The 56,377-nt window shown below is 71.1% G+C and carries 52 protein-coding genes and 1 tRNA gene (1 of these 53 cut by a window edge); 23 read left to right on the top strand and 30 right to left on the bottom strand.

Going from position 1 to position 56,377, the window contains the following annotated elements; genetic code table 11:
- The 4 genes from VF092_14875 to VF092_14860 form a co-directional block, all read right to left on the bottom strand.
- Window positions 1-154, bottom strand: partial view of an ATP-dependent Clp protease proteolytic subunit gene (locus VF092_14875; GenBank protein ID HEX6748578.1) — the 5' portion only. The gene continues 479 nt to the left of window position 1, outside the view; the window shows 154 of its 633 coding nt (coding positions 1-154); it begins with the start codon at window positions 152-154; its stop codon lies off the left edge, out of view.
- 96 nt (window positions 155-250) lie between these two features.
- Window positions 251-1,558: a trigger factor gene (gene tig, locus VF092_14870; GenBank protein ID HEX6748577.1), complete on the bottom strand. Its 1,308-nt coding sequence runs from the start codon at window positions 1,556-1,558 to the stop codon at window positions 251-253.
- Window positions 1,559-1,598: 40 nt separating this feature from the next.
- Window positions 1,599-1,679: transfer RNA gene (locus tag VF092_14865), tRNA-Leu, on the bottom strand.
- A gap of 284 nt (window positions 1,680-1,963) precedes the next feature.
- Window positions 1,964-2,218 carry a hypothetical protein gene (locus VF092_14860; protein ID HEX6748576.1) on the bottom strand — a complete coding sequence of 85 codons (255 nt, stop codon included), beginning with the start codon at window positions 2,216-2,218 and terminating at the stop codon, window positions 1,964-1,966.
- A gap of 465 nt (window positions 2,219-2,683) precedes the next feature.
- Here VF092_14860 and VF092_14855 point away from each other — a divergent pair, with 465 nt between their 5' ends.
- The 8 genes from VF092_14855 (at window position 2,684) to VF092_14820 (ending at window position 9,767) form a co-directional block, all read left to right on the top strand.
- Complete coding sequence (locus VF092_14855) at window positions 2,684-2,896, top strand: hypothetical protein (protein ID HEX6748575.1); 213 nt, start codon at window positions 2,684-2,686, stop codon at window positions 2,894-2,896.
- 169 nt (window positions 2,897-3,065) lie between these two features.
- Window positions 3,066-3,599, top strand: coding sequence for a DinB family protein (locus tag VF092_14850; GenBank protein ID HEX6748574.1), 534 nt, complete (start codon window positions 3,066-3,068; stop codon window positions 3,597-3,599).
- A gap of 166 nt (window positions 3,600-3,765) precedes the next feature.
- Window positions 3,766-4,119: an SWIM zinc finger family protein gene (locus tag VF092_14845; protein ID HEX6748573.1), complete on the top strand. Its 354-nt coding sequence runs from the start codon at window positions 3,766-3,768 to the stop codon at window positions 4,117-4,119.
- A gap of 214 nt (window positions 4,120-4,333) precedes the next feature.
- Complete coding sequence (locus tag VF092_14840; GenBank protein ID HEX6748572.1) at window positions 4,334-8,056, top strand: carboxypeptidase regulatory-like domain-containing protein; 3,723 nt, start codon at window positions 4,334-4,336, stop codon at window positions 8,054-8,056.
- 84 nt (window positions 8,057-8,140) lie between these two features.
- Entirely contained in the window at window positions 8,141-8,701 is a 561-nt protein-coding gene (locus VF092_14835; protein HEX6748571.1) for a sigma-70 family RNA polymerase sigma factor, read from the top strand.
- Complete coding sequence (locus tag VF092_14830; GenBank protein HEX6748570.1) at window positions 8,698-9,069, top strand: hypothetical protein; 372 nt, start codon at window positions 8,698-8,700, stop codon at window positions 9,067-9,069. Before VF092_14835 ends, VF092_14830 begins: the two co-directional genes overlap by 4 nt.
- Complete coding sequence (locus VF092_14825; protein HEX6748569.1) at window positions 9,066-9,494, top strand: hypothetical protein; 429 nt, start codon at window positions 9,066-9,068, stop codon at window positions 9,492-9,494. Before VF092_14830 ends, VF092_14825 begins: the two co-directional genes overlap by 4 nt.
- Window positions 9,495-9,626: 132 nt before the next feature.
- A complete protein-coding gene (locus VF092_14820) occupies window positions 9,627-9,767 on the top strand; it encodes a hypothetical protein (GenBank protein HEX6748568.1) in 141 nt (46 codons plus the stop codon).
- Window positions 9,768-9,850: 83 nt separating this feature from the next.
- Here the strand turns inward: VF092_14820 and VF092_14815 are convergent, their stop codons facing one another.
- From VF092_14815 to VF092_14805, 3 genes are all read right to left on the bottom strand, one after another.
- Window positions 9,851-10,996, bottom strand: coding sequence for a beta-propeller fold lactonase family protein (locus tag VF092_14815; protein HEX6748567.1), 1,146 nt, complete (start codon window positions 10,994-10,996; stop codon window positions 9,851-9,853).
- Between the two features lie 226 nt (window positions 10,997-11,222).
- On the bottom strand, window positions 11,223-11,888 hold the full coding sequence (nth, locus tag VF092_14810; protein HEX6748566.1) for an endonuclease III: 666 nt from the start codon (window positions 11,886-11,888) through the stop codon (window positions 11,223-11,225).
- Window positions 11,889-12,117: 229 nt separating this feature from the next.
- A complete protein-coding gene (locus tag VF092_14805; protein HEX6748565.1) occupies window positions 12,118-12,438 on the bottom strand; it encodes a hypothetical protein in 321 nt (106 codons plus the stop codon).
- A gap of 156 nt (window positions 12,439-12,594) precedes the next feature.
- Between VF092_14805 and VF092_14800 the strand changes: the two genes are divergently transcribed.
- The 4 genes from VF092_14800 (at window position 12,595) to VF092_14785 (ending at window position 15,289) form a co-directional block, all read left to right on the top strand.
- The gene (locus VF092_14800) at window positions 12,595-12,864 is read left to right on the top strand and encodes a hypothetical protein (protein ID HEX6748564.1); all 270 of its coding nucleotides are present in this window, start codon (window positions 12,595-12,597) and stop codon (window positions 12,862-12,864) included.
- Window positions 12,865-13,111: 247 nt separating this feature from the next.
- Complete coding sequence (locus tag VF092_14795) at window positions 13,112-13,627, top strand: hypothetical protein (protein ID HEX6748563.1); 516 nt, start codon at window positions 13,112-13,114, stop codon at window positions 13,625-13,627.
- 67 nt (window positions 13,628-13,694) lie between these two features.
- Window positions 13,695-14,591, top strand: coding sequence for a glycerophosphodiester phosphodiesterase (locus VF092_14790; GenBank protein ID HEX6748562.1), 897 nt, complete (start codon window positions 13,695-13,697; stop codon window positions 14,589-14,591).
- 77 nt (window positions 14,592-14,668) lie between these two features.
- Complete coding sequence (locus VF092_14785; protein ID HEX6748561.1) at window positions 14,669-15,289, top strand: BON domain-containing protein; 621 nt, start codon at window positions 14,669-14,671, stop codon at window positions 15,287-15,289.
- A 109-nt stretch (window positions 15,290-15,398) separates the two neighbouring features.
- Here VF092_14785 and VF092_14780 read toward each other — a convergent pair whose 3' ends face one another.
- Window positions 15,399-16,778: a sigma-54 dependent transcriptional regulator gene (locus VF092_14780; protein HEX6748560.1), complete on the bottom strand. Its 1,380-nt coding sequence runs from the start codon at window positions 16,776-16,778 to the stop codon at window positions 15,399-15,401.
- 434 nt (window positions 16,779-17,212) lie between these two features.
- Window positions 17,213-19,075 (bottom strand): HAMP domain-containing sensor histidine kinase, encoded by a 1,863-nt coding sequence (locus VF092_14775; GenBank protein ID HEX6748559.1) that lies wholly within the window; start codon window positions 19,073-19,075, stop codon window positions 17,213-17,215.
- Window positions 19,076-19,347: 272 nt separating this feature from the next.
- Between VF092_14775 and VF092_14770 the strand changes: the two genes are divergently transcribed.
- The 5 genes from VF092_14770 (at window position 19,348) to VF092_14750 (ending at window position 22,701) form a co-directional block, all read left to right on the top strand.
- Complete coding sequence (locus tag VF092_14770) at window positions 19,348-19,584, top strand: hypothetical protein (protein ID HEX6748558.1); 237 nt, start codon at window positions 19,348-19,350, stop codon at window positions 19,582-19,584.
- 79 nt (window positions 19,585-19,663) lie between these two features.
- Complete coding sequence (locus VF092_14765; GenBank protein ID HEX6748557.1) at window positions 19,664-19,900, top strand: hypothetical protein; 237 nt, start codon at window positions 19,664-19,666, stop codon at window positions 19,898-19,900.
- Between the two features lie 63 nt (window positions 19,901-19,963).
- Window positions 19,964-20,221 carry a hypothetical protein gene (locus VF092_14760; GenBank protein HEX6748556.1) on the top strand — a complete coding sequence of 86 codons (258 nt, stop codon included), beginning with the start codon at window positions 19,964-19,966 and terminating at the stop codon, window positions 20,219-20,221.
- A 324-nt stretch (window positions 20,222-20,545) separates the two neighbouring features.
- Window positions 20,546-21,907, top strand: coding sequence for a putative glycoside hydrolase (locus tag VF092_14755; protein HEX6748555.1), 1,362 nt, complete (start codon window positions 20,546-20,548; stop codon window positions 21,905-21,907).
- 74 nt (window positions 21,908-21,981) lie between these two features.
- A complete protein-coding gene (locus tag VF092_14750; protein HEX6748554.1) occupies window positions 21,982-22,701 on the top strand; it encodes a hypothetical protein in 720 nt (239 codons plus the stop codon).
- A gap of 93 nt (window positions 22,702-22,794) precedes the next feature.
- Here the strand turns inward: VF092_14750 and VF092_14745 are convergent, their stop codons facing one another.
- The 3 genes from VF092_14745 to VF092_14735 form a co-directional block, all read right to left on the bottom strand.
- Entirely contained in the window at window positions 22,795-23,928 is a 1,134-nt protein-coding gene (locus VF092_14745; protein HEX6748553.1) for a pyridoxal phosphate-dependent aminotransferase, read from the bottom strand.
- Window positions 23,929-24,174: 246 nt separating this feature from the next.
- Window positions 24,175-25,284, bottom strand: coding sequence for a succinyl-diaminopimelate desuccinylase (gene dapE / locus VF092_14740; GenBank protein HEX6748552.1), 1,110 nt, complete (start codon window positions 25,282-25,284; stop codon window positions 24,175-24,177).
- Window position 25,285: 1 nt separating this feature from the next.
- Window positions 25,286-26,110 (bottom strand): 2,3,4,5-tetrahydropyridine-2,6-dicarboxylate N-succinyltransferase, encoded by an 825-nt coding sequence (locus VF092_14735; protein HEX6748551.1) that lies wholly within the window; start codon window positions 26,108-26,110, stop codon window positions 25,286-25,288.
- 212 nt (window positions 26,111-26,322) lie between these two features.
- On the opposite strand from VF092_14735, the gene VF092_14730 reads away from it, so the two are divergent.
- Window positions 26,323-26,493: a hypothetical protein gene (locus VF092_14730; GenBank protein ID HEX6748550.1), complete on the top strand. Its 171-nt coding sequence runs from the start codon at window positions 26,323-26,325 to the stop codon at window positions 26,491-26,493.
- A 357-nt stretch (window positions 26,494-26,850) separates the two neighbouring features.
- Here VF092_14730 and VF092_14725 read toward each other — a convergent pair whose 3' ends face one another.
- The 16 genes from VF092_14725 to VF092_14650 all read right to left on the bottom strand — a co-directional run bounded on the left by VF092_14725 (window position 26,851) and on the right by VF092_14650 (window position 48,933).
- Window positions 26,851-29,379 (bottom strand): TonB-dependent receptor, encoded by a 2,529-nt coding sequence (locus VF092_14725; protein ID HEX6748549.1) that lies wholly within the window; start codon window positions 29,377-29,379, stop codon window positions 26,851-26,853.
- A 548-nt stretch (window positions 29,380-29,927) separates the two neighbouring features.
- Complete coding sequence (locus VF092_14720) at window positions 29,928-30,653, bottom strand: hypothetical protein (protein ID HEX6748548.1); 726 nt, start codon at window positions 30,651-30,653, stop codon at window positions 29,928-29,930.
- A gap of 112 nt (window positions 30,654-30,765) precedes the next feature.
- Window positions 30,766-31,545: a hypothetical protein gene (locus VF092_14715; GenBank protein HEX6748547.1), complete on the bottom strand. Its 780-nt coding sequence runs from the start codon at window positions 31,543-31,545 to the stop codon at window positions 30,766-30,768.
- 132 nt (window positions 31,546-31,677) lie between these two features.
- Entirely contained in the window at window positions 31,678-34,767 is a 3,090-nt protein-coding gene (locus VF092_14710) for a CHAT domain-containing protein (protein ID HEX6748546.1), read from the bottom strand.
- Window positions 34,768-35,001: 234 nt separating this feature from the next.
- Window positions 35,002-35,604 (bottom strand): superoxide dismutase family protein, encoded by a 603-nt coding sequence (locus VF092_14705; protein ID HEX6748545.1) that lies wholly within the window; start codon window positions 35,602-35,604, stop codon window positions 35,002-35,004.
- Window positions 35,605-35,718: 114 nt separating this feature from the next.
- Window positions 35,719-36,294, bottom strand: a complete 576-nt coding sequence (locus tag VF092_14700) for a TIGR02265 family protein (GenBank protein ID HEX6748544.1) — start codon at window positions 36,292-36,294, stop codon at window positions 35,719-35,721.
- Window positions 36,295-36,401: 107 nt separating this feature from the next.
- Window positions 36,402-37,253, bottom strand: a complete 852-nt coding sequence (locus VF092_14695; protein ID HEX6748543.1) for a hypothetical protein — start codon at window positions 37,251-37,253, stop codon at window positions 36,402-36,404.
- Window positions 37,254-37,259: 6 nt separating this feature from the next.
- Complete coding sequence (locus tag VF092_14690) at window positions 37,260-38,327, bottom strand: DNA adenine methylase (GenBank protein HEX6748542.1); 1,068 nt, start codon at window positions 38,325-38,327, stop codon at window positions 37,260-37,262.
- Between the two features lie 89 nt (window positions 38,328-38,416).
- Window positions 38,417-41,461 (bottom strand): ribonucleotide reductase N-terminal alpha domain-containing protein, encoded by a 3,045-nt coding sequence (locus tag VF092_14685; protein ID HEX6748541.1) that lies wholly within the window; start codon window positions 41,459-41,461, stop codon window positions 38,417-38,419.
- Window positions 41,462-41,850: 389 nt separating this feature from the next.
- Window positions 41,851-42,111, bottom strand: a complete 261-nt coding sequence (locus VF092_14680) for a hypothetical protein (protein ID HEX6748540.1) — start codon at window positions 42,109-42,111, stop codon at window positions 41,851-41,853.
- Window positions 42,108-42,440: a hypothetical protein gene (locus tag VF092_14675; GenBank protein ID HEX6748539.1), complete on the bottom strand. Its 333-nt coding sequence runs from the start codon at window positions 42,438-42,440 to the stop codon at window positions 42,108-42,110. The genes VF092_14680 and VF092_14675 overlap by 4 nt, the downstream gene beginning before the upstream one ends.
- Before the next feature lie 148 nt (window positions 42,441-42,588).
- Complete coding sequence (locus VF092_14670) at window positions 42,589-42,807, bottom strand: hypothetical protein (protein HEX6748538.1); 219 nt, start codon at window positions 42,805-42,807, stop codon at window positions 42,589-42,591.
- Between the two features lie 259 nt (window positions 42,808-43,066).
- A complete protein-coding gene (locus VF092_14665) occupies window positions 43,067-45,019 on the bottom strand; it encodes an acyl-CoA dehydrogenase family protein (protein HEX6748537.1) in 1,953 nt (650 codons plus the stop codon).
- A 553-nt stretch (window positions 45,020-45,572) separates the two neighbouring features.
- The gene (locus VF092_14660) at window positions 45,573-46,871 is read right to left on the bottom strand and encodes a tetratricopeptide repeat protein (GenBank protein ID HEX6748536.1); all 1,299 of its coding nucleotides are present in this window, start codon (window positions 46,869-46,871) and stop codon (window positions 45,573-45,575) included.
- Between the two features lie 482 nt (window positions 46,872-47,353).
- Window positions 47,354-48,019: a hypothetical protein gene (locus VF092_14655; GenBank protein HEX6748535.1), complete on the bottom strand. Its 666-nt coding sequence runs from the start codon at window positions 48,017-48,019 to the stop codon at window positions 47,354-47,356.
- A 38-nt stretch (window positions 48,020-48,057) separates the two neighbouring features.
- Window positions 48,058-48,933 (bottom strand): alpha/beta hydrolase, encoded by an 876-nt coding sequence (locus VF092_14650; GenBank protein HEX6748534.1) that lies wholly within the window; start codon window positions 48,931-48,933, stop codon window positions 48,058-48,060.
- Between the two features lie 152 nt (window positions 48,934-49,085).
- Here VF092_14650 and VF092_14645 point away from each other — a divergent pair, with 152 nt between their 5' ends.
- Both VF092_14645 and VF092_14640 read left to right on the top strand, forming a co-directional pair.
- Complete coding sequence (locus VF092_14645) at window positions 49,086-49,700, top strand: DsbA family protein (GenBank protein ID HEX6748533.1); 615 nt, start codon at window positions 49,086-49,088, stop codon at window positions 49,698-49,700.
- A 16-nt stretch (window positions 49,701-49,716) separates the two neighbouring features.
- Window positions 49,717-50,001, top strand: a complete 285-nt coding sequence (locus VF092_14640) for a hypothetical protein (GenBank protein ID HEX6748532.1) — start codon at window positions 49,717-49,719, stop codon at window positions 49,999-50,001.
- Between the two features lie 337 nt (window positions 50,002-50,338).
- On the opposite strand, the gene VF092_14635 is transcribed toward VF092_14640, so the two are convergent.
- Window positions 50,339-51,754 (bottom strand): amidase, encoded by a 1,416-nt coding sequence (locus VF092_14635; GenBank protein HEX6748531.1) that lies wholly within the window; start codon window positions 51,752-51,754, stop codon window positions 50,339-50,341.
- Complete coding sequence (locus VF092_14630) at window positions 51,751-52,167, bottom strand: hypothetical protein (protein HEX6748530.1); 417 nt, start codon at window positions 52,165-52,167, stop codon at window positions 51,751-51,753. Before VF092_14630 ends, VF092_14635 begins: the two co-directional genes overlap by 4 nt.
- Before the next feature lie 524 nt (window positions 52,168-52,691).
- Here VF092_14630 and VF092_14625 point away from each other — a divergent pair.
- From VF092_14625 to VF092_14615, 3 genes are all read left to right on the top strand, one after another.
- Complete coding sequence (locus VF092_14625; GenBank protein ID HEX6748529.1) at window positions 52,692-53,093, top strand: response regulator; 402 nt, start codon at window positions 52,692-52,694, stop codon at window positions 53,091-53,093.
- Entirely contained in the window at window positions 53,090-54,748 is a 1,659-nt protein-coding gene (locus VF092_14620; GenBank protein ID HEX6748528.1) for an EAL domain-containing protein, read from the top strand. Before VF092_14625 ends, VF092_14620 begins: the two co-directional genes overlap by 4 nt.
- Before the next feature lie 206 nt (window positions 54,749-54,954).
- Window positions 54,955-56,133, top strand: a complete 1,179-nt coding sequence (locus tag VF092_14615) for a bifunctional oligoribonuclease/PAP phosphatase NrnA (protein ID HEX6748527.1) — start codon at window positions 54,955-54,957, stop codon at window positions 56,131-56,133.
- Window positions 56,134-56,377 lie beyond the last annotated feature (244 nt).

Here is a 56,377-nt window from a genome sequence, read left to right as displayed (position 1 = left end):
GAAAGAGCAGCTGGGCGATGATCACGTTGGCCACGTCGTCGTTGATCCCGCTACCCAGGAACACGATCCGGTCCATCAGCAGCCGCGAGAAGATGTCGTAGCTGCGCTCGCCCCGGGAGGAGCGCTCGATCACGTAGGGCGCGTATATCGGCATGGTTCTGTTCCGTACCGTCCGTACAGGTGGATTGCTGTCCCGCGCGGTTCGTCTCCGATGCGCCCGTACACCGGCCGGCGCCGCGGGTTCTCCGCGTCAGCCCGCGGTGTTCTGCTGCTGCAGCCACCCGAGCACCTTCTCCTCGGTGAGCTGCGCCTCGAGCTGCTGCAGCTGCCCGCTCTTCTCCAGCTCCAGCCACACGTCGCCGGGCTGCCGGCCGTGCTGCTGGGCCAGCGCCTCCACCCGCGCGTCGAGGTCGTCGGAGGTGGCGCGCAGCCCCTCGCGGTCGGCCAGCGTCTCCACCACCAGCATGCGCTTGATGGCGGCTTCGGCCTGCGGGCGCATCATCTCGCGGAACTGCGAGAAGCGTTCCTCCTGCTCGGGCGTGCGCTGCCGCGCCCGACCGGCCGGCGTGGCGCCGCCGGTCATGTACTCCAGGTAGTTGTCGACCATCGAGCGCGGGGCCTCGACGCTGTTGGCCTCGACCACCTGGTCCAGCAGCGCGTCGCGGAAGGCCGAATCGGCGCGGCCACGGGCCTCCTCGCGCAGGTCGCCGCCGATGCGCTCGCGCAGCGCCTCGAGGGTGTCGAAGCCGCCGCCCATCGACTGGGCGAACTCGTCGTCGAGTTCGGGAAACTCGCGGCGGCGCAGCTCCACCACCCCGATCTTCATGTGCTTCGTCTGCCCGGCCATCGCGGGGTCGCCGAACTCCTCGGGGAAGGCGATGTCGAACTCGCCCTCCTCGCCGGGCATCAGCGACATGATCGCCTCTTCGATGGGCTGGATGGCCTGCCCCTCGCCGAGCACGAACTTGTACTCCTCGGGCTGCGGCTCCTCCTCCGCGTCGTCGGCCGCCTGGGGGGTGATGCGCACCTGCACCTCGTCGCCCTGGTCCGGCTTGCGGTCGTCCACGGTGTGGAACGTGGCGCGCTCGGAGCGCAGCCGCTCGAGGATGGAGTCGATCTCCGCGTCGGCCACGGCGTCGCTCGGGCGGGCGATCACGAAGCCGCCGGTGCGGGCCAGCTCCACGCTGGGCTGCACCTCGAGCTCCACGTGGTAGTGCAGCTCGCCGCCGTCGCCGTGGTAGTGCACGTCGCTGACGGCGCCCTGGTTGATGGGGCGGATCCCCTCCTGCTCCAGCGCCTCGCGGTAGGTCTCCTGGATCACCCGGTCCACCGTCTCCTGCTCGATGGCCTGGCCGAACTGTTTTTGGACCAGGCTGTCGGGGAGCTTGCCCTTGCGGAAGCCGGGGAGGCGCACGTTGCGCGTGATCTGCGCGGTGACGCTCTGCCGGATGCGCCGCACGCGCTCGGGCGGCACGGTCACGGAGATGCGGCGCCCGTAGGACGACTGCTCTTCGACGCTCACCTGCAGGCCGCCGGTGGTGGTGCTCTGGTCCGCCATCTATTCCCGCTTGTCCATTTGCGATGTTCTTGAAGGAAGGTGCGAAAGGGGGGACTCGAACCCCCACGGCCGAGGCCACCGGATCCTAAGTCCGGCGCGTCTACCATTCCGCCACTTTCGCCCGGAAACAACCGCTGAATATAGACCGGGTCGCGGGGCCGGGCAACCGAGCCGGAGAGACGTCCGTTCTGGAAGGAATTGGGGCTGCACGACTTGGGTCCCGGGGTCCTCTCCAGGACCCGTCCAAAGGCCTGTTTCCCCCAGGGTGGAAACTTAGGACCTGGGACTCAGGACCCAGGACTTGGGACTTCCCAAACACGGATCGCCGCGAGGCCTTTCCCTCGCGGCGATCACGGATCGATCGGAGGCCGCGCCGTCCGGCGGCGCGGCAGGGCGGGGGCGTCCTTACGCCAGCGCCTCGGCTTCCTCGGCCGGGGCCATCACTCCCAGCACCCGCTCCATCGCCATCGTGTGGCTGCAGGTGTGGTGGCCGCGGAAGTAGTCGCAGTCGCAGTGCCAGTGTCCCTCGCGGAAGTCCACGTGGTGCTCGCCGTTCTTGCCGTCGAAATCGACTTCCAGGCTCCGGAAATGGATGCGCTCGGGCTCCGAGGCGTATTCTCTCGCCTTCTGGATCTTGTTGATCATTCCGGAATCGAGCATCTCACCCTCCCTCAGGTGTGGGAAACAAAAACGCCCGCGCAGCCAAACGCTGCGCAGGCGTTCCTCATGGAGCGTCGCCGGGGGCGGACTCGCTGCTGAAGCTGGGAATTTTCATAACCCACCTCCTCTCCCTCGCCGGCCATCGCACGGCCGTGCGCCGCGAATCCGCGGGCGGCCGGAGGCACCCTGCCTCCGTCCACGTCGTGTCCTTCACTGCTGTACTGGCCAAGCTAACGCGTCCGCAACGCGCACGCAACAGCGCGTACGTCCGTTCGAAACCACTCCGTGACGGATGCAAGATCCGTGACCTCCGCGTCGCTGCTCGGATATCACTCGACGTGGCGGATTCGTGGCGCAAGCACACGGCCCGGCTCCGTATGCTTCCCGCGCATCCCGTTGCCGGAACACGTCTTGCGGCTCCCGGGCGATCCTGATCCGGGGAGATGGACTCACGACGGAGGGAGCATGGGCGACCTGAAGAAGACGACGCAGATGCCGGGCGGCGCCACCACGGGGATGACGCCGGAGGGCGACGAGGGCGAGCACAACCGCGGCAGCGAGTTCGGCGCGCGCGAGCCGGGGACGGCGGGCACCGACCGCGACCTGGACCGCAGCGGCACCTCCATCAACCAGGGCCACGGCCACCCCCGCGAGGAGCGCGGCGCCAGCCACGACTGAGCCGCCTCGCCGCGGACACGTCGCCCCCGCGCTCGGTGCACACGACCGGCGCGGGGGTGATGCGATTTGGACCATGCGCCGCATTCCACGCGCTCCTACATTCGCATCACGCCGCGTCCGGACAATCGACCGATCGCGCGGCGCCTCGATCCCCAACTCCGGAATCAAGATGAGCACGATGGACTTCGATCTCGCCACGGGGGTGGCGGTGCTGGAGCGCACGCCGGCCACGCTGCGGGCGATGCTCGCCGGACTGCCGCCCGCGTGGACGCACGCGGACGAGGGGCCGGAGACGTGGAGCCCGTACGTGATCCTCGGCCACCTGATCCACGGCGAGCGCACCGACTGGATCGGCCGCGCCAGGATCATCCTGGCGCAGGGGCCGAACCGCCGCTTCGAGCCGTTCGACCGCTTCGCCCAGTTCCGCGAGAGCGAGGGGAAGTCGCTGGCGCAGCTGCTCGACGAGTTCGAGCGGCTGCGCGCGGAGAACCTGGAGACGCTCGCGGGGTGGCGCCTGACGGACGACGAGCTCGGGCTCGAGGGCGAGCACCCCGAGTTCGGCGCGGTGACGCTGCGCCAGCTGCTGGCCACCTGGGTGGCGCACGACCTCGGCCACATCGCGCAGGCGGCGCGGGTGATGGCCAAGCAGTACCGCGAGGCCATCGGCCCCTGGCGTGTGTACCTCCCGGTGATGGACCGCTGAGCATCGCATCGCCGGCGATTCGAGACGCGCGCTCCTCTCCCGCCGCGGGCGCGCGTCCACGCTTCGCATCTTCATCCAATCCGAAGATTTGCCGAAACCGGAATCCGCGCCGGGTGTATCATCTCCCGTGTAGCGTAGGGTTTTCACCCTTCCCATGGGGGACGTCATGGATGCGCTGATCGACATCGAAGCGGCGGGCGGACTGGAATCGGGGCGGCTGGAACGGGGCGTGGGGCTGGTGGCGAGGAAGATCGGCAGGGGCCGCTACCACGTGACCGGCGGCGCCGAGGAGCACTGGGTGGACCTGACGACGGTCAACCAGCCGCGCTGCGACTGCGGCGACCACCTGTGGCGCGAACGGGTCTGCAAGCACATCATGGCCGCGCTCCTGCGCGAGGGCGACCCGGAGATCATCGCCGCGGTGGGCGGGCTGGTGCGCGACCTCCGCGCCCAGGCCACGCCCCCGCGCCAGCCGCGCCGCCGCAAGGCGAAGGACGAGGGCGAGCCCGCCGCGAAGTAGCGCGTCCGCGGCCCGGAAGGATCTCACGCGGAGGACGCGGAGGACGCGGAGCGCGCGGGTGCGGCCGTCCGCCGCGTCCATCTTCCCGCCGTGAAGCCCCATCTCCTTTAACATCACCCCGTTTGCGCGTGTCCCTGTGCCGGCGGACCGGGTGCGGCGCTTGCTGCCGATCTCCCGCTTCCGACACCGTTGACGGACGCCTTTCGAGGGACGCATGCGGCGACTCGCTGTTCTTCTCATCGCCCTGCTGTTGCTGCCGGCCGCGCGGCTGGGGGCGCAGGTGGGGTCCACCACCGACGTGATCCGCGGCCGGGTGACCGACGAGCGCGGCGAGCCGGTGGCCGGCGCCAGCGTGCAGGTGACGTCCGTCGAGACGGGCACCAGCCGCACGGCGACGACCGCCGCGGACGGCCGCTACACCGTGGTCTTCCCCGACGGCGGCGGGCGCTACCAGGTGCGCGTGGCGCGGCTGGGGCAGGCGCCGCGGACGCTGAACGTGGCCCGCGTGGCCGACGAGGACGTGCTGACCGCGAACGTGCAGCTGGGCACGCAGGCGGTGCAGCTGCAGGGCGTGACCGCGCGCGCGCCGCGCCCCGCCCCCGGCCGCGGCGAGTCGGGGAGCACCGGCCGCGCGGTCACCTCCGAGCTCGCCCAGCGGCTGCCGCTGGAGAACCAGACCGACCCCGCCGCCATCGCCACCCTCACCCCCGGCGTCGTCGCCACCGACGGCGCGGATTCGCTGAGCGGGCGCGGCGGATTCTCCGTGGCCGGGCAGCGCGCGTCGCAGAACCAGGTGACGCTGGACGGCGCCTCGTTCGCCTCCGCGCTTTCGGGCGGGCAGCTGGGCGGCGGCAGTCCGCTGGGGCTGCCGCAGGAGGGCGTCCGCTCCACGCAGGTCATCACCAACACCTACGACGTGGCACGCGGGCAGTTCTCGGGCGGGCAGGTGGCCAGCACCACCCGCGGCGGCACCAACCGCGTGCAGGGGTCGCTGCAGACGCAGTTCCGCGGCGACGCGCTGCAGGGCGGCACGGGCCGGACGCCGTGGAACAACGGCTGGAACCAGTTCCGCGGCAGCGGCGGCCTGGGCGGGCCCATCGTGAAGGACAAGCTGTTCTACAACCTGAGCTTCGCCGCGCAGCGCCGCTCCGACCAGCTGTACGCGCTGGAGCCGCGCAACGGCGAGGGCCTCGGCCAGCTGGGTCTGACCTCGGAGACCGTCGACCAGTTCCTCACCGGCCTCTCCGGCCAGTACGGGTTCAGCACGGCGGGGCTGGCCGGGCCGTACAGCCGCACCGGCGACGCCTTGAGCGCGCTGGGGCGCTTCGACTGGGTGGTCACGCAGGAGCACACCTTCACCCTGCGCGGCTACGGCAGCGTCTACTCGCAGGACCACTCGCGCATCGGCACGCTGGAGACGCAGCAGAGCGGCGGCTCGGTCGACACGAAGGGCGGCGCGGTGCTGGCCAGCGTGACCTCGCGCTTCCGGCAGACCTGGATCAACGACCTGCGCGCCAGCTACACGCTGGACTCGCGCGACGGCTCGCCCACGCTGCGGGTGCCGCAGGGGATCGTGCGCGTGGGCGCGGACCCGGCCACCGTGGCCGCGGGGGGGCGCGCCGTCTCGAACCTCGTCTTCGGCGGCGACCCGTCGCTCTCCTCCGCGTCGGACGAGCGGACGCTGGAGGTGGCCGACGAGCTGTCGCTCCTCGTCGGCGACCGCCATCGCGTCAAGCTGGGCATCCTGGCCAACCACTCCGGGTTCACGCAGCAGAACGCCGGCAACCGCCTGGGCACCTTCGTCTTCAACTCGCTGGAAGATTTCCAGGCGCGCACGCCGGCCGCGTTCACGCGCACCCTTTCTTCCGGCGAGATCGACGGCGGGGGATGGAACCTGGCGGGCTACCTGGGCGACGCCTTCCGTACGAGCGAAGGGCTGCAGTTCACCTTCGGCGTGCGGGTGGAGGGCTCGCGCTTCGACCGCGCGCCGGACGCGAACCCCGCCGTGCAGGCCTCCTTCGGCCGGCGGACGGACTTCGCGCCGAGCGAGGTGCACGTGAGCCCGCGCTTCGGGTTCAGCTGGCGGATCAACGAGACGGGCGCGCCGCTGCGGCTGCTGCGCGGCGGCTTCGGCGAGTTCCGCGGGCGCACGCCGTACGAGCTGTACGCGGCCACGCTGGCGGGAACGGGCGCGGGCGGGGAGATCGAGGTCTCCTGCGTCGGCGGCAACGTTCCCACGCCCGACTGGATGGCGTACGAGGGCGACCCGTCCACCATCCCCGCCACCTGCACCGACGGCACGCTGGGGAGCGGGACGACGGCGCAGACGCCCAACGTCACCCTCTTCCGCGGCGGCTTCCAGGCGCCGCGGTCGTGGCGGGGATCGCTGGGCTTCCAGGCGCAGCTCTTCCAGCGGGTGACGGGGAGCATCGACGCGACCATCTCGCGCGGCGTGGCGCAGTACGGCGTGCGCGACCTGAACCTGCGCCAGACGCCCGCCTTCACCCTGGCGGGCGAGGACGGCCGCCCCGTCTTCGTCCCCGCGGCGGCGATCGTCCCCGCGACGGGGCAGGCGTCGCTGTACGCCAGCCGCAACGACCCGGCGTTCGCGCGGGTGTACGAGCTGAACTCGGAGCTGGCGTCGCAGACGGAGCAGCTGGTGCTGAGCGTGAACGGGCTGCTGCCGCGGGCCGTCTCGGCGCAGGCCAGCTACACGCTCACGCACTCGCGCGACCAGACGTCGTTCGGCTTCGGCGGGCCGTCGGCGGGCTTCCAGTTCACCCCCACGCGCGGGAACCCGAACGCGAACGAGTGGGCGCCGAGCGACCAGGACCGCCGCCACTCCTTCACCCTGGTGCTGGGGAAGACCTTCGGCCGCTCGCTGGAGACCAGCCTGATCGGCCGCGCCAGCTCGGGCCAGCCCTACACGCCCATCGTCGGCGGCGACGTCAACGGCGACGGCGCGCGCAACGACGCGGCCTTCGTCTTCGACCCCTCCGCCGTGGCCGACACGGCGATGTCGGCGGCGCTGGGGCGCGTCCTCTCCGGTTCGAACCGCATCACTTCGTGCCTCCGCTCCCAGACGGGCGACATCGCCAGGCGGAACAGCTGCCGCGGGCCGTGGACGGAGTCGCTGGACTTCCGCGCCGCGTACACGCCGCAGGGGGCCCGCCTGCAGCGCCGGGTGACGGTGAGCCTGGACGCCTTCAACCTTCCCGCGGGGCTGGACCTGCTGCTGCACGGCGGCGGCGGCCTGCACGGGTGGGGGCAGGGCGGGCGGCCCGACAACGTGCTCCTCTACCCGACGGGATTCGATCCTGTGACGCGGGAGTACCGCTACCGCGTCAATGAGGGGTTCGGGCAGACGCGCGTCTTCCGCTCCGCCGCGGGATCGCCCTTCGGCGTGCAGCTGTCCGCGCGGATCGCGCTGGGCCGGCAGCAGCCGAACGCGGGGCTGCTGGGGATCGCGTTCGCCGGCGCCGGCGGGCCGGGCGGCGAGCGGGGCGGGGGAGAGCGCGGGGGATTCGACCGCGGCGGCGGACAGCGGGGGCAGGGTGGGCCCGACCCGTCGGCCTTCGTCGACCGCCTGCTGCCGCAGCCGATCGACGCCATCCTCCTGCTGAAGGACACGCTGCGGCTGACGGACGAGCAGGTGGCGCGGCTGACGGCGGTGAACGACACGCTGAAGGCCGTCAACGCGCCGATCCGCGCCGAGGTGGGCGAGGCGCTGGCGAACGCGTTCCAGCAGGCGCAGCAGGGGGGAAGCGCCGACCCGCAGGCCGTGTTCCGCCGCGTGGGCCCGCGGCTGAACGAGGGGCGGCAGAACGTGCAGAAGGCGCTGGACCAGGCGGAGCGGATCCTGACGCCGGAGCAGTGGCGGCGGGTGCCGCCGGCGCTGCGCAACGCGGTGCGGCAGCAGTTCGGCGCCCCGCGGTGAGGGCCGGGGGGATGGACCGGCCGGACCCCGGTGCATACCGTTGAGGCTCCGGGGCGGCTACGGGCCGTGCCGCGCCCGCACCGCATGACGGAATCCGACGCCCTGTTGATCGAGCGGGTGCGCCGCGGCGACGGCGACGCGTTCGACGTGCTGATGCGCCGCCACATGCGCGCGGCCTACGCCGTGGCGCTGGCCCACACGGGCGAGCGGCACGACGCCGAGGACGTGTGCCAGGACGCCTTCGTGACCGCGCTGGAGCGGCTGGACGAGGTCCGGCGCCCCGAGGCGTTCGTGGGATGGCTGCTGCAGATCGTGCGCAACCGCGCCCACAACCTGCGCCGCCGCGAGCGCGTGCGCCGCGCGCTGCCGCTGGACGCCGCGGGCGAGGCGCCGGCGCGCGGCCGCGGCCCCGCCGGCGAGGCCGAGGACGCCGAGCTGCGCGAGCGGCTGGCCGAGGCGCTGAAGCACCTGAGCCCCACCCAGCGCGAGGTGGTGCTGCTGTACGACGTGCAGGGGTGGAGCCACCGCGAGATCGCGGACGCCGTGGGCACCAGCGAGGGCGCCGCGCGCGTGCACCTGCACCATGCCCGGCGGGCGCTGCGCGCGCTGCTGGGGCCGACCTATCGCGAAGAGACACCGCCATGAGCCACGACTTCAGGGACCTGGGCCCGCTGGACCCGCGGCACGACGCCGAGCGCTGGGAGGCGCTGCTGCGCCGCACCCGCGCCGCCGCGGCGTCCGAGCTGGCGCGCCGCCGCTTTGCCGCGGGGCCGGTGGCGCCGCTCGCCCGCTGGGTGCGCCCGGCGCTGGCGATGGCCGCCGCGCTGGTGCTGGCCTTCGGGGGGGTGCTGGCGCTGGCCGGCGAGCCCCCGGCGGCGCAGCCCCTGGCCTCCGCGGCCGAACCCGGCGTGGGTGAGGGGATCGGCGTGCCCGCCGAGCTGGCCAGCTGGGTGGAGGCCGGCGGCGGCTCGCGCGCCGACCAGCTGCTGGTTCCCGATCCGGAGGGCCGGTGAGCGCTCGCCCCCTTTCCGCGCGCCGCGTGTGGCTGCTGGCCACGCTGGCGCTGGTGCTGACCTTCGTGGCCGGCGCGCTGGCGGGCGCCGCGTGGGAGCGCGTGCGCGGCGACCAGCCCCGGCGCCACCGCGGCCCGCGGGCGGTGGCCGAGTCGATGCAGCGCCGCTACGGGCTGACCGACGACCAGAGGCGGCGCATCGACGCCATCATGCAGCGCCGCCGGCCGCGCGTGGACTCGCTGCTGGCGTCGGTGCGCCCGCAGCTGCGCGCCGCGATGGATTCGACGAACGGCGAGATCCGCGTGGTCCTCACCCCCGCGCAGCGAAAGAAGTTCGACGCGAACCTCGAGCGCCGGCGCCGCGGGCTCGACCGCATGACCGGGAACGGCTCGCAGCGCGGATCCCCGCCCTCGGCGCGGCCGTAGCGAGGGATTGCCTCACGCGGAGACGCGGAGACGCGGAAAACTAAAGAAGTCTCTCACAGAGGGCACAGAAGTCACGGAGGATTCGTTGCAGTTCCTCCGTGACCTCTGTGCCCTCTGTGAGAGATCAAAGGGATGGTCGCCGACGATCGGATGCTGGGGGATAACTCCTTCATCGAGCGCGCGATGGCTGTTCTCACCCCCGACCAGCAGGAGAAGGCGCGGGCGATGATGCCGCAGCGGCGCGGCCCCGGCGGCCCTCCCCCACAGCCGTGACGCGGGGGGTGGAGGAAGGAGCGAGGCCGGCATCGATGCGTCGATGCCGGCCTCGCTTCTTTCGAGTGATCCCCCGTCCTGCCTCAGTACGCCGCCAGGCCGGTGACGCTGATCGGCAGCTGGCCGGTGATGCCGGGCTGCGCGGTCAGCGAGCCGTCGTTGTTCACCTTGAAGACGTGGATCCCGCCGTCGCCCGGCGTCAGCGCGTACAGGTAGCCGTCGGCGAAGGCCATGTCCAGCGGCTGGGTGTTGGCGCCGGTCACCCCCGTCTTCCCGTCGGCCGTCAGCCGCGTGAGCGTGCCCTCGGCGCTGATGGCGAAGCCGGTGATGGAGCCGCTGGCCGTGTTGGTGGTGTACGCGAACCGCCCGTTGTCGGTGATCTGGACCCAGCACGCCGCCGTCTCCGTGGTCGGCGCCGAGACGGTGCTGGCCGTGATGCCGGCGGCGCTGGAGATGTCCAGCGACGACACGGTGCTGGCGTCGGGCACCGCCATCCGGTTGGGGCCGATGTGGCCCTCGGACAGGATGTAGTTCCCGCTCGCGTCGTAGTCCGCGCCGAACGGCGTCATCCCCGGCGACGTCACCACGGTCTTGGCGGTGGCCAGGCCGTCGGTGCCCAGCGTGTACACGTCGAGCAGGTTGGTGGGCTTCTCGGTGACGATCAGCACCCGGCTGTCGGGGCTGATGCGGATGGAGCCGGGGCTGGGCACGGCCGCGCCGCTCAGCGTGCGCGTGGAGTTGGCCAGCGCGGTGAGCGACCCGTCGTTGCCCACGGTGAAGCCGCTGATGTTGCCGCCGCCGTTCGCGTTGACGACGTAGAGCAGGTTGCCGCGCTGCGCCAGGCTCACCGGGAAGGTGCCGCCCGAGCTCACCCGGCCGGCCAGCGTCAGCGAGCCGTTGCCGTTCACGCGGAACGAGCTGATCTCGTTGCTCCCCGCGTTCACCACGAACAGGAAGCGGTTGTCGTTGCTGAGGATCACCGCGTCCTGCGAGGTCAGCGGGTCCGTGCCGAACACCGGATCCGGGCCGCTCCCCCGGCCGCCGGTCGCGATCGAGTCCATCCGCGTCAGCGTGCCGTCTTCGGCTCGGGCGTAGATGAGCACATGGTTCGCCGCCGCGTTGTTGTTCATGGTGTAGACGGCGCCCGTGTCCTCGTCGTCCGAGCCGAAGATCGAGTCGCAGCCGGCGAGCGTGACGACGGCGGCCGCGAGAACCCACCATCTTGCCATACCCCTATCACCCCCTTCTCGAGGGCAAGCCGCCGCGACGGACCGCGTTCCGTCCCAGCACGGATCGCCAGCGCGCCACGGCAGGATCTCCGCGTCCCCCCCCCGCGGCGTCGCGCCGCGGCCATCTGCTTGCGGCGCAACGTGATCCAGGGCGCGGGGGCGGTCGCAAGCCGCAGGCCGTGCCGGTACCACTTCAAATGTTCAGCGACAAACCGGGTGCCCGGGCTCAGCGGTGCTCCGTCACGCCGACCTGGCGGCAGTACTCGAGCACGGGACAGGTGGAGCACCTCGGCGCGCGGCCGGTGCAGACGTGCTTGCCGAAGGGCACGAGCAGCTCGTTGATCTCCACGTGGTACTTCGGGGGAAGAACCTCGTACAGCGCCGCCATCGTGGCCTCGGGCGTGGCCGCGGAGACGTAGCCCCAGCGGTTGGTGACGCGGTGCACGTGCACGTCCACCCCGATCTTCGGCACGCCGCAGGCGATCCCCAGCACGAGGTTCGCGCACTTCGGCCCCACGCCCGAAAAGCCGAGGATCGTCTCCTCGTCGCACGGCACCTCGCCGCCGTGCTCCGCGACGCACGTCTTCGCGATCGCGTGGATCTGCCGCGCCTTGGCCTCGTGGAACGCGCAGGTGCCGATCAGCTCGTCCACCTGGCCGACGGTGAGCGCGGCCACCTGCTTCGGCGTGCGCGCGCGGGCGAAGAGGCGGCGCGCGGTCGGCAGCGTCACCTCGTCGCGCGTGCGGATGGAGATGAGGCAGGCCGCCAACTGCTCGAACGCGCTGCGGAACCCCTCGTCGCGCAGCTCGAACAGCGCCGCGCGGGGATACGGCTTCACCGCCGGGCGGATGCGGCGCATCACCGCGTGGATGTCGAACGGACGCCTGGGCACGGGACGGAGACCCTGATCCCCAAGTGAACGGAAGATCCCCGTACGCGCCGCGGGCAACTTGCAGGCCGTGAGATGAACGGAGCGTCGCGCGACGTAGCCCCGCTCGTACGTTGGCGATCTTTTTGGCTCTCACGGAGGGCACAGAGGTCACGGAGAACAGAACCTCATCCTCCGTGACCTCTGTGCCCTCCGTGAGAGATTTCTTCTTTTTCGAGACCGGGCCGCGGCGTCAGTCCGGGCGCGTGCCGCCGACCGCGGGGTCGCCCTTGCCCTCGCCGCCGCGCTCCTTGATGACGCCCAGGGTGGTGTCGGGGCGCTGCTCGCTGGCCGTGTTCGTCTCGTGCTGCCGCGACTCGGGGACGCCGGCCACCTTCTGCCCGCGCCCGCCCGGCCGCTTCGACGGATCGTCGTCCAGCCCCGGCGCCGAGAAGTCCGGCCCGCCGTCGGGCGCGTCCTGGAATCCGCCCTCGGCGAACGCCTGCTCGCCCAGCGGGTCGTCGTTCTCGATCTCCTCGCGATCGAATTCCGGGTCCTGCCTCCGTCTGGTCATCGTCCCTCCTCGCGTGGTTCCCATCTCACCGCAAGCTGTTGCGGCCGCCCGTCTTGCCGCCGTGCGGGAGGGATGCGGGCCCGCAAGACGTGCGCCGGTCCGGGAACGCGTGTTGCACTCCGCCGCGGGGGACCGAACCGACGTGGAGAGACGCGCATGATGGCGATGCTGGCGGTGCTGATCGTGGTGCTGGGGATCGTGACGACGGTCCCGTGGACGCTGAGCCACTACGTCCACCGGCTGCCGTACGCGCCCGAGTGCCCGTGCTGCCGCGCCGTCACCGCGCAGGCGCCCGCGCACGGGGTGCTCGACCGCGTCTGCGCCCTCCTGGCCGCCACGCCCGTGCGCCATTGCGGCCGCTGCGGCTGGGCCGGGCGGATGCGCTGGCGCCTGGCCCACGAGCGCGCCCGCGGCACCCGGGGATGACCGGCCGATCCCATCGGGTGATTTGATGATATCGGCGAGGGACGGTCCGCGGACCGTCCTTCTTCGCATCCGGGGAGCCCGCATACTGTATACGGCGTGCGCGGCTAGATTCATTATCCCCATGCTTTTACACACATCTGACATCGTCCGCTGACGCCTGTTTCCGCGCCCCGTTGCGGCCCGTCTCCCGCCGGTCTAAGTTCACCGCTCGCCCCCTCCACACCGCAGCAGAGCAGCGAAGCAGCACGTGACGATCAGGAACACCGCCGATCCGGGCGCCGCGCAGGCATTCGTCGAGCAGCGCAGGGCGCGCCTGTTCGCGATCCTGGGCCGCACCCCCCAGCCGGTGGGCCGCGACGCCGAGCCCCTGGCGCCCGAGCGGCTGGCGTACCTCCGCCGCGAGGGCGAGGAGCTGTACTGGAACGAGCTGGTGTGGGAGGAGCTGACCGACGAGGAGGCCATTACCGGCGGGCACCTGACGGAGATGGTGTTCCCCGCGTTCCTGGCCTTCGTGGACGGGCTGCTGGTGGACCGCGTTGCGCCCGACTCGCGCGTGCCCGCGTGGCCGCACCCCGACGCGGTGGAGGAGATCCTCGTCTTCCTGGGCGAGCGCTACGCCGAGGCCACGGCCGACCTGGAGAACGGCTGCGACTCGCAGAAAGTCGTCTGGGCGCGGCTGATGGCGCGGCACCTGGTGGACCTCGTCCTGGCCAGGCTCTACCGGCTGGATCCCGCCGAGCAGGAATTGCTCGAACGCGACTGACGCGCCGCCGGGCGCCGGGGCGGCCCGCCGCCCCGGCGCCTTTTTCGTTTCATCACCTGACCGATTCGTGCCGCTCTCCCGCATCCTCCGCCGCGGCGGGTCGCGCCCCGGGCACCGCTACCTGGCCGGCGCGCCGCTCCTGATCGCCCACCGCGGCGGCTCGGCGCTGGCGCCCGAGAACACGCTGGCCGCCTTCCGCCGCGCGCTGGGCTGGTGGCGCGCCGACCTGCTGGAGATCGACGTGCAGCCCACCCGCGACGGCGACGCGGTGGTCATCCACGACCCCACCGTCGACCGCACCACCGACGGCCAGGGGCACGTCTCCTCCTTCACCGCCGGCGAGCTGCGGCGGCTGGACGCGGGGTTCCGCTTCACCCCCGACGGCGGCGCCACCTTCCCCTTCCGCGGCCGCGGCGTCCACCTCTCCACCCTGCGCGAGGTGCTCGAGGCGCTGCCGCACGCGCGGGTGAACGTGGAGATCAAGGACGCGCGCGCGCAGCAGGCCGTGTGGGACACCGTGCATGAGCTGCACGCCGTCCATCGCGTGCTCATCGCCGCGGGCGACCGGAACAACCGCGCGCGCTTCCGCAGCTACGCCGGCCCGGTGAGCGCGGGCGCGCAGGACATGTACGCCTTCTACGGCCTCCACCTGGCCCGGGCGAGCGCGCTCTGGTCGCCGACGGTCGACGCCTTCCAGATGCCCGAGGAGCGCGGCGGGCGGCAGGTGCTGACCCCGCGCATGCTGGCCGATCTCCAGTCGCGCAGCGTGGCCGTGCACGTGTGGACGATCGACGAGACGCGCGACATGCGGCGGCTGCTGGAGTGGGGGGTCGACGGGATCGTCACCGACCGCCCCGACCGGCTGGCGCGGCTGCTGCACGAGATGCGCGGGCGCCCGCTTCCCCCCGGCCCGCCGCCGGACGAGGCGGAGCCGTGGCTGGAACGCTTGTTGCGCGCCGGTTGAGCCAGCCGGCGCGCTCCATTCTGTCGGGGAGACGCGGCGCCGGAGCGGTGCGATCCCACGGCGTTTCAGGAGAGGGGATGGGGACGATGGCGCGCTACGACGAGGGGTGGCGCGGCGGCCGCACGCCGCGCGACGGGGGAGATCGCGGACGCGGCGAGGTGATGCCGGGCGGCGCGGACTACGACCGCGGCCGGGCGGCGCGCGAGGCGTACACCCCCGGCGGCTTCGGGCCCGAGTGGCAGCGGCGCGGGCGCGTGGGCTACGACGCCGACTTCCGCCCGCCGCACGGGCTGGGCGGCGGCCGGCGCGACGCCGACCCCGGCGGCGTGGGCGCGCCCTGGGGCGAGGAGGAAGAGACGCTGAACGGGCCCGCGCGCTACGGCCTGGGCCCGTACTACCGCCGCCTGGAGCAGCGCCGCCGGCCGGACGACGAGCTGCGGCACGACGTGGAGGAGGCGCTCTTCTACGACACCTGGGTCGACGCCGAGGCCATCTCGGTGGAGGTCCGCGACGGCGTGGTGACGCTGCGCGGCGAGCTTCCCGATCACGACGAGGTGCGCTACGCGACGGATGACGCGTGGGACGTGGAGGGCGTGCGCGGCGTCCGCAGCGAGCTGCGCGTGAGCTCCGCCCGCCGCAAGCCGCTCGACGGCGTCGGCCGCCCCAGCCAGTCGCGCGGAGAGGCCGGTCACGGCTGAATCGAAAGCCTCAAAAGCCTGGCCTCACGCAGAGGAGCAGAGGCAGCAGAGACGACGTGGTTCTCTGCTGCCTCTGCTCCTCTGCGTGAGGCCCTTTCCTTGAATCTCCCTACAGACCGTATTCCTTGAGCTTCTGCCAGAGGGTGGTGCGGCCCATGCCGAGCCGGGCGGCGGCGCGGGTGCGGTTGCCGTTGGCCTCCTCCAGCGCGGTCTTGATGGCCTCGCGCTCGGCGTTGGCGTCGGGGGCCTGGTAGCGCCGCGGCTCCGCCTTCGCCTCGATCCCCTTCTTCGCGGCGCCGTCGCCGTTGGCGTGCGCGGCGGCGGGCTGCGGGCCCTCGCGCACCTCCTCGGGAAGGTGGCAGGGGAGGATGCGCTTGCCGTCGCAGACGATGCAGGCGTACTCGATGGCGGCCATCAGCTCGCGCACGTTGCCGGGCCAGTCGTACGCCTGCAGCACCTCGATGGCGTCCTCGCTGATGCCGCCCACGCGCCGCGTGGGCTCCACCCGCTCGTTCCACCGCGCCACCGCCGCGGCGGCCAGCGGCGGGATGTCTTCCGTGCGCTCCTTCAGCTCGGGAACGCGGACCTGGAACACCTTCAGGCGGAAGTACAGGTCCTTGCGGAAGCGCCCGTCCTCGACCATCGCCTCGAGGTCCCTGTGCGTGGCGGCCACCACGCGCACGTCCACCTGGATCGGCCGCGAGGTGCCCACGCGCACCACCTCGCGCTCCTGCAGCACGCGCAGCAGCCGCGCCTGCATGGCCGGCGAGACGTCGCCGATCTCGTCGAGGAAGAGGGTGCCGCCGTTGGCTTCCTCGAACATCCCCTTGCGGTCGACCACCGCGCCGGTGAAGGCGCCGCGCGCGTGCCCGAACAGCTCGCTCTCCAGGATCCCCTCGGCCAGCGCGGAGCAGTTGACGGCCACGAACGGCCGCGAGCGGCGCGGGCTTTCCTCGTGGATGGCGCGCGCGATCAGCTCCTTTCCCGTCCCCGTCGCCCCGCGCAGGAGCACGGTGGACTCGGTCGGCGCCACCCGGGCGATGGCGCGCAGCACGTCGCGCATGCGCGTGGTGTTGCCGACGAGACGGGACGCGCCGGCGCCCAGGACGGGCTCGCGGCGCGCCAGCACCGACTTGATCTTGCTGCGCAGCACCGCGTTGTCGCACGGCTTGGTGATGTAGTCGTCGGCGCCGAGCTTGAGCGCCTGCACCGCGCTGTCGACGGTGGCGTAGCCGGTCAGCATCAGCACGGGGACGTCGTTCCCGCCGCCGCGCAGCTCCTCGAGCACGGACAGGCCGGTGCGTCCCTGCATCTTGAGGTCGAGCAGCACCATGTCGTAGCGCTCGCGGCGCAGTCGCTCCAGCCCGGGGTCGCCGCCGGGCTCGGCGTCGACCTCGTAGCCCTCGTCGGCCAGCAGCGCGCCGGTGCCCACGCGGAAGGCGCGGTCGTCGTCGATGATCAGGATGCGCGGCTTCTCGGCAACAGCCATGTGTGTTCAGTCCTGGTGATTCGGATCGATGCTACTCACAGCCCGGCTCGCGCCGCGGGCCCGTGAGACCCTCCCCCCGCGGCTGGGGCCGCGTACCCCCTCCCGATAACGGGAGGGGGTAACTTCGAGCGCACGGCGCAGCCATTTTCGCACGCCCCGCCTCACGTGCGACGCGATCGTGGCGACTTGTCCCGTGCTCCACGCCACCGCAAGTGCCGCGCTGAGTTCTCCCCTCCCCTGCGGAGCGGGGGAGGGGCCGGGGGAGGGGGCCAGCCGGGCGGGCAGGATGCCTCCCCACCCGCGCCGAAACCTCTCGTCGCGCTGAGGTCTCCCCCTCCCCCAGTCGGTTTTGGGGGAGGGGGCCGGGGGGAGAGGGCCCCGCGCCGCGGCCGCGCCAAACCTTCTTCCACGCGTCTCCGCTGCGGCGACTCAGCTCACCCCACTCCCACCACCTCGTCCGCGCGCTCGCCGCCGCTCGATTCCGCGCCGCCGGCCGTCTCCCCGTCCACCGGCTCGCCCATGGCCTCGTCCAGCGTCTCGCGGGGGAGGCGCACGGTGAAGCGGCTTCCCTCGCCCAGGCGGCTCTCCACCGACAGCCGCCCGCGGTGCCCGCGGATGATCCCCTCGCTCACGAACAATCCCAGCCCGATCCCCGCCACCCCCGGCTTGGTGGTGTAGAACGCCTCGAAGATGTGCGGCAGGTCGTGCTCCGCGATCCCCGTCCCCGTGTCCTCGACGACGACCTCCACCGCGTCCGCGTCGGCGCGCGTGGTGAGCGTGAGCGTGCCGCCGCCGGGCATGGCGTCGCAGGCGTTGTTCACCAGGTTCGCCAGCACCTGCTGGATCCCCTCGGGGTGGACGACGACCTGCGGCAGGTCGATGGCCAGCTGCGCGGAGATGCGGATCCCGCGCGACTTGAGCTCGGGCGCGGCCAGCGTCATCACCCGGTGCACCAGCGAGTTCAGCCCCACCGGCTGCGCCGCGTCGGAGAGCGGGCGGCTCTGGTCCAGCAGCTGGCGGGTGAGCGTGGCCATCCGCGCCAGCTCCTCCTGCGCCAGCACCAGGAACTCGCGGTTGGGGTCGCTGGGGTCGCCGCGGCGCTCCAGCGCCTCCAGGCAGTTCTGGATGTTGTAGATGGGGTTGTTGATCTCGTGCGAGAGCTGGGCGACCAGCCGCCCCATCGCCGCCAGCTTCTCGCGGTGGATCATCTCCGCCTGCGCGCTGCGCAGCCGCTGCTCGCGCTCGCCGATGGCCGCGCGCATCTCGCCGAAGGCGCGCGCCAGCTGGCCGATCTCGTCGCCCGAGTCGCGCGGGAGCGGCGCCGCGTAGTCGCCCCGCGCCAGGCGCACGCTGGCCTCGGCCAGCGCCTGCGTGGGACGGGCGACGATGCGCGCGACGATCGCGGCCAGCACCAGCGCCAGCGCCAGCGCCGCGAACCCGATCCCGAACAGGCTCTGCTTGATTCCCGTGGCGATGGTCAGCTCGGCCGTCACCCGGCGGAAGAGCACGACCGTCGTCGGCACCCCGCCGGCGGGGATGCGGTAGCGGCTGGTCAGGTACGTCTCGCCGCGGAAGGCGGGCTGCTGCACGTTGCCGCCCTGGCGCAGGAACCGGCGCACCTCGGGAACCACGCTGTCGGCGAAGGTGGTGCTGGCCAGCGAGTCGCCCACCACCAGCGCCACCTCGGAGCCCGGCGTGGCCGCCTCGCGCCGGATCTGCGCGGCCACCAGCGGCGTTCCCAGCGCCAGGTAGCCCAGGGTCACGGTGTCGCGCCCCGTCTCCACCAGCGCCGAGTCCTCGCCCGCCTGCTCCAGGCGGGCGGTGTCGCGGAACACCCGCGCCACGCCCAGCCGCAGCGGCGGTCCCGCGCGCGGCAGCACCACCACCGTTCCCTGTCCCACCGCGGCGCGCAGCGTGGCCGAATCGACGGCCGGGCCGGCCAGGATCGGCCGGAAGAGCGAATCCGTGGCGACGACCGCCTCGTCGTCCTCGAGCCCGGCGCGGATGGCCTGCGCCAGCCCCGCGTGGCGGCGCGTGCGCCAGGCCGCCACCACGTCCGGGAAGCCGGCCTGCCGCTGCGCCGCCGCCGCCTGGCTCTCGCCGCGCGCGTTCCAGCTGTCCAGCGCCTCGCGCGCGCCCGAGAGCGCCTCGGTGGCGCTGGCGTAGGCGCGCTCTTCCACCGCGTCGGCGATCAGCAGCAGCGCCGGCACCACGATGGCCAGCGCGGCCCCCGCGAACAGGAAGAACACCTTGGCGCGGAGCGACAGCCCCCGCAGCGGTCGGAACAGGTGCGGCATCCGGGGTGACGGGTGGTGGCGCCGGGTGTTCACTGAACACCTTCGGCGCGTTCACTGAACAGCGCGCGGGGCTCGGGACGTTCCGAACGTTTCCCCGCGGGCGGCTCCGGAATGGGTGGAAGTTAAGTCGTGGCGCGGGTTTTCGCCACCTCGCGGGCGCGCGCCGGGCCCCGGCACACCCGTTGCCCTTTCCCGGGGCACACCGCGAGCCGATGCGAAAGCGGAGCCGCGGGATGAGGAGAGACGACCCTTCTGCGCAAGGAAGACAAGAGATGAAGATCCGTACCCTCAGCATCCTGGCCCTGGCCGCCTTCGCCGCGACCGCCGCCTGCAGCAAGGGCGACAGCGAGACGGAGAAGACCACGACCGACACCACCGTCGTGAACAACCCGGACACCGTGGCGACCACCACCACGACCACCACGACGACCGACACCGACACCGTGCATCCGTCGGGCGACAGCACGCACGTGGATTCGACGGCGACGGACACCACCAAGAAGATGTAAGCCCCCAGCGGGCAACCGGCCTCCGCGCGCTGGGCGCGGGGGCCGTTTTTTCACCCCCTGTGCACAAGGGAACCGTACGATGAAGAAGCTCGCGATCTTCGCGCTGGCCGCCGTGGCCGCGCTGTCGGCCTGCAAGAAGGACGACGCCGGCGACAGCGACACCACCGCCGTGACCACCGACACCACCGCCACCGCCCCGGCGCCGACCACCATGCCGGCCCCGACGACGACGGACACCACGATGGCCGCTCCGCCCGCGCCGATGGATTCGACGATGACGGACACGACGGCGACGGACACCACGAAGAAGATGTAATCCGGACCGGGGGCCGCGCGAGCGGCCCCCGCTTCGTTTCACCCCCTGCAGCACGAGCGGAAGATGAAGCTCCGCGTCCCGGTCACCGCCGCGGCCTGCGCGCTGGCGCTGGGCGCCTGCGGCAACAGCGGCCAGAACGACACCGGCGCCGACACCACCGCGGTGGGCAACGCCGTGCCCGCGCCGCCGCCGGCCCCCGTGACCGCCCCCGCCACCCCGCCGTCCGCGCCCACCGGCGCCGACACGGCCATGGCCGGGCACAACATGGGCTCCGACACCATGACGCACGACACGATGAAGAAGGACAGCACCGGGATGTGAGGGTGCTTCTCTGTCGCGTCGGTGCGTGGGCGGGTCTGGATTCGGTTCCGGGCCCGTTTTCGTTTGGGGATAGTGCTGAGTGCTGGAGTGCGGGATGACGAAGCGACGGCTCGCGATCGCGAACAACGTCATCCTGAGGGCGGCCAGACCGTCCTCGCGGCATGCGCCGCCGGCTGCAAGCCCGAAGGATCCATCATCTCCCCCGGCACACAGTCTGACGGACGTCCGGGCGGGCTGCGTTCGCTTCACGGGGGATGCGGCGCGCGCCTCGGCCGCGTATGCTTTCCCATCCCCATCACCCACCCCACCAGCGGCCCATCTCCCATGCCCGGAACCGGCAGAACCGCGCGCGTCCTCCTGCTCGTGCTCGCCGCGGCGTGCGGCGCGGACGGCCAGCCCCGGCGCGACGCGAAGGCGCCCGCGCGCGCCGACTCGTCCGCGAAGGCGGCGGCGCATGGCGACAGCGCGGCGGCGGGCGGCGGCGTCCGCGGCGGGCCGCGCATCCCGCGGCCGGACTCGCTGCGCGCGCTGTACGTGAACGGCTGGGCGGCCGGCTCGCGCTCGCGCATGCGCGACCTCATCGCCATCGCCGACACCACCGAGATCAACGCCTTCGTGGTGGACGTGAAGGAGTCCGACACCTATCTGACCTACGATTCCACCGGCATCGCCCTGGCGCGCGAGATCGGCGCCGACCAGCGCCCCGCGTCGAAGTGGATGCCCGCGCTGCTCGACACCCTGCGCGCGCACGGCATCTACCCCATCGCCCGCATCGTCGTCTTCAAGGACCGCATGCTGGCGGAGCGGAAGCCCGAGCTGGCCATCCGCACCACCGGCGGCGCGGTGTGGAAGGACAACAAGGGGAAGCCGTGGGTGAACCCGTACGACCGGCGCGTGTGGGACTACAACCTGGCCATCGCGCGCGAGGCGCTGGACATGGGGTTCCACGAGGTGCAGTGGGACTACGTGCGCTTTCCCGACGTTACCGACGCGGTGCGCGCGACCATGGCGTTCCCCGGCTCCGGCGGAAAGTCGCGGTGGGAGAACATCCGCGACTTCATCCGCTACTCGCGCGAGCGGCTGGCGCCGTACCGCGTGCCCGTCAGCGCCGACATCTTCGGGGTGATGACGAACGTGGAGGACGACATGGGGATCGGGCAGCTCTGGGAGGAGGTGGTCCAGGCCGCCGACAACCTGCACCCGATGGTCTATCCGTCGCACTACTACGCGGGATACTACGGCTTCCGCGCCCCCAACGCGCACCCGTACGAGGTGGTGCGGATCGCGCTGGAGGATGGGGTGCGGCGTGCGGGCTTCGTCGCCGGGCCGGGGCGGCGGACGGCGGAGATCGCGCCCTGGCTGCAGGCCTTCACCGCCGACTACCTGCACGACGGCATCACCTACACCGCCGGCAGCGTGCGCAACCAGATCCAGGCGACGAACGACGCGGGGCTGAAAGGGTGGATCCTCTGGAACCCCGGCTCGAACTACCAGCCCTACGTCTCCGCCCTGCGCCCGGAGCGCGGCGGCCCGTCGGCCCTCGAGCGGGGCGGCTGGCGGCCGATGCGCTGGCAGGTGCCGCACGACCGCCTGAGCCGCGCCATCCTCCGCCGCGAGGCCGCCGCGCGCCGGCAGACGGACACGGCAGCGAAATCTCCCTCTCCACCCACGACCGCGAAGCAGTGACGGCACCGGGCGTGCGGGGATGGGTCCGTCCGCGTTGATGCGATCAATGGAGACGGACCTGCCGGTGGGGCGCGATGCGAAGGATCGGATGGGCGATGGCGATGGCGGCGATGGCGGCGGCCGCGCTGGCGTGCGGAGATTCGCAGGCGGCGCAGAAGCCTGAGAAGCCGGACAAGGTGGCCGAGAAGCTGGCCGCGCAGGCCCAGCGCAAGCCCGCGGTGCCGACGTCGGGGCTGGTGTTCTCGCCGCAGCCGGAGCGGCCCGAGGAGCAGGAGCCGCAGGCCTACATGCTCGACTACTGCCAGCCGCCCGAGGGCGGCCGCGACCGCACGCCGGTGCCGCTCGCGGGGCCGTTCCCGCCGCCCATCCGCACCACGCTCTTCTACCGCGACACGGCCACGCTGCTGCAGCCCGCCTTCCGCTGCGCCATCCGCGACGAGGACGACTGGACGGAGATCTCCGTGCTCGGCCGGCTGACGGTGGACAAGACCGTGCTGCTCGACTTCGGCCGCGAGATGATCCTGCTGGCCGGCACCGGCGCCAGGACCAGCGGCGGCTACGACGTGCGCTTCGACAGCGTCGTGATCCGCCGCGACACGATGTGGGCCTTCGTCGGCAACCAGTCGCCGCCGCCGGGCGCGGTGCTCGCGGCGGAGGCGTTCTCCGCGGCCGAGGTGCGCCGCGTCCCGCGCTTCACCGGCCCCATCGTCTTCGTCGAGGAGACCATCCCGCCGCTGCCCAAACCCGTCCCCATCGGCGAGACCAGGAAAGATCCTCAAAAACGAAAGAGATGAAATCACACAGAGGGAACGGAGGAAACGGAGGACCGCGATGAGTTCCTCCGTTTCCTCCGTTCCCTCCGTGTTATCCAATTCTTTTGGGGATGATCACGCCGCGAAGAAGCGGGCGATGCGCTCGATGCCCTCGGTGAGCGCATCGGGCGTGGCGACCCAGGAGAGGCGCAGCCACCCCTCGCCCGCGCCGCCGAACGCGATCCCGGGGATGGTGACGACGCGGTGCTCGTCCAGCAGCCGCTCCGCCGCGCCGAGCGAGTCCCCCGCCCAGCGCTCCGGCAGCCGCACGAAGCAGTAGAACGCGCCCTCCACCGGCGCGTGCGCGATGCCGTTCCTCGCGAGCGCGTCGAGCAGGAGCGCGCGCTGCTCGCCGTAGAGCGGGCGGTGCGCGGCCAGCGTCTCCGGGCGGCGGAAGATCTCCAGCGCGACGTGGCTGGAAAAGGTGCTGGCGGCGGTGTTCACCAGCTGGTGCACCTTCGTCGCCGCGGCGATGGCGTCCGCGGCGCCGATCAGCCACCCGAGCCGCAGCCCCGTCAGCGCGTTGCTCTTCGACAGCGAGCCGGCGACGAGCGCGTGGGGATACAGCTCCGCGATCGATGCCGGCCGTTTGGGCGTGTAGTGGAGCTCGCGGTAGACCTCGTCGGTGAGCACCCAGACCGGATCGCCGGGACGCGTGGCGAGCCCGTCCGCCAGCGCGCGGAGCTCGCCCTCGGCCCAGACGCGGCCGGTGGGATTGCACGGGGTGTTGAGGATGATCATCCGCGTGTGAGGGCCCAGCGCGCCGAGCACGAGGTCCGCGCGCGGGCGGAAGCCGTCCGCCGCATCGAGCGGTACGGTGCGATGGCGGATGCCTTCCAGCGCGCAGAGCTTGGGATACGCGAGGTAGCACGGCTCCACGATCAGCGCCTCGTCGCGCGCGGGGTCGAGCACCGCCTTGATCGCGAGGTACAGCGCCTCCTCCGAGCCGATCGCCACGCAGACGTTGGCCGCCGCGTCCATGCCGGGGAACGCGAAGTAGCGCGCGATTGCCTCGCGGAGCGCGAGGTCGCCGGCGTTGGCGGTGTAGGGGAGGCCCTCGTCGCGCACGCGGGCCAGGGCGGCTTCGAACGGCGCGGGATCGGGCCGCAGCGTCGGCTCGCCCAGCCCCAGGTCGATGTCGCCGGGGCGCTTGCGTGCGTTGATCGCGCGAATGAGCGACGGGGCGATGCCGGCGAGGAGGGGATTCATCTACGCGGTGATTGGATTTGGTGCTCGACGCGGGATCGCGCCCTCTCCGGCCGGCTCAGGCCGTCCACCTCTCCCGTACCGGGAGAGGTAGGGGTGAGGACATCGTCGACGGCGGCGGGCATTCGTGCTGCGCGCGGTGGCCCCCTCCCCCGGCCCCTCCCCCGCTGCGCAGGGGCGGGGAGCACTCAGCGTGGGGATGTATGTCGGTGGTAGCGGCGCGCCCACGTTTCATTTGCTCGCGGGCGATCACCCCTGCACTTCGAAGAACCTGCGCAGCGCGCCGTAGCAGAACTCCAGCGACGCGACGGAGCACCACTCGTTGGCCTGGTGCGCCTGCGAGGTCTCGCCGGGGCCGAAGTTCACCGCGGGGATGCCGTTCGAGGTGAAGCGCGCCACGTCGGTCCACGCCTGCTTGGGGCGCACCGTCAGCCCCTCGCTCAGGCGCCAATCGCGGATCAGCGGGTGGTCCAGGTGCACCTCGCCCGACGGCGCGCAGTCGTCGATCTCCACCACCCCGTCGCCGCCCACGATCGCGCGCAGCTCGGCCTCGGCCTCCTCCGCGGTCGTGCCCGGCGCGAAGCGGACGTTCACGTTCAGCGTCACCGCGTCGGGGACGACGTTCTTGGAGTTCGCCGTCAGCACCTGCGTCACCACCATCACCTCGTAGAAGGTGAGCTCGCCGAAGGTGACGGGGCGCCGCTCGAGCGCCGCGAAGCTCTGCAGCAGCGGGATCGCCCGGTAGACGGCGTTCTCGCCCTGCCAGGGCCGCGCGCTGTGCGCCCGCACGCCGGCGACGGTGATGGACGCGTGCATCGTTCCCATGCACCCCGGCTGCAGCCCCATGTCGGTGGGCTCCAGGATGAACGCGAAGTCCAGCGGCGGCAGCACGCCGCTGTCCAGCACCGGCTGCAGCCCGTTCTCCTCGCTGGGCCCCTCCTCGGCGTCGTAGAAGATCCACACCGGGCGCACGCCCTTCAGCTCGCGCCAGCGCTCCAGCAGCACCAGCATCACCGCGCACCCGGCCTTCATGTCGCTGGCGCCGCAGCCGTACACCCGCCCGTCACGCACCGCGTAGTCCTGCAGCTCGGCGCATTTCACCGTGTCGAGGTGGCCGACCAGGACCACGGCCGGGAGCGACTGCCGCTCGTCCGCGCCGACGCAGGGATCGCAGACGATGGAGTTGCCGATGCGCTTCACCGCGTCGGCGCCCGCCGCAGCCACGCAGCGGTGCTGCACCCAGGTGGCGATCTCCGCCTCGTGCCTGGTCTCGCTGGGGATGCGGCAGAGCTCGAGGGTCAGGCTCGCCAGCTCGTCGGCGATGGCGGACGATGCCGGCGCGGCGATGGTCTCGCTCACCCTACACCTGCACGCTGAAGGTGCGCAGCACGTCGTTCAGCGACGTCTTGCGGTCGGTGGACTCCTTGCGCTGGCCGATCAGCAGCGCGCAGGGGACGTGGAAGGTGCCCGCGGGGAACTCCTTCGGCATCGATCCCGGGATCACCACCGAGCGCGCGGGGATGCGGCCCTTCGTCACCACCGGCTCCTCGCCCGTGACGTCGACGATGGGGGTGGACGCGGTGAGGACGACGTTCGCGCCGAGCACCGCCTCCTCCTCCACCACCACGCCCTCGACGACGATGGAGCGCGAGCCGATGAAGCAGCCGTCCTCGACGATCACGGGCGACGCGCCGGGCGGCTCCAGCACCCCGCCGATCCCCACGCCGCCGGAGAGGTGCACGTTGCGCCCGATCTGCGCGCACGAGCCGACGGTCGCCCAGGTGTCCACCATCGTGCCGCTGCCGACGTACGCGCCGATGTTGACGTAGCCGGGCATCAGCACGCACCCCGGCTCCAGGAACGAGCCGTAGCGCGCCACGCCCGGCGGGACGACGCGGATCCCCTGCTCCTCGAGGTTCGTCTTGGTGGGGACCTTGTCGAAGAAGCGCAGGTCGCCCGCGTCCACCGGCTCCAGCGGCCGCATGGCGAAGTAGAGGAGGATGGCTTCCTTGGCCCACGCGTTCACCGTCCACCCTCCGTCCGTCTTCTCGGCCACGCGCAGCTCGCCGCGGTCGAGAAGGTTGATGACGGTGTCGACGGCCTCGCGCGCCTCGTGCCGGTCCAGCAGCGACCGGTCGCGGTACGCCTTGCCGATGATGCGCTCCAGCTCCGTCCGCTCCAGCATGCCTCGTCTCCGCCTTGCGACTGTAGGTTCCGCCCCGTGATGAAGGCGGCGGAACGTAGCCGGACCAGGGAGGGGAGACAAGCGATTCCACCCTTGAACTCCACGTCCCGAGACCGACACGCGGAGTTGTTGCAATTTCATATTGTGTCTGATATTGTGATGCAACCCGCTGGATGGCGGGCCTGTATCACACCCTTTCGCGGGAGGCGTCGATGGACCGCAAGCTCAAGCTCACGGTGGAAGAACTCGAGGTGAAGACGTTCGAGACGAGCGAGACGGAGGCGCAGGTCGGCACGGTGAATGCCAACGTATTCATCACGCAGCTGCCCGGCTGCGTTCCCGGGTGCAACACGCGGCTGACCTGCTCGACCAACCTCTGCTGAGCGGACCGGCGGGATTGCAGGAGAACGAAGCCCGCGCGGCACGGATGCCGCGCGGGTCGTTTCGTTGTCGAGTGACGGCCGATTGGGGTCGGTACGGCTCGATACTGCGTGAGGGATGCGCGCCCGGAGGGCCGGGACGCCGCCGCGCGTGCACCCCTCGCCCGCGGATCGCGCGGATGATCGGCGCGGCGGGGGCCCGGCGCCGTTGGCCACAGTCGTATCGTGGCCTACGGCGCGCGCAGCCCGTTTGGGCGTCTCAGCGCCCAACACGCCCAAACCCCGCGGTGCAAAGAAAGCGAGGGGCCGCTCCCCAGCCTGGAGAGCGGCCCCTCGATCATCCCATCGTTCAGCGAACCATCACTGCCCCGGACCGCCCGGCATCCCGGGCTGGTCGCCGCCGGCGGGCTGCTCCGGCTGCTGCTGCGGCATCCGCAGCCGCGGAGGCCGGCCGAAGTTGTAGCTGAACGACAGGTACACCGCCCGCGCGTTGAACCGCCGCAGCTGCTCCTGCGAGTACGACGACGAGCTGGCGGTGAAGGAGAACCGCATGGCGTCGAACGGGTCGGCCACGCGCAGGTTCAGCGACGCCTTGTCGCTCAGCTTCTGCCGCACCGCCACGTTGGCCATCCCCATCGACCCCAGGCGCCCCTGCTCGGTGTTCGTCGCGGGACGGTAGAACTGGAACCACTGCACGTCGGTGCTGGGGCTCAGCTTGAAGTTCAGGCTGGCCCGCGCCGTCCAGGTGAACACGTCGGCGCCCAGCCCGCTGGACACGTTGCTGCCGTCGGTGACCATCTTGAACGCGCTGGCCCCCACGAAGCCGCTCAGCCGCCCCAGCCGCAGCTGCAGGTTGGCGTCGGTGCCGTAGCTGTTGGCCGTGGCCAGGTTGGCGAAGGTGGCGGTGTCGACGCCGTCGCTGCCGAACGCCTGGTAGCGGCGTACCGCGTTCACCGTGTGGCGGTAGAAGGGCGTCACCGTGAGGCTGCCCATCGACGTGGCGTGCGTGAACGACGCCTCGTAGGCGTGCGTGTACTCGGGCTTCAGGCCGGGGTTGCCCACGAAGATGTTGTTCCGGTCCTGCACGAAGGGGAACGGGTTCAGCTGGAACGTGGCCGGGCGGTTGATGCGCTTGCTGTAGCTGAACCGCACCTGGTCCTTCTGCCCCACCTGCAGCGTGGCCGCCGCGCTGGGGAAGAGGCTGGTGTAGTCGTTGTCGAACGACTCGCCCGAGGCCAGCCGGAAGGTGGTCCAGGCCCGCTCCAGCCGCAGCCCGCCCTGCACCGACAGCTTCGGGGTGATGGTCTGCGTCAGCAGCCCGTAGCCCGCCTGCACGTTCTCGTCGTAGGTGAAGTCGTTCTCCAGCCGCAGCGACAGGTCGGGCACGCCGCCGAAGATCGAGTCGACCGTGTAGTCGTTGGCCAGCCGGCGCAGGATCCCCTTGTACCCCGCCTCCAGCCGCGTTCCCGTGGACAGCTGCCGGGTGACGTCGGCCTGCCAGTCGAGCTGGCGGTTGACGCTGTTCAGGTCGTTGCGCGAGTCGCCCGCGAGCAGCGCGGGCGCGATCGTGCCCGGCATCGTCTGGAAGGCGTTCAGGAAGTGGTCACGCGAGCGGTTGAAGTGCGCCTGCGCCGTCCACTCGTTGCGCTGGGGCTGCAGCGTGCGCTTGAACGCCAGCAGGTAGTCCGTCGACAGCCCGCGCGCGCGGCCGGTGGTCAGCAGGTCGTAGTCGCCCGTGGTCACCTGGTCGGCGTCCATCCAGCGCACGCCGCTGCCGCTCTCCTGGTTCCCCAGGCGCTTGTTCAGCATGAACGCCGAGGAGAGGACGTTGCGCGAGCCCAGCTTCAGCTCGCCGTTGCCGTTGAAGGTGTGCGACTGGTTGAGGAAGTCGCCCGTCATCACCTGCTCGATGTAGTTCTGCGGCACGCCGCCGACCAGCGCCGAGCGCAGGCTGTACCCTTCGGCGTCGCGCGCCTCGCGGTTGAAGCCGTAGCTGCCGAACAGCGTCAGCGGCCCGCGCTGCGTGCCCAGGTTGCCCGACGCGTTGTAGCGGCCGCCCGTGCCCCCGCCCAGCGTGAGCCCGCCGCTGGTGCCCAGGTCGGTGTTCTGCTTGAGGACGATGTTCAGGATGCCGCCCATCCCGTCGGGGTCGTACTTGGCCGAGGGGTTGGGGACCACCTCCACGCGGTCGACCAGGTTGGCGGGAAGCTGCTTGATGAAGTTGGTCAGCGCGTCGCCGGTGAGCGGCGCGGGGCGGCCGTTGATCTGGATGGCCACGTTCTGGTTGCCGCGCAGGCTGACCTTGCCGTCGCCGTCCACGTCCACGCCGGGAACGTTGCGCAGCACGTCGGTCGCGTTGCCGCCACTCACCGCCGGCATGTCGCGGGTGGAAACCACGGTGCGGTCGGGGGTGGAGACCACGGCCGCGCGCTCCGCCGTGGCGGTGACGCCGGCCAGCCCCACGGCGCCGGCGGCCAGCCGCACCGTTCCCGCGTCGGCCACGGCCTGCGGACCGGTGACGGCCACGCGGCTGACGGTGGCCGTGTTGTAGCCCAGGCGGCTGACGCGCAGGTAGTACGTGCCCGGCCGCACCCCCTCGATGCGGAACGAGCCGTCCGCGCGCGCCACCGCGCCGGTGACCAGCGACGAGTCCGCCGCGCTGCGCACGGCGATGCTGGCGCCGCCCAGCGCCGCGCCGCTCGACGCGTCGCGCACGGTGCCGTGGATGGTGCCGCCGGCCTGCTGCGCGCCGGCCGCCATCATCCCGGCTCCGCCGGGGCGCGCGCCCGACGGCGGCGGGCCCGCGGGCGCGCCGGTCTGCTGCGCCTGCGCGGCGGTCGAGACCGCCACCAGCGCCAGGGTCATCAGGGTACCACCGAAGCGGTTCATCATCAGATCGGTGTCAGGGGATTCGAGAAGAAGGTCCAGGCGCCGGTGCGCGTTCCGCCCGGGAGCGTGTCCCGATGCGGCCGGGCGATGCGTGCCGGAACGCTCCTTTCAGATACGTGTCCGGCGGGGATGGTTGCATGGCCGCCGGCCCCGTGTACGCGGTGCCGGACGGCCGGGTTTCCCCCGGCGCGTTAGAATTCTCTAAGGATTTCGCCGCGGTGCCACTGCGCGTGGCACGAACGGCGGGACGCGTGGGACGAACGGCGCTCCGCGCGGTGCGAGCGTCCTCCGCCCGGAAGAACGCGACTCCGGCCGTCGCCGCTCGCGCGGATCGACGGCCGGAGCCAATTGGGTCCGTAAAAGATAACACCGCCCCGCGTTTTCGCCAACCCGTTGCCCGACAGCAAGTTGTCGCGGCCGGTGACGTATGGGGATCAAACGAAAACGGCCGCCGCGGAGATCGCTCCGCGGCGGCCCGCGAGTCAAACGGAACTGCATCGCCTTCGCATTTCGAGGCAACGACCTCGCTTCCGGGACCGGAAAGGCAGCTAGAGTTCTCCCCCCGCAACCATGCACGAGTAGAGCGACGCGCTCTCGGGGGGCCGCAGCGAGGGGCACTCGTCGAGCAGGCGCGGAAGCGGGAGGCCGGTGCCCTGATGCAGCAGCGCAAGGTAGGCTGCGAAATGGCGTGGTTCGTATCCTGGGTCGGGCCGAGGGATGGGTTCGCTCTCCGGGTCGTGATGGTTGATGGCGATCCGGACTTCGCCGCCGGTGGCGGGCACGGGGGGGAGCTCGCGCACGAACGACCCGTTGAAGCGGTGCACGGCCCACCTGAGCTCGCTGGCATCGGGAACGGTTGCCGACCACAGGACGTGGTCCGTCATCGCCTCCTCCCTCGTCCCGATCCTCCAGCAATCCCGTTCCGCTCCCGGGGTGAGGCTTCCATCGGGAAGCAGGGCTCGCGCGCGCAGGTTCGAATTCGGATTGGGCCCGACATGGCTGCCGTGGACCGGCCTGACGTAGCCCGCCTTCAGGTTCGCAACTCCCGCTGGAAGTGTGGTCGGACCGCCGTTTCCCGGCAGATTGAGGAACCGGAGCTCCTCGCCCTGCTTCAGCGTCTCGGGCGTTCCGTTGAACCTGATGTCCAGGTCGTGTTTTGGGACATCAGGACGGGGCGTTTTGGGAAAGAGCACGAACATCTCCGGGTGGCCTGGCGACGGCCGGACGAAGAGACACAGGCCGTGAAAGGTCACGTTCAGCGTAAACTGCGGCATGTCCAACTCCTCTGGAAACCATGTCAGAAAAACGGGCATCCTCAGCCAGGAACACGGTCTGCGTTTGGCCAGCCCGGAAAAAGCGCCGAGAAAGTGCAGGCGGACGCTGGGGTCACGGCTCCAATTCCCCCGCCGCGATCATGCAGGAATAAAGCGTGGCACTGAGTGCGGGAACAAAGCCCTTCAACTGCTCGTCGCAATGACCCGAACCCACGAGCGTAGGAGTTTTTGCGTTGTTGCTGCCGATCAGCTTGTAGAAAAAATCGAAATGCGGGGCCGGAAGACCGGGGAATGGTGGCTTGTCCGGCATGAAGTGCACGTGGTGAACATCAACGGAAATGACTCCGCTGCCGTCGGCCACAAGCTTCGTCCAGCCGTTCGGAACGCCTGAACCAAGGTCGGAAGTGGACCATTGTACGGTGCTTCCGATGAGATCCCAGGTCCACTCGACGTAGTCCGTCATGGTGACCCGTTTCTCCTTCTCCTCCCCATCTTCCATGTACTTGATGCTCCAACAGGCAAGCTCTCCGATGTCGGTGACCTCCCCTGCCAGAAGGGCCACGCGCGCCTGGAGCTTCAGCTTGTCCGGCGTGTTCCCGACATGGTCCTTGGGGACGAGCTTCTTGGCGGGGTCGGTGATTTTGGGGACCCCGTCGCCGAACGTCAGGACCGCGAGGCCGTTCGTTACGCCGTCGAACAGCAGGTCGTGCTTCACCAGAGGGACGATCCGGCCGCCGAGCTTCGGAGGATCTTCCTGCTTGCGATCATAGCGCATGAATGCGTGGTGCTCATGCGGACCGCCGCCAGTCGCCGGCATCAGGACGTGTACAACGTCGTTGCCTTGAGGGGCGAACATGCAGAGGCCGTGAAAGGTGATCTTCAGGCTTGGCATCGTACAGTCCTTTCGAGAAGGGAAGGGACCAAATCCTTCAGGAGACGGGCAATCGATATAGAGGGACACGGGGTGGGATGTGACTGGCCGCGCCCTGGCATGTGCGGGTTCGAATCCTTCGCGTACCAGGCGTCACGAACCCGAGTACCGGAACGCCGCCCAGGCCGCGGGCGAGCGGAGCGCGGCGTCGGGGCTCGCCAGCATTCGCAGCTGCGCGGTCCTGAGTGCCTGCGACGCGTCTCCACTGGTGCGGTAGGCGCGGTGGAACTCCGTCACGAGCGGGCTCGCCAGCCGGTCGTCCACCTTCCACAGCGTGCCGATCACGCCGCCGGCCCCGGCCCGCATCAGCGCGGCGGTGAGGCCGGAGAAGCCTCCGGACCGGCGGTCCTGCGCGCGCTGCGTCTCGCAGGCGGAGAGCACCACCAGGCGCACCGCGTCGAGCCGCAGCATCTCGATGTCCGTGGCGGTCAGCCGTCCGCCGCCCATTCCCGCTCCCGGTGCGAGCGCCAGGAACGACTGCTCGGGGCGCTCGTCGTCGAACACCGCGTGCCCGGCGTAGTGCACCACCGCAGCCTGACCCATCGCGGAGGTCACTGCCTCGGGAGTGGCCGAGTCGCCCGAGATGATGCGGGCGACGGGATAGGCCGCCGCGATCGAAGCGGCCTCTCGCGCGGCGGTCGGCAGCGGTGACAGGTCGGCTGCGCGAGCCGCCGCGTCGCCCGGCTCGATCACCAGCGTCCGCCACCGGGGCGCATCGGAGCGCGCGACCGTACCGAAAGCATCGTGAAGCGTCGCGGCGAAGCGAAGCGTTCGATCCTGCACCAGGTATCGTCCTTTCGGCCCATCACGCAGCGCCGCGAACGGTATGGCGGCGATCTCCCCGTCAGCCACGATGACGATCTCGGCGCCGGGTCCGTCTGGCAGACCGCGCAGCGGGCGCATGAGCAAGCCGTACAGGAACGCCAGGTCCTCCGCGACGCTCTCCTCGTCGGCTTCCGCCTGCAAGGCCGCGCTCACGCGCCGGGTGGTTTGCAGGAGCCGTTCGCGATCGACCGACGTCCGCGTCAGCCGCACTCCGGTACGATCCACCACCCAGGACAGGAGCGTGTCACCGATCAGCGCGTACTCGATCCCGGCCTCGCCGCCTCGTGGCAAGGGCAGGGTCGCGGCCGTTCCCGCGCCGCGGCCGAGGGGCGCGAACGCCTCGCGCCCACGCTCCAGGTAGGCGAGCGCCCGCTCAGGGCTCGACGTGTTCACCTGCAGCATCACCATGCGGTCGAAGACACCGCGGGCGAGGTCGGCAAGGGACGCGCGGAGCGAGCCGCTCCGGGCCACGGCACGCAAGCTGTCGACGAGGTAGATCACGCGCTCCAGATCCGCCGCCGCCGCGGTGGGATCGCCAATGCGGAGCAGCGCGTCCGCGCGGGCGAGCCGGGCGGCGGCCTCTCGCTGCACCGTCTGGGTCGATGCGGGCGACGCCACCACCCGATCCAGCGCGTCGGCTGCCCTGCGCGGTGCGGTTTCTCCCACCAGGCGCGCCTCGGCAAGGCGAAGGTCGGCCTCGGCCCAGGCCTTCTCTTCCGGTGCGAGCCCGGCGATCCGGGTCCTGGCAGAATCCACGTCGGCCCGGGCCTCGACCGTCCTTCCCGCCGCCGACAGCAACTGCGCGCGGGCGAGCAGGGCCTCCACGGCGTAGATGGGGATTCCCGTCCTTCGTCCCACCTCCAGGCTCTCGTTCTGCAGCAGGATGGCGGTGCGCGGCAGTCCGGCGGCCGCGGAAGCGGTTGCCGCCACCTGCAGCTGGTTGTGCAGCCACCTCGAAGCGCGGTACGGCCGCAGCGTTCGAAGTGCGCGGTAGGCTTGCTCGTATCCGCCGAGGGCATTGCCGGCCGCGAATTCTACCTCGCCCTTGAGGTACTGGACCGTGCCTTCGTTCTCCGACTCACCCGCGCGGGCGAGGAAGCGCGCCGCGGTCTCGTAGGCTGCCCGCGCGCCCTCCAGGTGGCCCGCCTGGTTCAGCGTCGTGCCGAGCATCCAGTACGCTCGCCCGGCCAGGGCGGCCGCGCGAAGGGTGTCGCAGCCGGCCGCAACCCCGCGCATCACCCGTTCGCCCGCCGCCTTGCGGCCGCCGTAGACGAGGGTGGCGGCGTGGAAGAGCGAGGCCCACTCCCGCAATGCCGGCGAAGCGGCCGGCGACGAGGCGGCTCGTTCCAGCCAGGGTGCGGCTTCCCTGCGGTTTCCCGCGTCATAGAGCGCGCGGCCGCGCGCGTAGTCGCGGTGTGCCTCCGCAAGCGGGCGCAGTTGCTGACGACTGTGTTCGTGGACCCGGATGAAGCGCACGGCGTCGGCCAGGGTCGCGTCACGCCCGCCGCGCTCGAGGGCGCTGCCGATCATCTCCGCGGCGCGAAGGTGCGCCTCGGCGCCAGCGTAATCGCCGCGCTGCACGGCGTCTGCCCAGGCTCCCAGCTCGCCGATCCACCCTCGTGCCGCCTCCTCCTGGGGCGATACGCCGCGACCCGATGTGCGGGCGGCGGCGAGCCCGCCGGCCCACCGACCCGATTCGCGGCCCCACCCGGAGACGGAGTCGACGGCGCGATAGGCGGCCCACGCTCGCGACGCCTCTCCGTCGACGCCGAGGCGTGTGAGCGCGTAGGCCAGGTTCCACCGGGCCGCAGGGTGCCCGGAGTCCGCCTCCAGCGCGCGCGAGGCCGCCTCCACCGCCTCCAGGAGGTTGCGCGGAGACTGCCTCCGCTCGGCGCGCACCAGATGGGCCGCGGCGAGGTCGGACAGCGCATCGGCCGGGGCGTCGGTGAGGAGCGCCACCGACTGCAGCACGGAGATGGCGCGCTCGAGCGCAGGGTCGCCCGCGGAGAGAAGGTCGCCGAGCGCGACCACGTGCATGGCCGTGGGGTCGGCACCCTGCCGTACCCGCGCCTTGGCGCGGCCCACGGTTCGGCGCAGCCGCGCGGAAGGGGTGTCGGCGGGGCATTCCGTCATCGGGACGCCCGGATCAGGCCCGTACACCTGGCGGCACGTCCGGTATTCCACCTGGATGGAAAGCCGCGGCCCGAAGCCACGCGTGACCCCTGCGCGCGAGAGCGCCTCCATAAGCTCGGCCGGCGCGGGCGGCCGCGTGGAGCCGTGCAGCCACATCGCGGCGCCGCCTGCGGCGAGCAGGAGCGCAGCGACGATTCCGGCGAGCTGCAGGGAACGGGAGCGCATCGGGAGGGGGGATGGACCGCCGCGCGAACGACCGGCCGCCAGCTCCGCACGGACAGGAGCCAGCCGGAAGGATGGATGGAAACTGATGATAATGCCCCCGGACCGCCGACGTAAAGGAACCATGACGGAAAGCCTTCCCCGTCATCGGGGTGGCGACGGAGGTGCGGGAAACGATGCGGCCGCCGCGGAGATCGCTCCGCGGCGGCCGCCCGACCGTTCGGTGATGGCGATCCGTCAGGGCGCGCGCTGGATCACGCCGCAGGCGATGCGGGCGCCGGAGTTGCCCGACGGGTCGGTCCGGTAGTCGTCGACCTTTTCGTGCACCACCAGCGCGGCGCCGTCGGCGTCCAGCAGCTCGGACAGCCTGCCGCCACGCGTGGTGCCGGCCGCGGTCACCGTTCCCGCGGGGCCCACGTTCAGGTTCCCCAGGTCGCCCGCGTGCGGGCCGGCGGGGTTCAGCGTGCCGTGCTGCTTGCTCGACGGGTTCCAGTGCGGCCCGGCGGACTCGAACGGCGGCGCGCACTGTCCGACCGCGTGCACGTGGAAGCCGTGCTCGCCCGGTGGCAGTCCGGTGATCGCGCCGCTCACGGCGATTCCGTCGGCGGCGTCGGTCAGCGTCACCGTGCCGAGCTCCTTCCCCGCCGCGTCCTGCATCACGGCCGTGGCGGTGACTGTGGTGTCGCCGACCGCGTTGGTGGTGTCGCGCACGGTGTCGCCCGTGATCCCCGCCACGGCCGAGTCGATGGCCGGCGCGGCGGCCGTCTCGTCCGGCCTGTCATCCCCCCTGCACGCCGCCGCCGCCAGGCAGCAGCAGACGATCGCGCTCGCGTAGCGCATCTCCCCCTCCCGATCCTCGAGGTTGCCGGTAAGCAACGCGCGCCGCGGCGCCCACCGCGGGCGCCCCGGCGCGCACGCCGGGATGCGAGGATTGTACCGGAGGCTACGCGTGGCTTACGCGCTCGCGCCTGCCACGTCCTTCCACTCGATGCGGTAGCGGCACACCTGGCCGCCCTTTGCGCGGCACTCGTCCTCGACGATGTAGACGCCTTCCGCGCCGCACATCTCCAGCGCGCGGCGGTACCAGCCGACCACCGTCAGGCAGTCGGGCACGCTGAAGGTCTCGGCTTCGTACGTGGTCATCACCCCCGAATGGTCGCCGGTCTGCTCGTAGGTGCGCCGGCCGGTCTCGTAGTAGAAGCCGTAGATCTGCGGCGCCTTGCCCAGGAACACGTGCGGCCGGCCGGGGCTGAGGAACTGCTTGTGGAGCGTGGTCAGGTTCGCGTCGGCCGAGGCGGCGCCCAGCCGCTCGAACACCTCGCTGCGCCCGCCGGCCAGCACCTCCACGATGGCCGCGTCCAGCCGCTCGCCGATCTCGAACGGGTACCACTTGACGGTGAGCACCGTACGCAGCGCCTTCTGGTCCTCGTCCGGGAGCGAGCCCACCACGCGCTCCACCCCCTCGCGCCCCCAGTGCTGCTCCACGAACCCGAGCCGCGACTTCAGGATGGTGCCCTTGATCTGTTGCATGGGGGTGTCTCGGGAGCAGGTGTGGCAGGGGGGAGGTCTTGCAGACGGCGTGATCCCAGTGTGTATTCCTGCCTCGGCTGGGTCAAGCACGACGATGGTGGCCGCTGTCAGGCAGGTGCGTCGGCGTGAATCGACAGGCGAGCGGCGGCCGAGCGGAGATCCTGCTCGAAGCGGTCGAGATGGGCGAGGGTGTAGAGGCCGTCGATGGAACGGCGTTCCCACAGAGCGTAGATGCGGCGCAGATCGGATTGGCGGCTCTTCCAGCCGATCCCATCGATCACGGCGAACACAAACTGATGCGGTAGCCGGGCGTCTGCCATCGCCACGATCTCTCGCACCGCGTCGCTGAGCTTGCTTCCCGTCGAGTTGAAGCCTTTCATCGCGACGACGATCTGCGCCTGATCTCCCCCGGCGGGAACCGCCAGGTCACAGGGGGCGGATGCGCCACCCCGTCCATTGAACTGCGTCCGCAACTGCATGGGCAGGCCAAGGCGCCGGACGACGGCCTCCACCTGATCTTCCAATCCCCTCCCTCTGCCGATGGCGCCGGATGCGCCGCGCTGCGACCACAGGTAGCGCTCGAGCAGAACATCCTCGAACGTCCAGCTTCGCTGCATCTGCTCCCCGAGCCGCGCGACCAGCCCGAACGCGTCGAGGGTGTCGACCAGTTCTGAGGGATTCGTCCGCGCCAGCTTGCTCCAGCTACTGGTTCCCATCCGGTGTCTCAGCTGATTCTTCAACATCTCTCGCGTGAGTCCGGCGACCGTAGCGAGTACAGGTACCGAGTCCGGATGTCTCGACATGAACTCCGCGATCGAATCGCGGGTCGGTTCTCCCGCGACCCGCAGCTCCTCGACGAGCGAATGGATCCGTTCCTGGAGCTCGGGGTTTTCCCGTACCACTCGCCCCAGATCGGCGAGCGATGAAAGCAGATCGGAAAACGAGATGGCGGAGCTCACCAACGGCTACCTTCCCACGAAGACGAATTCCTGGACGACCCTGCGCTTGGCCGCGGCGTGCGTACCAAACGAGTAGCGATGCGGGATCGTATGGACATCCACCCTCTGCTTCTCTGCCGCGAGAAGCTCATGGACCTCGTCCTGCCCCGGAACGGAATTGGAGCTGTACGACAGTACGATGATGCTGTCGCGGAAACGATGGAACAGATCGGTGAGTGCGCTCCGGATCGTGCGCTTGTAGGCGAACGGAGTAAATCGCTTCTCGATCTTCTTCGTGGCGGTGCGCTCCATGATCTTGAGCCCGCGCCAGTAGACCGAGAGCCCTTCGAGGAAGTGGTAGCGCTTGATGTAGTCGCTGTCGTCTCTCGGCGGCGCGTACGGCGGATCGAAATACACCAGATCGAAGCCCTTCGGGTCCAGCCCGGCGGCATCCCCGCAAATCACGCGGTTGTCCCGCCCGTTGTCGAACACGGCATTATTCAGATCGCGAACGGCTTCGACGAAGAGGTCTCGCAGCGGCGTGCGCAGGTTTCTACGGCCGTCGTCGTAACGGAAGTCGGTGATGGTGAACACGCCGCGCGGCTGCTTCCGTGCCGCAGCAAGGCAGAGCGCGGAGATGGCGAGGTCGCGCTTGTATGGGGGCAGAGCGTCGATGTGCGACCACGCGGCATCCAGGAATGCATGATCTTCTGCAGGAAAGTAGAGTCCCTCGAAGGTACGGGTGATGAAGTCGCGGCCATCCTCGCTCGGTGAAAGCAGGTACTCCAGATCCTCCCGCTCCAGGCGCACGTGGCTGTTCTCCACCAGGGCGCGGGCCACGGTGGAGGGGAAGCTCAGGAAATCGTTCGCGACGACTTCCTTCCCCATCTCCTTCAGCGCGTACGCGACCACGCCGCTTCCACTGAATGAATCGAGCGCGCGATCGAACTGCAGGTCCGCAAAGATCCCCGCGAGGTGGGGGACCACGCGGTACTTCGATCCCATGTAACGCAGCCGCGGATAACGTTGCGTACGGGGTGTCGATGCCAGCAGCGCCGCGGTGGCATCCAGCCCGAGATCCAGCGCCAGGTCCATCTTCGCTCCCTTCGCTGAACAACCACGGGCCTCCGGCAGTCGCCGGAGGCCCGCCTGTCAGTACCTCGTCATGTCTGGTGATTCCCGCTTCACCCGCACTCGCTGAAGCCGCAGACGTGGCACTTCATGCAGCCTTCGGCGAACTCGAGCTGGCTCTTGCACTCGGGGCAGGTGCCCATGAAGGTCTCGCCGCCGTGGTAGTCGAGCGTCAGCTGCGGCGGGCCGGCGGCCTCCGTCAGCGGCGCCACGCCCATCGCCAGGTCCGCGGCATTCTCCGTCTGCACGATGGCCTCGGGGAAGGCCTCCTGCTGGATCCCCGCCTTCTCCTGCTCGCGCAGCCCGATGGCCTGCGCGATGGCGTCGGGCACCGAGTGCACCTTGTTGGCGCCGAAGCCGATCGCCTTGTCGGAGCTGATGCCGCGCAGCTGCGTGTAGACCTCGTTCACCGGGATGCCAAAGCGCAGCGCCAGCGAGATCAGCCGTCCGATGGCCTCCACGTCGGCCATGGCCACCGAGCCCGCCTTGCCCAGGGTGGCGAACACCTCGAACGGATGGTTCTGGTCGTCCTCGTTGATGGTGACGAACACGTCGCCCAGCGGCGAGGTCATCTTGCGCGTGGTGCCGCGCAGCACGCCCGGCCGCTTGCGCTTGTGCCGGCGGATCTGCGTCTCGCGGAACTCGGCCTGCTTCAGCTCCTCGCGCAGCCGCGCCACCTCGCGCTCCAGCTTGGCGCTCCGCTCGAACGCCTCGGCCGCCTTCGCGCGCACCTCGGCGATCTCGGCGGCCTCGGCCTGCTGCTGCGCCGGCGTCTTGGTGGCCCCCGTCGACAGCACCTGGTTGTCGCGGCTGCCGTCGCGGTACACGGTGATTCCCTTGGCCCCCAGCCGGAACGCGAGCTCGTAGATCTCGCGCACGTCCTCGACGGTGGCGTCGTGCGGGAAGTTCGTCGTCTTGCTGATGGCGCTGTCGCAGTACTCCTGGAAGCCGCCCTGCATCCGCACGTGCCACTCGGGGGTGGTGTCGTGCGCGGTGACGAACGCCTTCTGCACGGCCGGCGGCACCTCGGGGAAGTGGATGTGCCCCTCGCGGGCGATCCGCTCCATCAGCGCCTCGCTGTACCACCCCCCCGCCTGCGCGGCCGCCACGAAGTCCTCGTTCACGTCGGGCATCATGGCGCCGGCCTGGTTGCGCATGAAGGCCACGGCGAAGAGCGGCTCGATCCCCGAGCTGCAGCCGGCGAAGATGGAGATGGTCCCCGTGGGCGCCACCGTCGTCACGTTGCAGTTGCGCAGCCGGCGCAGCGGGCGGATGCGGTCGCCGTTGGGTGCGCGGGCGCACGTCTCGTCGGGCCCCCAGATCGACTGCTCCCACTCGGGGAAGGTGCCGCGCTTCTCGGCCAGCGCCTCGCTCTCCTTCTTCCCCTCCTCGTCCAGGAACTCCATGATCCGCCGCCCGATCTCCACCCCCTCCTCGCTGTTGTAGGGGACGCCGAGACGGACGAGGAGGTCGGCGAAGCCCATCACCCCCAGCCCGATGCGGCGGATGCGGTGCGCCAGGTCGTGGATCTCCGGCAGCGGGTACTGGTTGGCGTCGATCACGTTGTCCAGGAAGTGCGTGGACAGCCGCGTGACCCGCCGGTACTCCTTCCAGTCCACCCGCTCGTACCACGGGCTGTCGGCGGGCACGTCGTCGCGCACGAAGGCGCCCACGTTCACCGAGCCCAGGTTGCACACGTCGTACGGCAGCAGCGGCTGCTCGCCGCAGTTGGCGGAGACGACGCCGGTGAAGGCCGCGCCCGCCTCCACCGCCTGCGGGTCCGCGACGACGTAGGTGTGCACGTCGTCGACGGTGCCGTTGTACACGTCCGCGCGGCCCGCCAGGCGGACGGCCACGACCTTGTGGTTCCCCACCCCCGCGGCCGCGCGCTCCTGCAGGCGGGCCACCGAGTAGGCGCGCACGCTCACGCCGCCGCGCAGCTCGCCGGCGGGGATCTTCTCGCCGTTCAGCCCGATCCAGTTGTGGTCGGGGGTGCAGCGCACGGTCAGCCCGCTGTCGAACTCGATCTCGATCACCTCCACGTCGCGCCGCGTCAGGCGGGGACGGCGCATCCAGCGGATCACCGGCGCCTGCGCCAGGCGGTCGAAGGCGTAGACCAGGACGTCGTCGCCGCTGGCGGCCAGCTCGTCGAAGCGGCGGGGACCCTCGACGGTGAGCACGCGGGTGTCGCCGGTGAGGCAGGGGTTCGTCGCCTCGTACGCGCCCAGGTGGGGGACGGGGTTGTAGAAGTTCGCGCGGTCGATGAAGAACACGCCCGGCTCGCCGGTGCGCCACGCGTTCTCCACGATCTTGTCGAAGATGGCGCGCGCGTCCTTCGTCCCCACCACCTGGTTGTCGTGGGGATTGACCAGCTCGTACGCCTCGCCGCGCTCCACCGCGTTCATGAACGCGTCGGTGATGGCCACGGAGATGTTGAAGTTGGTGATCTTGGTGATGTCCTGCTTGCAGTCGATGAACTTCTCGATGTCGGGATGGTCGACGCGCAGGATCCCCATGTTGGCGCCGCGCCGGGTGCCGCCCTGCTTCACCACCTCCGTCGACGCGTCGTAGAGCGACATGAACGACACGGGGCCGCTGGCCACGCCCGTGGTGCTGCGCACGTGGTCGCCCTCGGGGCGGATGCGGCTGAACGAGAAGCCGGTGCCGCCGCCCGACTGGTGCACCATGGCCATCGACGTGAGCGTGTCGTAGATCCCGCTCTGCCCGTTCGACAGCTCGTCTTCCACCGGCAGCACGAAGCAGGCGGAGAGCTGGCCCAGCGGGCGCCCCGCGTTCATCAGCGTGGGCGAGTTGGGCTCGAACAGCCGCCGCGTCATCAGCCCGTAGAACTCGCGCGCGAGGGCGACGATCTCGTCCTCGGCCGCGCCGTAGCCGCGGTCGGCGCTGGCGATGGTGTAGGCCACGCGCCAGAACATCTCCTCCGGCTCTTCCGTCGGCTTCCCCGACTCGTCCTTCTTGAGATACCGCTTGGCGAGCACGATCCGCGCGTTGTCGGAGAGCTCGGCCCGCGGCAGGTCGGCGGGGGGTGCGGCCACGGGGGTGTCGGCCACGGACGGAACGGCGGTGGGAGGGTTCATCGAAGCGTCCTCTCTGGTTGCGGGCACTGGACCGCGGGTTCTGCTGCCGGCGCGCTACGCGCTGTGGAAAAAGCTCAAAACGCCTTGCGGCGCCTACGATTACGCTGTGGAAAACTCTCGGGGAAGTACTATCTGTAGCGGGAGCAGCAAGGTAGTACCCCAAGATATAGGGGTCAAGGGTCTTTGTAGGCTCCGCAAACGTTGTACCTGCGGCCACGGATCTCCATCTCCTGATACACCACACCGGCCGCTTCCGGCGGCGAAAACCCGCCCCGCGCGCGGGAGATCGCCCCACCGCAGAGTGATACAAGAGAGCGATGAGAACGGCCACGCGGCCCCGGAGTGTCACGGGGCCGCGTGAAAGAGGTCAACAGACTGTATCCAGCCGATCACGTTCCGGCGCGGTGGTCCTTGTCCTCCTCGGGGCGCCGGTCGTACATGCTGGCCTCGTCGATGGTGTGCGGCTGCTCGCCGCCGGGCGCGTGGTCGCGGCCGTGCGCGTTGGCGGGCATGGTCGGCACGTCGTCGGGGTTCTGCGACGACTGCTGGACGGGCTGCCCCTGCGCGTTCACGTCCACGTGCGGCGGGTGGCGGCGGGAGCCCTCCGCCGTGCCGCGCTCCTCGCGCGGACCGGGGCCGCCGGGGCTCATGCGCCCACCCCGCGGTCGCGCGGGTCCTCGCTCCCCTGCTCCTCGCGCTCCCTCGGCGATTCGGAGGCCTGCATCCCGCCGCCGTGCTCGCCGTGGCCCTCGCGCGCGTGGACGCCGGAGTCGTGGCTGGGCTGCGGGTGGTCGGGGTCGAAGAAGTGCTGTCCGGGCCCGCCGCCCCCGCCCACGCTGCCGGCCACCCGCTGCTTGTCGCGGGTCACGGTGTCGTCCTCGCCCGACTTCCCCTTACCGACCTCGGGGAGGTTCTTGTAGTCCGACGCGCCCGCCTCGCCCGGCGCGATCTGGTACTGGTCCGGTCGCTTCCCAGCCATCGCTCCTCCTCTGGATGTGCTTGCCCGCACTACAGTTGCGGCAATGCGTGGCTTCACGATCCGTGCCGGGGCGGGATCGCACGTGGAGCAGCACGGCGGCCCCGGCGAACGAATCGCCGGGGCCGCTGTGTGTTGTCGAGCGCCAGGTTTACGAGATCGAGCGGAAGACGTCGTCGTCCGTCGAGAATCCCGCCCTGCGGGCCTGCGGCATCACGCGAGACCGCAACGCGTCGAACTTGCGCTCGGCGACGTACTGCTGAATCGCGCTAAGGAGGAGTTCCTCGCGCGTCATCCCATCGGCTCTCGCGAACGACTCCAGGTCGGCCGCGAGCTGGTCGGTCAGGGTAAGGAATAGGGTCTCGCTCATCTCGCCTCTCCATGGGCAGCCGAAAGGTAGGTAATATTGACTCCGGGTGGAGAATCGGTGCGTCCGACCGAATCGCGTGCCGCCGCGGTTATAGATCCTTCGGCCTGCAAGTGATTGCGCAGACGCTGCTTACGGTCTGGCCGGCCTCAGGATGACGTCAGCCTGGGATCGGGATGGATGCGTCAACCAATCCCCGGAACGAGAACGGCCCCGCGGCGATCCATCCGCCGCGGGGCCGTCCGTCGTCCGTCGAAGGCGGTCAGCCGCTCGCGCCGACGCGCTCGGGCGGCGAGCCGGCCGTCACCTTGCGCTCCACCGGCGGCTGCGCGCTGGGCGCCAGCGTGTGCTCGGGGATGGTGGCCATCGCCCCCTCCTCGATGAAGGCGTAGCGGCCCTTCATCACGTCCTGCGCCAGCTTGTAGGTAGGGTCGTCGGCGTTGTCCCACAGCTGCCCGAACAGCTCGCGGATGCGCAGGCGCGAGCGGCGGCAGAACACGTCCGCCAGCATCGCCGCCTCCTTGCCGTTGGGCCCGTCGCGCATGTCCTGGGCGCGCACGCAGGCGCAACTCATGGCGTACAGCTCGGCGCCGATGTCCACGAAGCGGCCCAGCAGGTGGCCCTTGCGCTCCAGCTTCGCCTGGTACTTGCCCATGGCGTAGAACATGTTGCGCGCCAGCTTGCGCGAGGTGCGCTCGACGTAGCGCACGTGCTTCGCGTTGCGCCCGAACTCGCCGTAGTGGCCGGGGATCTGTCCCCCGCCGAAGAAGCGCTTCGGCAGCCAGCCGGCGTACCAGGCGCCCGCCCTGGCCATCGCGCCGAGCTTCTGGCCGGTGGAGATGCCGGGCTTGATCAGGTCGCCCGCCACGCTCAGGTGCGTGTCGACCGCCTCGCGGGCGATGAACAGGCGCATGATCTCCGACGAGCCCTCGAAGATGCGGTTGATGCGCGAGTCGCGGAACGCGCGCTCCACCGCGATGGGCACCTCGCCGCGCGCGGCCAGCGAGTCGGCGGTCTCGTAGCCGCGCCCGCCGCGGATCTGCAGCAGGTCGTCCATGATCCGCCAGCTGATCTCCGTCGTCCACAGCTTGGCGATGGCCGCCTCGAGGCGGATGTCGTTGCGCGCCTGGTCGGCCAGCGCGCTGGAGAGCTCGGCCATGCTTTCGATGGCGAACGCGTCGGCCGCCATCGCGCCCAGCATCTGCGCCACGGCGTCGTGCTTGCCGATGGGCGCGCCCCACTGCACGCGCTCGGCGGCCCACTTCCGCGCCACCTCCACCGCCACCTTGGCCCCGTACGCCGCGCTCATCGGCAGCGTCAGCCGGCCGGTGTTCAGCGTGATCAGCGCCAGCTTGAGCCCCTTCCCCTCGCCCCAGAGGATGTTCTCGCGGGGGACGCGCACGTTGTCGAACCTGATCACCGCGTTCTGCAGCGCCTTCAGGCCCATGAAGCGGCAGCGGTGGGTGATCTCCACCCCGGGCGTGTCGGTCTCCACGATGAAGGCGGTGATCTGGGGGATCTCCTTGCCGTTCTTCACCTTGTTGGGGGTGCGCGCCATCACCACCAGCAGCTCGGCCACGGTGCCGTTGGTGCACCACAGCTTCTCGCCGTTGAGGATGAAGGCCTCGCCGTCCTCCGTCGGCGTCGCCGTCGTGGAGAGCGCGGCGGGGTCGGAGCCCACGCCCGGCTCGGTGAGCGCGAAGGCGGAGATGGCCCCCTTGGCCAGGCGGGGGAGGTACTTCTTCTTCTGCTCGGGCGTCCCGAACATCTTCAGCGGCTGGGGGACGCCGATCGACTGGTGCGCCGAGAGGAGGGCGGTGAGGTTGCCGTCCTTGCTGGTGACCATGCCGATGGTGCGGCCGTAGCCCACCTGGCTGAGCCCGATCCCGCCGTACTCCTCGGGGATCTTGAGGCCGAACGCGCCCAGGTCGCGCAGCCCCTGCACCACCTCGGGCGGGAGCTCGCCGGTGCGGTCGATCTCGTCGGAGTCGACGTTCTCGTCGAGGAAGGCGCGGAGCCTGGCCATGTAGGCGTCGGTTTTGGCCTTGTCCTCGGGAGCCTGGCGGGGATAGGGGTGGATCAGGTCAAGCCGGAAGTTGCCGAGGAACAGCTCGCGGACGAAGCTCGGCGCGGTCCACTCGGTTTCGCGCGCGGCCTCGGCGACTTCGCGCGACTCCTGTTCGCTCGGCGCGTTCCGGGCGTTCTGGTCACTCATCGAAAACCGTTCCTGGCCAATGGGTTGTGGGTACTCGCCACGCGGATTTCCGGCACCCGCCGGATGCTCCATGATGAAACGTAGAAGTGAGCCCCACTCACGCAATAGCTGCAATCGTGCCAAGGGGTTTACGGTGTTCGGGAGGAGTGTGTGGAGTGCTGGGTGCTGAGTGCTGAGTGCCCAGTGCCCAGTGCCCAGTGCCCAGTGCCCAGTGCCCAGTGCCCAGTGCCCAGTGCCCAGTGCCCGGAACTCAGTGTCTGGGTGACGACGGTGCGGATGAGCGACAGGTTCGCGCGGCCGCCGGCTGGCCCCCTCCCCCGGCCCCTCCCCCGCTGCGCAGGGGAGGGGAGAACTCAGCGCGGCGACATACCTTGCGTGAGGGATGCGCGCCCGGCGCGGTTGGGCACAGTCGTATCGTGCCCTACGGCGCGCGCAGCCCGTTTGGGCGTCTCAGCGCCCAACACGCCCAAATTCTGCTCTTCTAGAAAACCGAACCGCCGCTCCGGATTCGCATCCCGGAGCGGCGGCTCGTTCGATGTAGACCGACCGAATCCTAGCGGCGGCCGACGGAGGTGAGGGTGCGGAGGAGGTCGGCGGCCAGGCCCTCGGTGTCGGCTTCCTCCTGCTCGCCGCCGGCGGGCTCGGTGGCCGTCTCCAGGCCGCGCTTGCGCGAGACCTGGTCGAGCACCGTCTCGGCCTCCATGGCCACCTTGCTCTCCTCGCGCCGCGTGGCCACGTCGCGCGCGGTGCTGGCGGCGCGCTCGGCCCGGCTCCAGTCCTTCAGGCTGGCCGCGCCGCGCGCCAGGTCGAGCAGCGCCTGCGAGGCGCTGGGGCGCGAGTGCCACTCGCCCGCGTAGCTCCAGATCTCGTCCCACGCGCGGTCGAAGTCGGGGCGGCTGCCGGCGCCGCCCGCCGCGCGGCCCAGCTCGGAGGTGTTCAGCATCCGCTCGCCCGGCGTGGCCAGGTGCGGCGCCAGCGCCTGGAACACGGCCAGCGCCTGCGCGAAGCGGCCGCGGGTCATCCAGAAGTACGCCAGGTCGCGCGCCAGCGTGGGCAGCCGCGAGTGCGTGGGCCCGTACGCCTTGAACGCCGCCCGCGCGAACTCCAGCGCCTCCTCGGGGCGGGTGTCGACCACGGTCATGAACAGCGCGTGCAGCGCCCGCCCCTGGATGTCGCGCATCCCGTGGCGCCGCGCGGCGCGCAGGCCCCGGATGTAGAAGCGGCGCGCCGCCGGGAAGTTGCCGCGCTGGGCGTACAGCTCGCCCAGCCCCAGGAAGGCCTCGGAGTAGCTGGCCCAGTCCTTGGCCTGCCGCCCCAGCCCGATCACCCGCCGGAACCAGCTCTCGGCGCGCGCGTACTCCGCCTTGCGCCGCGCCAGCTGCCCCACGCGGAACCCCGCCGCGGCGTTGGTCGGCGCCGCCAGCGCGCCCGCCTGCGAGAAGGCGATGGCGGTGGCCAGCTTCTCCTGCGCGTCGGCCCAGGTCGACACGTCGCGGCAGGCGGACAGGATCTCCTCCTCGGTGATCCTGTCCGGCTCGGCCGAGATGCGCGCCAGCACCCTGAGCGGCGCGTCGATGGCGGCGTCCACCCCCGCCTGGTCCAGCTGCCGCAGGCGCTGCTCGTGCGCGCCCTCCTGGAACAGCTCGGCGCGCTCGGCCGGCTCGCGGCCGCCCGCCCACAGCGTCACGTCGCGCATGGACTGCCACAGCGCCAGACCGACGGCCCCGGAGAACTCGTCCAGCATCTCCGTGCCTTCCAGCGTCTCGTTGCCGTGCACCAGCGCGGGCGGAACGTGCCACCGCCAGCGGCGGCGCGGCTTGCGCGCGGGCGTTCCCGGTTGTGGTACGGCCATTCGACGGGGCTCCGACAGGATGTGGATGCTGCCGGCGCGCCCGCCCTGGGGGTACGCCGGACCCGCGTAGAGGCTGAGATACCGCCACGATGCACACCGATGTGCATCGTGCTCCACGCCCGGCGCAAAGGGAGCGCTGGCGGGGAAGTGGCTATTTACGCGTGTGAATGAATAATGTGCTTGGCGCTCCTGTATCGCCAGAGGTTCGTGCGGCGATGCGCCCGCGGCGGGGCGCTGCTACAGGGTGCACCGGCTCGCCCCACTGCGTGATTCCCTGACGCCGCGCGGTTTTATCCCCCACAACTGTTCCGCCTCGTCCTGGTGGAAACGCTACCACCGGAGATGCCGCGCCCGGGGCGCCAGCCGCGGCGAAGCGGCGTCCATACCGTCGTTTCCGCGCCGGATGTAGGGAGATCGGAGATGGAGAAAATCGGCGGATTCTCACAGTCCCGCCCTTCTCTGAACGTGAGCCGCAACGAGGCTCAGCCGAGTAGGCGCGCGGCGAGGTACGCCACCCCGCCGCCGCCCAGCGTCACGCGCACGTTGTCGTCGACGGGAAGATCGAGGAACTCGAGGGTGGCCGCGGCCGCGGCGCCCGCGGCCGCCGCGGCGAGCGGCACACCAGCATCCAACCACGTGACAAGTCCCGCCACGCCGATGTTAACGGCCAGCCCCGCGGCGAAGCCCTCCCAGCTCTTTCCCCAGCGCGTCCGCCGGCGGCCCCACCGCTTGCCGGCCAGCGCCGCCGCCGCGTCGCCGAAGCCGTTGAACAGCATGGCCATCACCGCGATGGGGCGGGGGAAGAGGAGCACGGCCAGCGCGTACGCCACCGCCATGTACGTGGCGCCGGCGAAGCGGCGGCGCTCGTGGTGGCGCAGCATCCGCCGGGTGTAGCGCAGGAACCAGTAGCGGGGCGCCCGCCAGCGCAGCCGCGCCGAGTCCACCGCGATCGCCACGGCGGCGGCGGGGAGGAGGACGGCCAGGGCGAGCCACCGCGGCGCGACCCACACCAGCAGCGGCAGCACGGCGGAGGAGACGTGGATCGCCTTGCGCGCCAGCTCGCGCCGGATCCGCGGCCGTGCGGGCGCGGGGACCGGCATCATCCCGCCCATCGGGATCGCATCGCCTTCCTCCGTCGGTTCTGTCATCGTCGAGCCGATTGCGTGCGGCGGGGATGCACGGCGGGTCAATCTCCCCTGAAGAACTCGATCAGCAGCGAATTTACACGCTCGGGATCGTCCGCCATCACCCAGTGGCTGGCGTGGGGGAGCCGCTCGACGCGGAGATCGGGGACGTAACGCTCCAGCCCGTCGAGGTTGTGGAGGTCGAGCGCCCGGTCCTTCTCGCCCCAGATCACCAGCGTCGGGGACTCGACGATCCGCCGCGGGCGCTTCTTCTTCGTCCCCATCCGCCGCACGAGGCTGCTGCGGTAGGCGCGGTAGTAGTTGAGCGCGGCGGTCAGCGCGCCCGGGCGGCGCAGCGCCTCCTTGTAGCGCGCGATGTCCTCGTCGCTGAAGGCGCCGGGGGTGGCCGTGCCGCGGAAGAGCCGCTCCAGGGCCCTGAAGTTTCCCGCGCGGATGGCCGCCTCGGGAAGGGCGGGGAGCTGGATGGCCATGGCGTACCAGGCGCGCAGGAACTGCCGCGGCCGGCGCATCTCTCTCGCGAAGATGGTGGGGTGCGGCGCGTTGATGATCGCCAGCCGGCCGACGATCTCCGGGCGGCGCATGGCCGCGTGCCACGCCACCACGCCGCCCCAGTCGTGGCCGGTGAGATGCGCCCGCTCCGCGCCCAGATGGCGGACCAGCGCGGCCACGTCCTCCAGCAGGATGGAGACGCGGTAGCTGCTGGCGCCGCGCGGCTTCGCGCTCAGGTTGTAGCCGCGCATGTCCGGCGCGACCACGCGGAAGCCCGCCGCGGCCAGCGCGGGGATCTGCCGGCGCCATCCCCACCAGAACTCGGGGAAGCCGTGCAGCAGCACCACCAGCGGGCCGTCTCCCTGCTCCACCCAGTGCAGCCGCACGTTGTTGACCACCGCCTCGTGGTGCGCCCACGCCTCCGCCATACGCCGCCTCCCGTCATCTACAGGACAAGATGGAGATGAAGATGCGGGGCGGGGCAAGTGCGGGGCCGCGCCGCCGCTTGCGTGCGCGCCGCGCGCGGCGGCAGATTGGGCGCCGCCCGAGACCCGATCTCCCGATCCCGCTGACGTGGCGCATGGCGGCCGTGCCGGTGCTGGTGTTCACGGACTTCACGAGCCCGTTCTGCCACGTCGCCGAGGCCGCGCTGCGCCGCCTGGAGGGCGAGGGACTGGCCGCGCCGCGCTACGCCGCCTTCGAGCTGTACCCGGCCGGCGCCGCGCTCCCCGCCGCGCCGTTGCCCGACGAGATCGCGGCGGCGCGCCCGCTGGCTGACGAGCTGGGGATCGCGCTCGCCGCGCCGGGGGCGATGCCGCGGACGCGCAAGGCGCACGAGGCCGCGAAGTTCGCCGCCGCGCGCGGGGTGGAGCGGGAGATGCGCGAGGCCGTCTTCGCCGCGTACTTCCGCGACGGGCGCGACGTGGGGCGCATCGACGTGCTGGTGGAGCTGGGCGCGGCGCTGGGGCTCGACGCCACGGAGCTGAAGGTGGTGCTGGACGTCGATTCGCTGAGCGGCGCCGTGGCGGCCGACGAGGCGCTGGCGCGGCGGCTGGGGATCGCCGCGGTGCCGGCGCTGGTGGTGGGCGCGGGGGCCGACGCGGAGCTCGTCACCGGCGCGTTGCCGTACGCCGAGCTGCGGGCGCTGCTGGAACGGAAGCAGGGAGGGGGCGATCGTCCCTCTCCGGAACGATAGCAGAGGATAACGACAGATGTCCGACTACGAGCGGAGCACCGTGCTCCCCACGCGCGAGGTTCTCGCCAAGGCGCACGAGATCCTGACCGAGCGCGCCGAGCTGCAGCGCAGCGAGGAAACGGCCCACCGCGTGACCTACACCGGCGGCGAGGGCACGGTGACGCTGGAGGCGCACCGCCACGGCCCGTCCACCGTCGTCACCATCCGCACCGACCGGCTGCGCACCTCGAAGGTCGACGGCGTGGTGCGCTACCTGATGAACCAGCTCCCCTACCAGTGGGGCGACCCGCCGCGCGAGTAGCGCCGCGGCGTATGCCACGACAAGGACGGGGCGAGACGGCGGTGATCTCGCCCCGTCCTTGTGTCATCCCGGTTTGGAAGATGGCCGTGCACACCGCGAAGGCTGTCATTCCGAGGGCGGCCAGGCCGATCCTGCGTCCGCTCCGTGGGCCGCAGCCCGAGGAATCTGTGGCCTGCGTACGAGCAGGAAGCCGCCTGTCGCTCGTGTGCGGATCATAGATTCCTCACGGAGCCGCCAACCGCCGGTGCGGTGGAAAGGCCGGTGCGGCGGCTCCGTTCGGAATGACATGCTGGCCTGAATGCATCGTTCATCGTCAGAAATCCTTCCCGCTGCGTGATTACCCGAAGCCCGGCGGCGTGCGCTTGTGGAAGTCGGTGCGCTGCTGGACCTGGTGCGCGAGCGCGACCAGCACCTGCTCGTCCCACGCGCGGCCGGTGAGCGACAGCGACGTCGGCAGGTTGTCGCGCCCGAAGCCGTTGGGGAGCGCGATGCCGGGGAGCCCGAGCAGGTTCGCCGCGCCGCTGATCGGCTCGCCGCCGCCGGCCAGGTCGCTGTATGCCTCGCTGAACTTCTTCCCCACGGGGAAGGAGACGGTCGGGCGCGTGGGATGGACGACCGCGTCGAATCCCCCCTCCACGAAGAAGCGGTCCATCGCCACCGCGGCGGGGGTGCGGATGCGCAGCGCGCGCAGGTAGTCCCTGGCGAACACCACCTGGCCGGGGTAGCCGCCGATCTGGTCCTCGGGCGCGGTGAGCTGGTGCACGCGCCCGCTGTCCACCAGCTCCTCGAAGATGCTGGCCGCCTCCGCGTCGATGATCACCCCCGCCGCGGCGCCGTAGGGGAACCGCGGCAGCGTCACGTCGCGCACGATCTCGGCGAAGCCCGACAGCACCTCCACCGAGCGCTCGAAGTTGCGCTTCACCTCGGCCTGCGATCCCTCCGCCAGCCCCTTCAGCACGCCGATGCGCGGCCGGCGCCCGCGCGGCAGCGCCAGCGAGGCGCGGTACGGCCGGTCCGCCGAGTTGTGGTCCGCCGGGTCGGGCCCGGCGATGGCCTGCAGGATCAGCCCGGCGTCCTCGGCGGTGCGGCAGAGCGGGCCGATCTTGTCCATCGTCCAGCTGAGCGCCATCGCCCCCGCGCGGCTGACGCGGCCGTACGTGGGGCGCAGGCCGGTGACGCCCGAGAACGCGGCCGGGGTGACGATCGATCCCCACGTCTCCGAGCCGATGGCGAAGGGGACGAGCCCGGCGGCGACGGCCGCGCCCGGGCCGCTGGACGAGCCGCCGCTCCAGAACTCCGGGTTCCAGGGCGTCCGCCCTGGCCCGGTGAAGCTGGCGTTCGCCTGCTCGTAGCCCATCCCGCCGGCCAGCTCGACGGACGCGAGCTTGGCGACGAGGACGGCGCCCGCCGCCTTGAGCTTCGCCACCACGGTCGCGTCGGGGAAGCGCTGCTCGCGATACGGCTGTGCGCCCCAGGTGGTGGGATAGCCTTCCGCCGCAATGAGATCCTTCGCCCCGTACGGCATGCCGTGCAGCGGCCCGCGCCAGCGCCCGGCGGCGATCTCGCGCTTCGCGGCCCGCGCCTCGGCCAGCGCGCGCTCGCGGGTGACGGTGACGACGGCGTTCAGCCGCGGCCCCAGCGTCTCCAGCCGCTGCAGGTACGCCTCCGCCAGCTCCACCGGGTCCAGCCGCCGCGCGCGGATCCCCTCCGCCAGCGCGGAGACGGGCTGGAACAGCGTCTCCGTGGGGATCATCGGTCACCCCCGCGGTACGCGCGGAAGGTGAACGCCGGCTCGGTCTGGATGGGGATCTCGAACTGCCGCAGCGCCCGGGCGGCGCGCAGATTCCCCTCGATCCCCCTGCGCACCTCCTCCCACTGCGCCTCGGTCAGCCGGTCGCGGTACTTCACCTTGAGCGCCTCGGTGAGGTGGATGGAGACGGGGTCGGGCGCCTGCTGCTGCCCCTGCTGCGGCGGCGCCGACGGCGCGACCGGGGCCGCCGGCGCGGCGACGGGACCGGCGGCGGGCGCGGGCGATGGCGCCGGCCCGGGCGCCGACGAGCACCCGGCCAGCGGCGCCAGCACCGGCGCCGCCACGGCGAGGGCGGCCGCCTTCGCGAACTGACGGCGCGTGGTGGGGAGATCCAGGGGCGAAGGTTCCTCGGGCATGCAGGCTCCTCCCAACGGGCGTTCGGCGGATTGTATCCAGGAGATGGAGATCAACCTGCGCGCGCGCCCGAGACCCCGCAAGCGAGCCAATTTCATCCCATCGCATGGGAGAGATCCGGACGAGCGGGCGATCCGGACGTGGCGGTGAGATTTGGACAGGCGGGTAAACCCGCGGCTGGAACGTTGGAAAGCCTCGCAAACCGCGCGAGGCTTCAACTGCACTCGGACGATGCGGCCGCGCGGGTGGCCGCCATCCCGCACCGCAGCCCGCGGCCGCAGCCTGCGCAGCAGGCTTCCCAATGTTCCAGCCGCGGCTTCAGCCGCCCGTCGAAAACTCGGCGAATCGCGGAACATCTACCTTGCACAAACGCCTGTATCGACTACACTTCCGCCGTGTCGGCGAGCGGGGAGGTGGCTCACTTCTTGCCCGCCGCGAACGGTTGGCGCGGGCCCGGAAAGGCGGGCGGCGCATCGACCCGACACCACCGTCCGCCGGGCCCGATCACGGGCGAGGGGGGATCACCTTGGCCGCCGACGAATCGAAGGGCACCATCCTGGTCGTGGACGACAATCCCGACAACGTGGAGATCCTGCGCGCGTTCCTGGAGTCCCGCGGCTACGCGGTCACCCTGGCCTCCGACGGCCGTGCCGCGCTGGCCCGCATGGAGCAGGTGCGGCCCGACCTGGTGCTGCTGGACGTGATGATGCCCGGGATGGACGGCTGGCAGGTGTGCCGCACCATCAAGAACCACCCCGAGCTGGGCGCCACCACCCGCGTGGTGATGGTGACCGCCAAGGGCGCCTACGAGGACAAGTTCGAGGGGCTGCGCTCCGGGGCCGACGACTACGTGGTGAAGCCGGTGGACTTCAAGGACCTGCTGGAGAAGGTCGAGCGCAACCTGGCGGCGCGGGGCAGCGCGGCGTGAGAATTGTCGGATACGCCGGCGACGCCGGGCTGCAGGAGGCGCTGGCCGCGGCGGGGGCCCGGCTGGGGGCGGAGGTGGTGACGGTGAACGCGGGCGAGTGGCCGGCCGCCGACAACGCCGACCAGCTCGTTCCCGTGCTGCGCACCCACCCCGACGCGGTGGTGTTCGAGATGCGCGCGCAGCTGCTGTCCAGCGTGCGCGACGAGACCCGCGCCCGCGGCATCCCCCTCGTCGCCGCCTGCCGCGGCGAGGAGGACGTGCGCCGCGCCGTGCGCTGCGGCGTGGAGGAGTGGCTCCTCCTTCCCGCCACGCCCGACGAGCTGCACGCCCGGCTGTGGTCGCTCGGCTTCCGCCCGCGCTCGCTGGGCGACCAGCCGCCCGGCGAGCTGGCCGACCACCTCCGCTACGAGGAGCTGCTCTACGACCGCTACACCGGCTTTCCCACGCTGCCGGTGATGCTGGAGCGCGGCCGCGAGCTGCTGGAGCGGCGCGGGCGGATGACCGTGCTGTACATCGAGTTCGTGCGCTACAGCAAGCTCGAGGAGATCTACGGCTGGGAGAAGCTGGACGAGGTGCTGCAGACCACCGCCGCGGCCGTGCGCGACTTCTACGACGCGCGCCGCGGCGAGGAGGAGAACATGCTCATGGTCTCGCACACCGGCGACGACGACTTCATCTTCTTCACCGATCTCCCCGAAGCGGTGGGCGAGGCGGAGCGGCGCATCAACGAGATCGCCCGCGAGCTGGAGGAGCACGTGCGCGGGCGGCTCGAGGCGGCGCACGGCGAGGACGTGGCCGGGCTGTTCGAGATCTACGTCGGTTCCGCCACCCTCTTCCGCAACCCCAAGATCCGCCCCGAGCGCATCATCTACCGCGGCATCCGCGAGGCGGCGGCCGCCGCGCGCGGGGTGGAGAGCCGCGAGCGCAGCCGGAAGGTGGCCGACCTCAAGGAAACCATCCGCGAGGGCGCGGTCTACATCGTCTATCACCCCATCGTGGTGACGGAGACCAAGCAGGTCTATGGCTACGAGGCGCTCGCGCGGGGAACGCACCGGGGGCTGCGCTCGCCCGAGGTGCTGTTCGGCGTGGCCGAGGAGGCCAACCTCATCTGGGAGCTTTCGCGCCTGTGCCGGCGCAAGGCCGTGGAGGGGATCGACACCGCGCTGGCGCCGGGGCAGTTCCTCTTCCTGAACATCGACCCGCACGACTTCCGCGACCCCACCTTCCGCTACCTGGACGACGAGGACCTGAACGTTCCCCATCCCGACCGCATCGTGCTGGAGATCACCGAGCGGACGGCGATCACGGACTATCCGACGTTCCAGGGCTACCTGCAGGAGTTCCGCGAGCGCGGCTTCCGCTTCGCGGTGGACGACGCGGGGAGCGGCTACGCGGGGCTGGGGAGCATCGCCAACCTGGCGCCCGACTTCATCAAGCTCGACATCTCGCTGATCAGCGGGATCGACACGAACTTCATGAAGCAGAACCTGGTGGAGACGATGGTGCAGTTCGCCAACGACCACGGGATCAAGGTCATCGCCGAGGGGGTGGAGCGCGAGGAGGAGTACCAGACGGTCAAGCAGATCGGCGTGCACCTGACCCAGGGCTTCCTCTTCCACGATGGCCAGTCGCGCACCCCGCCGGCGAAGGCCTGACGAGCCAGAGTCTCACGCGGAGACGCGGAGGCGCGGAGAACTCATCGCCGGGATGGGTTTCTCCGCGCCTCCGCGTGAGGCCCGTGGTTCAGACATTCGAGGACACAGCCGCAGTCGCGTCCCGCCGTCGCTACGGCGCTGGCACGCGGCTCGCGCGCTGCATCGTCTCGTCAGGACCGCGCCCCGATCCAGACGCTTGAGAGGACATGTCCGTCGAACCCCAATCTTCCGTACAGGATGCGCCGGTGGGCGGCATGCCCGCGCCGCCGGTGGAGCAGCTTGCCCGCCTCCTCGACGCGCGCCGCGGCGAGCGCCACATCGTGGCCATCCAGGACTTCCCCGATCCCGACGCCATCTCCAGCGCCATGGCGTACCGGGAGATCGCGGAGATGTTCGGCATCTCCAGCGACATCGTGTACGACGGGCAGATCAGCCATCCCGAGAACCTGGCGCTGGTCAACCTGCTGGAGATCAACCTCCACCGGCTGGACGCGGACGTCGACCTGGAGCGCTACGCGGCGGCGGTGTTCGTCGACAACCAGGGGAGCACCACCCGCCTCACCGAGCGGCTGAAGGCGAAGGGGATCCCCACGCTGGCGGTGATCGACCACCACGACCCGCAGGACCTGCTCGACCCCATCTTCAGCGACATCCGGCCGCTGGGGGCGGCCGCCACCATCTTCACCGAGTACGTGCAGAGCGGCGCCATCCTCAAGCTCGACCCGGCCGACGAGTCGCACGTGCGGCTGGCCACGGCGCTGATGCACGGGCTGCACAGCGAAAGCGACGGCTTCGTGCGCGCGGGGCCGCCCGAGTACCAGGCGGCGGCGTACCTGAGCCGCTTCATGGACAGCGACCTGCTGGAGAAGGTGCTGTGCGTGCAGAAGTCGCATGCCACGCTGCGGGTGATCGAGAAGGCGCTGGGCGGGCGGACAGTGCGCAACGGCTTCTCCATCGCGGGCGTGGGCGCGGTGCGCTGGGCCGACCGCGACGCCATCCCCCAGGCCGCCGACTTCCTGCTGAGCGAGGACCAGGTTCACACCGCCATCGTCTACGGCCTGCTGGCGGGCGACGACGGGCGCGAGGCCATCTCCGGCTCCCTGCGCACCAACAAGCTGACGCTGCGGGTGGACCGCTTCCTCAAGGACGCGCTGGGCGAGGACATGCGCGGCCGCCCGTACGGCGGGGGGCGGACCCGCGCCGGCGGGTTCGAGATCGACTGCGGTTTCCTGACGGGCGACGAGGACGACGGCGAGCAGCAGCGGCTCAAGTGGCAGCTCTACGACCGCCGCATCCGCCGCAAGCTCTTCCGCGCCGCGGGCGTGGAGGACCTGGACTACGTCCTCGCCCGCGCGAGCGACGCGGAGGACGACGAGGAGCGGTGAGTCGGCGACGCCGGGGGATCGCAGGCGGGTAAACCCGCGGCTACAGGAAAATGGAAAGCCTCGCAAACCGCGCGAGGCTTCAACTGCTTTTGGAGGATGTGAGTGATACCAACTCCGGGTGAAGTATAGGTGCGTCCCACCGAATCTCGTGCTGCCGCGATTATAGATCCTTCGGCCTGCAAACGCTTGCGCAGACGCTGATTACGGTCTGGCCGGCCTCAGGATGACGTCAGCTTGGGATCAG

The organism is Longimicrobium sp., assembly GCA_036377595.1.
In the GTDB taxonomy this organism is placed as follows: domain Bacteria; phylum Gemmatimonadota; class Gemmatimonadetes; order Longimicrobiales; family Longimicrobiaceae; genus Longimicrobium.
The sequence above is the reverse complement of the archived record's forward strand: the minus strand, read 5'-3'. Positions and strand labels throughout refer to the sequence as shown.

Coding starts and splice junctions, on each gene's coding strand:
- VF092_14735 (HEX6748551.1), bottom strand. CDS start 26,110: ATGCTGGAGCGGACGGAGCTGGAGCGCATCATCGGCAAGGCGTACCGC.
- VF092_14635 (HEX6748531.1), bottom strand. CDS start 51,754: ATGATCCCCACGGAGACGCTGTTCCAGCCCGTCTCCGCGCTGGCGGAG.
- VF092_14805 (HEX6748565.1), bottom strand. CDS start 12,438: ATGACCAGACGGAGGCAGGACCCGGAATTCGATCGCGAGGAGATCGAG.
- VF092_14775 (HEX6748559.1), bottom strand. CDS start 19,075: ATGCCGCACCTGTTCCGACCGCTGCGGGGGCTGTCGCTCCGCGCCAAG.
- VF092_14820 (HEX6748568.1), top strand. CDS start 9,627: ATGGTCGCCGACGATCGGATGCTGGGGGATAACTCCTTCATCGAGCGC.
- VF092_14705 (HEX6748545.1), bottom strand. CDS start 35,604: ATGCGCTACGCGAGCGCGATCGTCTGCTGCTGCCTGGCGGCGGCGGCG.
- VF092_14670 (HEX6748538.1), bottom strand. CDS start 42,807: ATGAGCGAGACCCTATTCCTTACCCTGACCGACCAGCTCGCGGCCGAC.
- VF092_14715 (HEX6748547.1), bottom strand. CDS start 31,545: ATGCCAAGCCTGAAGATCACCTTTCACGGCCTCTGCATGTTCGCCCCT.
- VF092_14665 (HEX6748537.1), bottom strand. CDS start 45,019: ATGAGTGACCAGAACGCCCGGAACGCGCCGAGCGAACAGGAGTCGCGC.
- VF092_14835 (HEX6748571.1), top strand. CDS start 8,141: ATGACGGAATCCGACGCCCTGTTGATCGAGCGGGTGCGCCGCGGCGAC.
- VF092_14800 (HEX6748564.1), top strand. CDS start 12,595: ATGATGGCGATGCTGGCGGTGCTGATCGTGGTGCTGGGGATCGTGACG.
- VF092_14700 (HEX6748544.1), bottom strand. CDS start 36,294: ATGCAACAGATCAAGGGCACCATCCTGAAGTCGCGGCTCGGGTTCGTG.
- VF092_14615 (HEX6748527.1), top strand. CDS start 54,955: ATGTCCGTCGAACCCCAATCTTCCGTACAGGATGCGCCGGTGGGCGGC.
- VF092_14830 (HEX6748570.1), top strand. CDS start 8,698: ATGAGCCACGACTTCAGGGACCTGGGCCCGCTGGACCCGCGGCACGAC.
- tig (HEX6748577.1), bottom strand. CDS start 1,558: ATGGCGGACCAGAGCACCACCACCGGCGGCCTGCAGGTGAGCGTCGAA.
- VF092_14845 (HEX6748573.1), top strand. CDS start 3,766: ATGGATGCGCTGATCGACATCGAAGCGGCGGGCGGACTGGAATCGGGG.
- VF092_14685 (HEX6748541.1), bottom strand. CDS start 41,461: ATGAACCCTCCCACCGCCGTTCCGTCCGTGGCCGACACCCCCGTGGCC.
- VF092_14710 (HEX6748546.1), bottom strand. CDS start 34,767: ATGCGCTCCCGTTCCCTGCAGCTCGCCGGAATCGTCGCTGCGCTCCTG.
- VF092_14645 (HEX6748533.1), top strand. CDS start 49,086: ATGGCGGCCGTGCCGGTGCTGGTGTTCACGGACTTCACGAGCCCGTTC.
- VF092_14840 (HEX6748572.1), top strand. CDS start 4,334: ATGCGGCGACTCGCTGTTCTTCTCATCGCCCTGCTGTTGCTGCCGGCC.
- VF092_14745 (HEX6748553.1), bottom strand. CDS start 23,928: ATGAATCCCCTCCTCGCCGGCATCGCCCCGTCGCTCATTCGCGCGATC.
- VF092_14750 (HEX6748554.1), top strand. CDS start 21,982: ATGCGAAGGATCGGATGGGCGATGGCGATGGCGGCGATGGCGGCGGCC.
- VF092_14765 (HEX6748557.1), top strand. CDS start 19,664: ATGAAGAAGCTCGCGATCTTCGCGCTGGCCGCCGTGGCCGCGCTGTCG.
- VF092_14770 (HEX6748558.1), top strand. CDS start 19,348: ATGAAGATCCGTACCCTCAGCATCCTGGCCCTGGCCGCCTTCGCCGCG.
- VF092_14660 (HEX6748536.1), bottom strand. CDS start 46,871: ATGGCCGTACCACAACCGGGAACGCCCGCGCGCAAGCCGCGCCGCCGC.
- VF092_14680 (HEX6748540.1), bottom strand. CDS start 42,111: ATGAGCCCCGGCGGCCCCGGTCCGCGCGAGGAGCGCGGCACGGCGGAG.
- VF092_14760 (HEX6748556.1), top strand. CDS start 19,964: ATGAAGCTCCGCGTCCCGGTCACCGCCGCGGCCTGCGCGCTGGCGCTG.
- VF092_14650 (HEX6748534.1), bottom strand. CDS start 48,933: ATGGCGGAGGCGTGGGCGCACCACGAGGCGGTGGTCAACAACGTGCGG.
- VF092_14730 (HEX6748550.1), top strand. CDS start 26,323: ATGGACCGCAAGCTCAAGCTCACGGTGGAAGAACTCGAGGTGAAGACG.
- VF092_14640 (HEX6748532.1), top strand. CDS start 49,717: ATGTCCGACTACGAGCGGAGCACCGTGCTCCCCACGCGCGAGGTTCTC.
- VF092_14725 (HEX6748549.1), bottom strand. CDS start 29,379: ATGAACCGCTTCGGTGGTACCCTGATGACCCTGGCGCTGGTGGCGGTC.
- VF092_14755 (HEX6748555.1), top strand. CDS start 20,546: ATGCCCGGAACCGGCAGAACCGCGCGCGTCCTCCTGCTCGTGCTCGCC.
- VF092_14860 (HEX6748576.1), bottom strand. CDS start 2,218: ATGCTCGATTCCGGAATGATCAACAAGATCCAGAAGGCGAGAGAATAC.
- VF092_14690 (HEX6748542.1), bottom strand. CDS start 38,327: ATGGACCTGGCGCTGGATCTCGGGCTGGATGCCACCGCGGCGCTGCTG.
- VF092_14785 (HEX6748561.1), top strand. CDS start 14,669: ATGGGGACGATGGCGCGCTACGACGAGGGGTGGCGCGGCGGCCGCACG.
- VF092_14630 (HEX6748530.1), bottom strand. CDS start 52,167: ATGCCCGAGGAACCTTCGCCCCTGGATCTCCCCACCACGCGCCGTCAG.
- VF092_14815 (HEX6748567.1), bottom strand. CDS start 10,996: ATGGCAAGATGGTGGGTTCTCGCGGCCGCCGTCGTCACGCTCGCCGGC.
- VF092_14720 (HEX6748548.1), bottom strand. CDS start 30,653: ATGCCGCAGTTTACGCTGAACGTGACCTTTCACGGCCTGTGTCTCTTC.
- VF092_14850 (HEX6748574.1), top strand. CDS start 3,066: ATGAGCACGATGGACTTCGATCTCGCCACGGGGGTGGCGGTGCTGGAG.
- VF092_14655 (HEX6748535.1), bottom strand. CDS start 48,019: ATGACAGAACCGACGGAGGAAGGCGATGCGATCCCGATGGGCGGGATG.
- VF092_14780 (HEX6748560.1), bottom strand. CDS start 16,778: ATGGCTGTTGCCGAGAAGCCGCGCATCCTGATCATCGACGACGACCGC.
- VF092_14855 (HEX6748575.1), top strand. CDS start 2,684: ATGGGCGACCTGAAGAAGACGACGCAGATGCCGGGCGGCGCCACCACG.
- VF092_14675 (HEX6748539.1), bottom strand. CDS start 42,440: ATGGCTGGGAAGCGACCGGACCAGTACCAGATCGCGCCGGGCGAGGCG.